Source organism: Streptomyces sp. NPDC060194, assembly GCF_042728285.1.
Taxonomy (GTDB): domain Bacteria; phylum Actinomycetota; class Actinomycetes; order Streptomycetales; family Streptomycetaceae; genus Streptomyces.
In genome coordinates, this window is sequence record NZ_JBHWZH010000013.1 from 1 (window position 1) to 56,596 (window position 56,596).

General features: G+C 74.6%; 51 protein-coding genes and 1 pseudogene (1 of these 52 cut by a window edge). 38 read left to right on the forward strand and 14 right to left on the reverse strand.

The features are described 5' to 3' along the window. Positions 1-49 precede the first annotated feature (49 nt). Together aceB and ACFWEG_RS04660 are read right to left on the reverse strand one after the other, a co-directional pair. Positions 50-1,681: a malate synthase A gene (aceB, locus tag ACFWEG_RS04655; RefSeq protein WP_387209150.1), complete on the reverse strand. Its 1,632-nt coding sequence runs from the start codon at positions 1,679-1,681 to the stop codon at positions 50-52. A 223-nt stretch (positions 1,682-1,904) separates the two neighbouring features. Continuing rightward, positions 1,905-2,549, reverse strand: a complete 645-nt coding sequence (locus tag ACFWEG_RS04660; protein WP_387209152.1) for an NTP transferase domain-containing protein — start codon at positions 2,547-2,549, stop codon at positions 1,905-1,907. A 289-nt stretch (positions 2,550-2,838) separates the two neighbouring features. Between ACFWEG_RS04660 and ACFWEG_RS04665 the strand changes: the two genes are divergently transcribed. After that, entirely contained in the window at positions 2,839-3,093 is a 255-nt protein-coding gene (locus ACFWEG_RS04665) for a DUF5955 family protein (RefSeq protein ID WP_387209154.1), read from the forward strand. 46 nt (positions 3,094-3,139) lie between these two features. Here ACFWEG_RS04665 and ACFWEG_RS04670 read toward each other — a convergent pair whose 3' ends face one another. Continuing rightward, a complete protein-coding gene (locus ACFWEG_RS04670; protein ID WP_387209156.1) occupies positions 3,140-3,940 on the reverse strand; it encodes an IclR family transcriptional regulator in 801 nt (266 codons plus the stop codon). A gap of 336 nt (positions 3,941-4,276) precedes the next feature. Here ACFWEG_RS04670 and allB point away from each other — a divergent pair, with 336 nt between their 5' ends. Continuing rightward, a complete protein-coding gene (gene allB, locus ACFWEG_RS04675; protein WP_387209158.1) occupies positions 4,277-5,623 on the forward strand; it encodes an allantoinase AllB in 1,347 nt (448 codons plus the stop codon). Between the two features lie 107 nt (positions 5,624-5,730). Here the strand turns inward: allB and ACFWEG_RS04680 are convergent, their stop codons facing one another. The 3 genes from ACFWEG_RS04680 to ACFWEG_RS04690 form a co-directional block, all read right to left on the reverse strand. Beyond that, entirely contained in the window at positions 5,731-6,987 is a 1,257-nt protein-coding gene (locus ACFWEG_RS04680) for a sensor histidine kinase (protein ID WP_387209161.1), read from the reverse strand. A 76-nt stretch (positions 6,988-7,063) separates the two neighbouring features. Then, complete coding sequence (locus tag ACFWEG_RS04685; protein ID WP_387209164.1) at positions 7,064-7,975, reverse strand: DMT family transporter; 912 nt, start codon at positions 7,973-7,975, stop codon at positions 7,064-7,066. A 96-nt stretch (positions 7,976-8,071) separates the two neighbouring features. Beyond that, positions 8,072-8,692: a dihydrofolate reductase family protein gene (locus tag ACFWEG_RS04690; protein ID WP_387209166.1), complete on the reverse strand. Its 621-nt coding sequence runs from the start codon at positions 8,690-8,692 to the stop codon at positions 8,072-8,074. A gap of 155 nt (positions 8,693-8,847) precedes the next feature. On the opposite strand from ACFWEG_RS04690, the gene ACFWEG_RS04695 reads away from it, so the two are divergent. Then, positions 8,848-9,582 (forward strand): SDR family oxidoreductase, encoded by a 735-nt coding sequence (locus tag ACFWEG_RS04695; protein WP_387209168.1) that lies wholly within the window; start codon positions 8,848-8,850, stop codon positions 9,580-9,582. A 4-nt stretch (positions 9,583-9,586) separates the two neighbouring features. Here the strand turns inward: ACFWEG_RS04695 and ACFWEG_RS04700 are convergent, their stop codons facing one another. After that, positions 9,587-10,594: a Gfo/Idh/MocA family oxidoreductase gene (locus tag ACFWEG_RS04700; protein ID WP_387209171.1), complete on the reverse strand. Its 1,008-nt coding sequence runs from the start codon at positions 10,592-10,594 to the stop codon at positions 9,587-9,589. Positions 10,595-10,732: 138 nt separating this feature from the next. Here ACFWEG_RS04700 and ACFWEG_RS04705 point away from each other — a divergent pair, with 138 nt between their 5' ends. From ACFWEG_RS04705 to ACFWEG_RS04730, 6 genes are all read left to right on the forward strand, one after another. Further along, complete coding sequence (locus ACFWEG_RS04705; RefSeq protein WP_387209265.1) at positions 10,733-11,452, forward strand: GntR family transcriptional regulator; 720 nt, start codon at positions 10,733-10,735, stop codon at positions 11,450-11,452. Positions 11,453-11,596: 144 nt separating this feature from the next. Continuing rightward, positions 11,597-12,562 (forward strand): sugar ABC transporter substrate-binding protein, encoded by a 966-nt coding sequence (locus ACFWEG_RS04710; protein WP_387209267.1) that lies wholly within the window; start codon positions 11,597-11,599, stop codon positions 12,560-12,562. Between the two features lie 71 nt (positions 12,563-12,633). Then, the gene (locus ACFWEG_RS04715) at positions 12,634-13,638 is read left to right on the forward strand and encodes an ABC transporter permease (RefSeq protein WP_387209270.1); all 1,005 of its coding nucleotides are present in this window, start codon (positions 12,634-12,636) and stop codon (positions 13,636-13,638) included. Further along, positions 13,635-14,468: an ATP-binding cassette domain-containing protein gene (locus tag ACFWEG_RS04720; protein WP_387209173.1), complete on the forward strand. Its 834-nt coding sequence runs from the start codon at positions 13,635-13,637 to the stop codon at positions 14,466-14,468. The genes ACFWEG_RS04715 and ACFWEG_RS04720 overlap by 4 nt, the downstream gene beginning before the upstream one ends. Positions 14,469-14,525: 57 nt before the next feature. Further along, on the forward strand, positions 14,526-15,797 hold the full coding sequence (locus ACFWEG_RS04725) for an ROK family glucokinase (RefSeq protein WP_387209175.1): 1,272 nt from the start codon (positions 14,526-14,528) through the stop codon (positions 15,795-15,797). After that, on the forward strand, positions 15,794-16,381 hold the full coding sequence (locus ACFWEG_RS04730) for a sugar kinase (RefSeq protein WP_387209177.1): 588 nt from the start codon (positions 15,794-15,796) through the stop codon (positions 16,379-16,381). Before ACFWEG_RS04725 ends, ACFWEG_RS04730 begins: the two co-directional genes overlap by 4 nt. Positions 16,382-16,409: 28 nt before the next feature. On the opposite strand, the gene ACFWEG_RS04735 is transcribed toward ACFWEG_RS04730, so the two are convergent. Further along, positions 16,410-16,736, reverse strand: coding sequence for a plasmid stabilization protein (locus ACFWEG_RS04735; RefSeq protein ID WP_387209179.1), 327 nt, complete (start codon positions 16,734-16,736; stop codon positions 16,410-16,412). 299 nt (positions 16,737-17,035) lie between these two features. Here ACFWEG_RS04735 and ACFWEG_RS04740 point away from each other — a divergent pair, with 299 nt between their 5' ends. Then, positions 17,036-17,935 carry a bile acid:sodium symporter family protein gene (locus ACFWEG_RS04740; RefSeq protein ID WP_387209181.1) on the forward strand — a complete coding sequence of 300 codons (900 nt, stop codon included), beginning with the start codon at positions 17,036-17,038 and terminating at the stop codon, positions 17,933-17,935. A 4-nt stretch (positions 17,936-17,939) separates the two neighbouring features. Here ACFWEG_RS04740 and ACFWEG_RS04745 read toward each other — a convergent pair whose 3' ends face one another. Then, positions 17,940-19,427 (reverse strand): tannase/feruloyl esterase family alpha/beta hydrolase, encoded by a 1,488-nt coding sequence (locus ACFWEG_RS04745; RefSeq protein ID WP_387209274.1) that lies wholly within the window; start codon positions 19,425-19,427, stop codon positions 17,940-17,942. Positions 19,428-19,565: 138 nt separating this feature from the next. Between ACFWEG_RS04745 and ACFWEG_RS04750 the strand changes: the two are divergent. From ACFWEG_RS04750 to ACFWEG_RS04770, 5 genes and pseudogenes are all read left to right on the forward strand, one after another. After that, positions 19,566-20,567 (forward strand): annotated as a pseudogene (locus ACFWEG_RS04750) (alpha/beta fold hydrolase); the annotation flags it as partial. Between the two features lie 519 nt (positions 20,568-21,086). Further along, positions 21,087-21,530, forward strand: a complete 444-nt coding sequence (locus tag ACFWEG_RS04755; RefSeq protein ID WP_387209276.1) for a carboxymuconolactone decarboxylase family protein — start codon at positions 21,087-21,089, stop codon at positions 21,528-21,530. 12 nt (positions 21,531-21,542) lie between these two features. Continuing rightward, positions 21,543-22,175, forward strand: a complete 633-nt coding sequence (locus tag ACFWEG_RS04760; RefSeq protein ID WP_387209184.1) for an MBL fold metallo-hydrolase — start codon at positions 21,543-21,545, stop codon at positions 22,173-22,175. A gap of 58 nt (positions 22,176-22,233) precedes the next feature. After that, the gene (locus tag ACFWEG_RS04765; protein WP_387209186.1) at positions 22,234-23,013 is read left to right on the forward strand and encodes an exodeoxyribonuclease III; all 780 of its coding nucleotides are present in this window, start codon (positions 22,234-22,236) and stop codon (positions 23,011-23,013) included. 130 nt (positions 23,014-23,143) lie between these two features. Beyond that, the gene (locus tag ACFWEG_RS04770) at positions 23,144-23,584 is read left to right on the forward strand and encodes a DUF6278 family protein (protein ID WP_387209188.1); all 441 of its coding nucleotides are present in this window, start codon (positions 23,144-23,146) and stop codon (positions 23,582-23,584) included. A 395-nt stretch (positions 23,585-23,979) separates the two neighbouring features. On the opposite strand, the gene ACFWEG_RS04775 is transcribed toward ACFWEG_RS04770, so the two are convergent. Beyond that, positions 23,980-25,593, reverse strand: a complete 1,614-nt coding sequence (locus tag ACFWEG_RS04775) for an alpha/beta fold hydrolase (protein ID WP_387209190.1) — start codon at positions 25,591-25,593, stop codon at positions 23,980-23,982. 128 nt (positions 25,594-25,721) lie between these two features. After that, positions 25,722-26,549 (reverse strand): hypothetical protein, encoded by an 828-nt coding sequence (locus tag ACFWEG_RS04780; protein ID WP_387209192.1) that lies wholly within the window; start codon positions 26,547-26,549, stop codon positions 25,722-25,724. A gap of 112 nt (positions 26,550-26,661) precedes the next feature. Between ACFWEG_RS04780 and ggt the strand changes: the two genes are divergently transcribed. From ggt to ACFWEG_RS04855, 15 genes are all read left to right on the forward strand, one after another. Further along, on the forward strand, positions 26,662-28,482 hold the full coding sequence (gene ggt, locus ACFWEG_RS04785; RefSeq protein ID WP_387209194.1) for a gamma-glutamyltransferase: 1,821 nt from the start codon (positions 26,662-26,664) through the stop codon (positions 28,480-28,482). 124 nt (positions 28,483-28,606) lie between these two features. Continuing rightward, positions 28,607-32,038 carry a phosphodiester glycosidase family protein gene (locus ACFWEG_RS04790; RefSeq protein ID WP_387209196.1) on the forward strand — a complete coding sequence of 1,144 codons (3,432 nt, stop codon included), beginning with the start codon at positions 28,607-28,609 and terminating at the stop codon, positions 32,036-32,038. 115 nt (positions 32,039-32,153) lie between these two features. Then, positions 32,154-32,420 carry a helix-turn-helix domain-containing protein gene (locus ACFWEG_RS04795; RefSeq protein WP_387209198.1) on the forward strand — a complete coding sequence of 89 codons (267 nt, stop codon included), beginning with the start codon at positions 32,154-32,156 and terminating at the stop codon, positions 32,418-32,420. After that, positions 32,417-32,899: an NUDIX hydrolase gene (locus ACFWEG_RS04800; protein ID WP_387209200.1), complete on the forward strand. Its 483-nt coding sequence runs from the start codon at positions 32,417-32,419 to the stop codon at positions 32,897-32,899. The genes ACFWEG_RS04795 and ACFWEG_RS04800 overlap by 4 nt, the downstream gene beginning before the upstream one ends. Before the next feature lie 129 nt (positions 32,900-33,028). Next, complete coding sequence (locus ACFWEG_RS04805; protein ID WP_387209202.1) at positions 33,029-34,006, forward strand: fibronectin type III domain-containing protein; 978 nt, start codon at positions 33,029-33,031, stop codon at positions 34,004-34,006. Between the two features lie 321 nt (positions 34,007-34,327). Continuing rightward, on the forward strand, positions 34,328-35,917 hold the full coding sequence (locus ACFWEG_RS04810) for a hypothetical protein (RefSeq protein ID WP_387209204.1): 1,590 nt from the start codon (positions 34,328-34,330) through the stop codon (positions 35,915-35,917). A 186-nt stretch (positions 35,918-36,103) separates the two neighbouring features. Next, positions 36,104-36,949, forward strand: a complete 846-nt coding sequence (locus ACFWEG_RS04815; protein ID WP_387209206.1) for a nitrilase-related carbon-nitrogen hydrolase — start codon at positions 36,104-36,106, stop codon at positions 36,947-36,949. A gap of 125 nt (positions 36,950-37,074) precedes the next feature. Beyond that, positions 37,075-38,325: an aspartate aminotransferase family protein gene (locus tag ACFWEG_RS04820; RefSeq protein ID WP_387209278.1), complete on the forward strand. Its 1,251-nt coding sequence runs from the start codon at positions 37,075-37,077 to the stop codon at positions 38,323-38,325. A 31-nt stretch (positions 38,326-38,356) separates the two neighbouring features. After that, complete coding sequence (hydA, locus tag ACFWEG_RS04825) at positions 38,357-39,760, forward strand: dihydropyrimidinase (protein WP_387209208.1); 1,404 nt, start codon at positions 38,357-38,359, stop codon at positions 39,758-39,760. 21 nt (positions 39,761-39,781) lie between these two features. Further along, the gene (locus tag ACFWEG_RS04830; RefSeq protein ID WP_387209211.1) at positions 39,782-40,801 is read left to right on the forward strand and encodes a TIGR03842 family LLM class F420-dependent oxidoreductase; all 1,020 of its coding nucleotides are present in this window, start codon (positions 39,782-39,784) and stop codon (positions 40,799-40,801) included. Positions 40,802-40,963: 162 nt separating this feature from the next. After that, positions 40,964-42,514 (forward strand): NCS1 family nucleobase:cation symporter-1, encoded by a 1,551-nt coding sequence (locus ACFWEG_RS04835; RefSeq protein ID WP_387209213.1) that lies wholly within the window; start codon positions 40,964-40,966, stop codon positions 42,512-42,514. Positions 42,515-42,626: 112 nt separating this feature from the next. Beyond that, positions 42,627-43,100: an excalibur calcium-binding domain-containing protein gene (locus ACFWEG_RS04840; RefSeq protein WP_387209215.1), complete on the forward strand. Its 474-nt coding sequence runs from the start codon at positions 42,627-42,629 to the stop codon at positions 43,098-43,100. Between the two features lie 3 nt (positions 43,101-43,103). Further along, positions 43,104-43,739 carry a class F sortase gene (locus tag ACFWEG_RS04845; protein WP_387209217.1) on the forward strand — a complete coding sequence of 212 codons (636 nt, stop codon included), beginning with the start codon at positions 43,104-43,106 and terminating at the stop codon, positions 43,737-43,739. A gap of 46 nt (positions 43,740-43,785) precedes the next feature. Beyond that, positions 43,786-45,582, forward strand: coding sequence for a gamma-glutamyltransferase family protein (locus tag ACFWEG_RS04850; protein ID WP_387209218.1), 1,797 nt, complete (start codon positions 43,786-43,788; stop codon positions 45,580-45,582). 112 nt (positions 45,583-45,694) lie between these two features. Then, complete coding sequence (locus ACFWEG_RS04855) at positions 45,695-46,525, forward strand: inositol monophosphatase family protein (protein ID WP_387209221.1); 831 nt, start codon at positions 45,695-45,697, stop codon at positions 46,523-46,525. Between the two features lie 50 nt (positions 46,526-46,575). Here the strand turns inward: ACFWEG_RS04855 and ACFWEG_RS04860 are convergent, their stop codons facing one another. Further along, complete coding sequence (locus tag ACFWEG_RS04860) at positions 46,576-47,457, reverse strand: nucleotidyltransferase domain-containing protein (RefSeq protein WP_387209223.1); 882 nt, start codon at positions 47,455-47,457, stop codon at positions 46,576-46,578. Between the two features lie 133 nt (positions 47,458-47,590). Between ACFWEG_RS04860 and ACFWEG_RS04865 the strand changes: the two genes are divergently transcribed. The 5 genes from ACFWEG_RS04865 (at position 47,591) to ACFWEG_RS04885 (ending at position 52,911) form a co-directional block, all read left to right on the forward strand. Beyond that, positions 47,591-49,003, forward strand: a complete 1,413-nt coding sequence (locus ACFWEG_RS04865) for a phytoene desaturase family protein (RefSeq protein ID WP_387209280.1) — start codon at positions 47,591-47,593, stop codon at positions 49,001-49,003. 361 nt (positions 49,004-49,364) lie between these two features. Next, the gene (locus tag ACFWEG_RS04870) at positions 49,365-49,901 is read left to right on the forward strand and encodes an O-acetyl-ADP-ribose deacetylase (RefSeq protein WP_387209225.1); all 537 of its coding nucleotides are present in this window, start codon (positions 49,365-49,367) and stop codon (positions 49,899-49,901) included. 49 nt (positions 49,902-49,950) lie between these two features. Next, complete coding sequence (locus ACFWEG_RS04875; protein WP_387209227.1) at positions 49,951-51,420, forward strand: AlkA N-terminal domain-containing protein; 1,470 nt, start codon at positions 49,951-49,953, stop codon at positions 51,418-51,420. Between the two features lie 21 nt (positions 51,421-51,441). Further along, complete coding sequence (locus ACFWEG_RS04880; RefSeq protein WP_387209229.1) at positions 51,442-51,972, forward strand: methylated-DNA--[protein]-cysteine S-methyltransferase; 531 nt, start codon at positions 51,442-51,444, stop codon at positions 51,970-51,972. Positions 51,973-52,086: 114 nt separating this feature from the next. After that, on the forward strand, positions 52,087-52,911 hold the full coding sequence (locus ACFWEG_RS04885; protein WP_387209231.1) for an SAM-dependent methyltransferase: 825 nt from the start codon (positions 52,087-52,089) through the stop codon (positions 52,909-52,911). A gap of 80 nt (positions 52,912-52,991) precedes the next feature. Here the strand turns inward: ACFWEG_RS04885 and ACFWEG_RS04890 are convergent, their stop codons facing one another. Further along, positions 52,992-53,489 (reverse strand): NUDIX domain-containing protein, encoded by a 498-nt coding sequence (locus ACFWEG_RS04890; RefSeq protein WP_387209233.1) that lies wholly within the window; start codon positions 53,487-53,489, stop codon positions 52,992-52,994. 104 nt (positions 53,490-53,593) lie between these two features. Between ACFWEG_RS04890 and ACFWEG_RS04895 the strand changes: the two genes are divergently transcribed. After that, positions 53,594-54,712: a glycerate kinase gene (locus ACFWEG_RS04895; protein WP_387209235.1), complete on the forward strand. Its 1,119-nt coding sequence runs from the start codon at positions 53,594-53,596 to the stop codon at positions 54,710-54,712. A gap of 5 nt (positions 54,713-54,717) precedes the next feature. Here the strand turns inward: ACFWEG_RS04895 and ACFWEG_RS04900 are convergent, their stop codons facing one another. Then, on the reverse strand, positions 54,718-55,062 hold the full coding sequence (locus ACFWEG_RS04900; RefSeq protein ID WP_387209237.1) for a helix-turn-helix domain-containing protein: 345 nt from the start codon (positions 55,060-55,062) through the stop codon (positions 54,718-54,720). A 200-nt stretch (positions 55,063-55,262) separates the two neighbouring features. Here ACFWEG_RS04900 and ACFWEG_RS04905 point away from each other — a divergent pair, with 200 nt between their 5' ends. Together ACFWEG_RS04905 and ACFWEG_RS04910 are read left to right on the forward strand one after the other, a co-directional pair. Continuing rightward, a complete protein-coding gene (locus ACFWEG_RS04905) occupies positions 55,263-56,054 on the forward strand; it encodes an ABC transporter ATP-binding protein (RefSeq protein WP_387209239.1) in 792 nt (263 codons plus the stop codon). Next, positions 56,051-56,596, forward strand: the 5' portion of a protein-coding gene (locus tag ACFWEG_RS04910) for an ABC transporter ATP-binding protein (protein ID WP_387209242.1). It continues 249 nt past the right edge of the window; only the first 546 of its 795 coding nucleotides appear in the window; it begins with the start codon at positions 56,051-56,053; the stop codon falls past the right edge of the window. The genes ACFWEG_RS04905 and ACFWEG_RS04910 overlap by 4 nt, the downstream gene beginning before the upstream one ends.

Genomic DNA, 56,596 nt, shown 5'->3' on the forward strand with positions numbered 1-56,596 from the left:
ACCCGGATCGGCTCCGGGTGCGGCGCGTCGGCCGTGCTGCGGCGTGCGGTCAGCCGCGCAGCTGCTCGTAGGCGGGCAGCGTCAGGAACGCGGCGTAGTCCTCGTCGAGCGAGACCTGGAGCAGCAGGTCGTGCGCCTGCTGCCAGGAGCCCGCCGCGTACGCCTCCTCGCCCAGCTCGGCGCGGATCGCGGCCAGCTCCTCGGCGGCGATCCGGCGGGCCAGCTCGGGGGTGGCCCGCTCGCCGTTCTCGAAGACCACGCCGGCGTTGATCCACTGCCAGATCTGCGAGCGGGAGATCTCGGCGGTGGCCGCGTCCTCCATGAGGTTGAAGATGGCCACTGCGCCCAGGCCGCGCAGCCAGGCCTCGATGTAGCGGATGCCGACCTGGACGGCCGAGACCAGGCCGTCGTAGGTGGGCTTGGCGTCCAGGGAGTCGATGGCGATCAGGTCATCGGCCGCCACCGACACGTCCTCGCGCAGCCGCTCCTTCTGGTTCGGCTTCTCGCCGAGCACGGCGTCGAAGGAGGCCATGGCGATCGGCACCAGGTCCGGGTGGGCCACCCAGGAGCCGTCGAAGCCGTCGCCGGCCTCGCGGTCCTTGTCCGCCTTGACCTTCTCGAAGGCCACCTTGTTCACCTCGGCGTCCTTGCGGGACGGGATGAACGCCGCCATGCCGCCGATCGCGTGCGCCCCGCGCCGGTGGCAGGTCCGCACCAGCAGCTCGGTGTAGGCGCGCATGAACGGGGCGGTCATGGTCACCGCGTTGCGGTCGGGCAGCACGAACTTCTGCCCGCCGTCGCGGAAGTTCTTCACGATGGAGAAGAGGTAGTCCCAGCGGCCCGCGTTCAGCCCGGAGGCGTGGTCGCGCAGCTCGTAGAGGATCTCCTCCATCTCGTACGCGGCCGTGATCGTCTCGATGAGGACGGTCGCCCGCACGCTGCCCCGGGGGATGCCCACGTGGTCCTGCGCGAAGACGAACACGTCGTTCCAGAGCCGCGCCTCCAGGTGCGACTCCGTCTTCGGCAGGTAGAAGTACGGGCCCTTGCCGAGGTCGAGCAGTCGCCGCGCGTTGTGGAAGAAGTACAGGCCGAAGTCGACCAGCGCGCCCGGGACCGGCTCGCCGTCCACCGTGAGGTGCCGCTCGGCGAGGTGCCAGCCGCGCGGGCGCATGACGACGGTCGCCAGCTCGGCGGCGTCCTTGAGCGCGTAGGACTTGCCGGTGCGCTCGTCGGTGAAGTCGATCCGGCGCTCGTAGGCGTCGATCAGGTTGAGCTGGCCGAGGACGACGTTCTCCCAGGTGGGGGCGGAGGCGTCCTCGAAGTCGGCCAGCCAGACCTTCGCGCCGGAGTTCAGCGCGTTGATCGTCATCTTGCGGTCGGTGGGGCCGGTGATCTCCACCCGGCGGTCGTCCAGCGCGGCCGGGGCCGGCGCGACCCGCCAGGAGTCGTCGGCGCGGATGTGCGCGGTGTCGGGGAGGAAGTCGAGCGACGAGGTGCGGGCGATCTCCGTGCGGCGCTCGTCCCGGCGGGCCAGCAGCTCGTCGCGGCGCGGGGTGAACTGCCGGTGCAGCTCAGCCACGAAGGCCAGGGCGGCGTCGGTCAGTACCTCGTCCTGCCGCGGCAGGGCCTCGGCGTCGACGACGACGCGGCCGGCGTTCGCGTGCGGCGCGGGTGCGGACATGAGCTGTCACTCCTTCAAGGGCGGCACGGGGTGCCCGGTACTCGGTCGGCTGGTTCCGGACGGGGTCGGCCCGAAGTCGCTCCCCGGCCGTCGATCGCTCTGAAAGTGGACAGTAGTTTCCTCATGGTGGAAGTTCAATGGTTTGTTGATGTCGAGATTCTCCGGCTCGACAGAACGTGGCGCTGAGTGCCACACCGGTCACCACGGATTCCCCGCGACCGGCTCACTCCAGCCGCCGCAGGTCCGCAGGGGTGTCGATGTCGTACTCCTCGGCCACGTCCGCGCACTCCACGAGCGCCACCGCCTCCGCGTGCCGCCTCAGGTACGCGCGTGCCCCGCGGTCGCCGGTCGCACTCGCCGCGATGCCCGCCCAGTGGTCCGCGCCGAACAGCACCGGGTGCCCGCGCTCCCCGTCGTACGCCGCCGCCGCCAGCGCCGCCGGGCCCGCCGCCGCCCCCGCGGTGCGCACCCGCGCGACCGCCGCGGGTCCGACGCCCGGCTGGTCGACGAGCGCCACCAGCGCGGCGCGCGCCCCCGAGCCGGGCAGTGCGGCGAGGCCCGCCCGCAGCGACGAGCCCATGCCCTCCTGCCAGTCCGGGTTGCCGACGAGCACGCAGTCCGCGAGCTCCGCCCGTGCCCGCACCTCGTCCGCCGCCGCGCCGAGGACCACGTACACCGGCGCGCAGCCGCCCTGCCGCAGGATGCGCACCGCGTGCTCCACCAGCGGGCGGCCGCGGTGGGTGAGCAGCGCCTTGGGCCGGCCGCCGAGCCGCCGGCCGCCGCCCGCGGCGAGCAGCAGGCCCGCGACCTCGCCCGACGGCCGGGCGGGACCCGAGGGCGGGGTGGGAGGGGTCATCGATTCGGTCATGCGCCTTGCATACCGCGCCGGCGGCGGGTTCTTCCAACGCGTGCGCGCTTACGAGCCGTTTCGCCGAACCGGACGATCGTCCACCGGTCGTTCCGCGCGTCGCGTTGGCCGAATTAGCGCTATGCAGTAGCGCGGTGGCGCAGGGTGGCGAAATACTGGCGAAGGATCCCCGGTGCGTGCGACCACCGCACCCAGGGGGGCCTTGCCGGCACAACGACGTGCGAGGGGAACGACATTGTTGCGTGGTGCGCAGATCAGGCGGGTGGCGGAGGGTGCCGACGACCCCAGGGTGGCGGAGCTGAGCGCGTCCGTGGCCCGGCTGCGGCGTGAACTGGCCCAGCATCCCGCCGAGTTCGTCGACCGGTCCATCGCCGAGGAGGAACTCGCCGGGCTCGCCGCGATGGTGGCGGGCGGGACCCCCGAGGTGCGCCGGATGCGCAGCTCGCTGCTCCTCGTCGCCGGGGCGATCGGCTCCGTCAGCGCCCTCGCCCGCTCCCTGGCCGAACTGCGCAACGCGATCGAACTCTTCGGCCCCGACCGCTGAGCCGCCCGCCTGCGCCGCGGGCGGTGTCCGCCCCCGCGTCGCCGGATCAGCCGCCCTGCTGGCCCGAACTGGCCAGTGCCTGCGAGAGCTCCGCCGCGATCCCCTTGAGCACCGGCACGATGCGCTCCGTCGCCTCCTCCGTCACCCGGCCCGCGGGGCCGGAGATGGAGACGGCGGCCGCGGTGGGGGAGTCCGGCACCGGGACGGCCAGGCAGCGGACGCCGATCTCCTGCTCGTTGTCGTCGACCGCGTAGCCGGTGCGGCGCACGAGGTCGAGCGCGTCGAGGAACGCGTCGGGGGTGGTGATCGTCTTCTCGGTGGCCGCCGGCATCCCGGTCCGGGCGAGCAGCGCGCGGACCTCCTCCGGCGGGGTGTGCGCGAGCAGCGCCTTGCCGACGCCGGTGGAGTGCGGCAGGACCCGCCGGCCGACCTCGGTGAACATCCGCATCGAGTGCTTGGACGGCACCTGGGCGACGTAGACGATCTCGTCGCCGTCGAGCAGCGCCATGTTCGCCGTCTCGCCGGTCTCCTCGACCAGCCGCGCCAGGTACGGCCGTGCCCAGGTCCCGAGCAGTCGCGCGGAGGACTCGCCGAGCCGGATCAGGCGCGGGCCGAGCGCGTACCGCCGGTTCGGCTGCTGGCGGACGTAGCCGCAGACCACCAGCGTCCGCATCAGCCGGTGGATGGTCGGCAGCGGCAGCCCGCTGCTCGCGGACAGCTCGCTCAGCCCGACCTCGCCGCCCGCGTCCGCCATGCGCTCCAGGAGGTCGAAGGCGCGCTCGAGCGACTGGACGCCGCCGCTGGCTCCGGCGGGCTTGGGGGCGTCGGTGGTGGGCGACGACGACACGGCGCGTTCCCTTCGGTGGAGTCCGGTCCCGGGCGTACGGGTGAGGCTGGGGTGCAGCCTACCGGGCGGCATCCGGCCGCACCCGTGATCGCGCCCGGCGTTCGGGCCGGTCAGGGCGGGTATGTCCGATCGGTCGGTGATCGCGGAGGCCGTTCGGCGGCTCCGGGTGGAGAGTCGTCCATTCTGCGAGACGGAATCCGGTTGTCGAATCGTGGAAACATCCAAGTGTGACACTCGGGCCGGCGGAGAGCCCTTGACGGTCGCCGGGGCGGCGGCGAGACTCCGACGCAGGATTCAACAAACCGTTGAAAGTCGACGCGGGCGAGAGGAGCAGACGTGCCGGAGGTCGAGCTGGTACTGCGGTCGAGGCGGGTCGTCACCCCGGAGGGCACCCGGCCGGCCGCGGTGACCGTCGCGGACGGGACGATCACGGCCGTGCTGCCGTACGACGCCGAGGTCCCGGCCGGGGCCCGCGTCGAGGACTTCGGCGACCAGGCGCTGCTGCCCGGCCTCGTCGACACCCACGTGCACGTCAACGACCCCGGCCGCACCCAGTGGGAGGGCTTCTGGACCGCCACCCGGGCCGCCGCGGCCGGCGGCATCACCACTCTCGTCGACATGCCGCTCAACTCCCTCCCGCCGACGACCACCGTCGACAACCTGCGCGTCAAGCAGCGGGTCGCCGCCGACAAGGCGCACATCGACGTCGGCTTCTGGGGCGGCGCGCTGCCCGGCAACACCGCCGACCTGCGGGCCCTGCACGACGCCGGAGTCTTCGGCTTCAAGTCCTTCCTCTCGCCGTCCGGCGTCGAGGAGTTCCCGCACCTGGCGGAGGCGAAGGACCTCGACGCGGTCCTCGCCGAGATCGCGGGCTTCGGTGGGCTGCTCATCGTCCACGCCGAGGACCCCCACCACCTGGACAGCGCGCCCCAGCAGGGCGGCCCCGCCTACGGGAACTTCCTCGCCTCGCGCCCCCGAGAGGCGGAGAACGCGGCGATCGCCCGGCTGATCGAGGCCGCCCGCCGGTACGACGCCCGGGTCCACGTCCTGCACCTGTCCTCCGCCGACGCGCTCCCGCTGATCGCCGATGCGCGGGCCGACGGCGTCCGGATCAGCGTCGAGTCCTGCCCGCACTTCCTCACCCTCACCGCGGAGGAGGTCCCCGACGGGGCGACGGAGTTCAAGTGCTGCCCGCCGATCCGGGAGTCCGCCAACCAGGACGTGCTGTGGGAGGGGCTCGCGAGCGGCCTGATCGACTGCGTCGTCTCCGACCACTCGCCCTGCACCGCCGACCTCAAGACCCCCGACTTCGCCGAGGCCTGGGGCGGCATCTCCTCCCTCCAGCTCGGCCTGCCCGCGATCTGGACCGAGGCGCGCCGCCGGGGCCACGGCCTCGACGACGTCGTCCGCTGGATGTCCGCCGCGCCCGCCGCGCTCGCCGGCCTGTCCTCGAAGGGCGCGATCGCCCCCGGCCGCGACGCCGACTTCGCCGTCCTCGCCCCCGACGACACCTTCACCGTCGACCCCGCCGCCCTCCACCACCGCAACCAGGTCACCGCGTACGCCGGCCGCACCCTCTCCGGCGTCGTCACCTCCACCTGGCTCCGCGGCACCCGCGTGTACGACGACGGCACCCTCACCGAGCCGTCGGGCCGCCTCCTCGAACGGCCCGCCGCGGGCTGAGCGGCGACCCCCCGGCGTGCCCGCCGTCCACGGCGTACTCCGCGCCCGTGCCCCCGGAAAAGGCCACGCAGCGGAGCCGCGCGTCGATGCGGCCGTGCTGTGCCCCCTCATGCCGCCCACGGCAGCCAGGCGTCCACGTGGAACCCGCCGCCGGGAGTCGGCCCGTGGTCCAGGCGGCCGCCGGCGAGGGCCGCGCGTTCGGTGAGGCCGATGAGGCCCTGCCCGGAGCCGGGGACGGGCGGGACGGGCCCGGGCGGGGCGGGATGGCCGACGTGGACGGTGAGGCCGTCCCCGGGCCCGCCCTCCACGCGGACCGAGACGTCCGCACCGGGCGCGTGCTTGCGCGCGTTGGTGAGCGCCTCCTGGGCGATCCGGTACGCGGTCCGGCCGATCGCGGCGGGCGCGGACGCCGGATCGGCGACGCGCAGGTCGAGGCGGATGCCCATCCCCGCCCCCACACTCTCCGCGACCAGGCCGGGCAGTGCGTCGAGGGTGGGCTGCGGCCGCCCCGACGCCTCGTCGCCGCCCCGGTCGTCGGTCCGCAGGACGCCGATGATCTCCCGCAGGTCCTGCAGCGCCTCGTGCGCGCTGTCCCGGATGACGCCGGCCGCCCGGGCGACCTCCTCCCGCGGCGCGTCCGGCCGGAACTCCAGCGCTCCGGCGTGGACGCTCAGCAGGGTCAGCCGGTGCGCGAGCACGTCGTGCATCTCGCGGGCGATGGCCTCCCGGGCCAGCCGCTGCGCGTTCTCGGCCCGCAGCGCCGCCTCCGCCTCGGCCCGCCGGGCCCGCTCGCGCAGCGAGAGCAGCAGCCTGCGCTGCGAGCGGACGAACATGCCCCAGCCGATGACCATCCCGTTGAGCAGCACGCTGATGACCGCGTTCACCGCGAACGGCATCGTGGGGTCCGGCCGCAGCCAGGCCACGAGCACGGCGGTGACGGTGAACAGTCCGCCGATCCAGAGCGTGTAGCGCGGCGGCCGGTGGACGACGACGGTGAACAGCGCGATCACGGCCGCCCCGCCCGCGCCGAGGGACAGCGGGCTGACCAGCGCCAGGACGACCGCGAGCGGGACCGGCCACCGCCTGCGCAGCCACAGGGCCGCGCAGGCCAGCGCCCCGACCACCTGGTCGACGAAGAGCAGCGCTTCGGGCAGCCCGTGCTGCTGCTCGGCGACCGAGAGCCCGACGAGTCCGATGAGGACCGCGAGGACGAAACAGAGGAAGTCGACGACCCAGTCCCGTACGGTGCGCCGCCTGCGTCGTCCGTCGGCCGCCGGCTCCTCGCTCAGCGCGGACGGCAGCAGCCACGGGTACGGGTACTCGCGTTCCTGCCGTCGGGGACGCCGTGCCTGGTCAGCCTTCATGGTCGCCCAATGTAGGCGGACCGGCGGCGGCCGGCCGCCTCCTCGGCGCCGACGCGCGACCGGAGTCGGCGGGGCCTCAGGCGGCGCGGCGGCCCCAGGTGGTGCCGGCCAGGACGAGCGCTCCGCCCAACAGGCCGACCACGCCCAGCCGTTCGCCGCCGATCGCGATCCCCGCCGCGGCCGCCCACAGGGGCTCGGTGCCGAGCAGCAGGCTGACCCGGGAGGGCGAGGTGCGGCGGACCGCCCACATCTGGACGAAGAACGCGAACAGCGTGCAGCACAGCGACAGGAACAGCAGCCCGGCCCACTCCCGCGCGGAGAACGCGGCCGCGACGGACCACGGGGGGTCGCCGGTGCCGGCGGCGGCCAGGACGGCGAACACGGCGACGGCCGTGCCCAGTTGGACGGTGGTGAGCGACAGGTCGTCCGCGCCCCGGATCGCGCGGGTGCGGGACATCGCGAGCACGTGGACCGTCCGCGCGACCGCCGCGAGGAGGATCAGCAGGTCGCCGGGCGAGGGGGCGGTGAACCCGCCGCCCTGGGTGAGGAGCACCACGCCGAGCACGGACAGTCCGGCCGCCGCGAGGAAGGCGGGCCGGGGCCGGACCCGGGTGACGGCGGCCTCCGCGAGCGGGGTGAGGATCATGGTGAGGCTGATGATCAGCCCGGCGTTGGTCGCGGAGGTGTGGACGACGCCGTACGTCTCCAGGACGAAGATCCCGCCGAGGACCAGCCCGAGCACCGCCGCCCCGCGCCACTGGTCGCGGCGCAGGGCCCGCAGGCCGCGCCACCCGGCCACCACGAGGACCGGCAGGATCACCGCGAACCGCAGGACGAGCACCCCGATCACCGTCTGCGCGGTGGTGATCTCCTTCGCGGCGAGGTAGCTCCCGCCCCACACCGCCGCGACGAGCAGCAGCGGCAGGTCGACGAGCCAGGCGGCGCGCGGAGTCGTGGACGGGGCGGCGGAGACGGCGGCCGAGGTCACGCGGGTCCCTCCCGGGAGGAGCGGCGGTGCGTCGACACCGTCGTCGCGCGGGAGCAGCGGTCACCGTAACCGGCCGTGCACGGCTGCGGCCAGGGCTTATTGCGCGTCGAGGGCGTAACTGCCGTACGTGGGGCGGCCCTCGAGGTCGTACGAGCCGATCACCACGCCCGTCGAGGTGGTCCGGGTGCCGGTGTGCCGGAACGCGCTCGGCAGCCCGCCCTCGGCGAACAGCCGCTTGCCGGTGCCGAGGACGACGGGGAAGGTCAGCAGGTGGAGGGTGTCGACGAGGTCGTGCGCGAGCAGCCATTGCGCGAACGTCCCGCTGCCGTGCACCTGGAGCTCGCGGCCGGGGCCCTCCTTCAGTGCGGTGATCTCCTTGACGGGATCGGCGCCGAGCACCTGGGTGCCGGACCAGGCGGGGTCGGTGAGCGTGGTGGAGGCGACATACTTCGGCAGCGCGTTGAGTTTGGCCGCGACGGGGTTGTCCGGGTCGGTGACCCGCGGCCAGTGCGCGGCGAAGAGGTCGTACGTGCGGCGGCCGAGGAGGAACGCGTCGGCCCGGGTGAACACCTCGGCCATGAACGCGGCGAAGTCCCCGTCGCCGTACGGCACCGACCAGCCGCCGTGCGTGAACCCGCCGCCGGTGTCCTCCTCGGGACCGCCGGGCGCCTGGTGGACGCCGTCGAGGGTGAGGAACTGCGTGAGCGTGAGCTTCATGGCGTGGCCCTTCGCCGGATCGGATGCGTGTCACAGGGGATGACCCGCCATCGGGCCGGAACTCATCGGTCGAACTCCAGGTCCGAATGCCGCCGGTGCCGGCGCGGGCGAACGGCTTTGCTCGAACTCTCGACGAATCCACCGGGAGGTACCGGATGAACAGCTCAAGGGTCGCCCTCGTCACCGGCGGCAGCCGCGGCATCGGCGCGGCGGTCGCGCTGCGGCTGGCGCGCGAGGGAGCGGACGTCGCCTTCACCTACGTCAGCGACGCGGAGGCCGCTCGGGAGGTCGCCGACAAGATCGAGGCGGCCGGGCGGCGGGCCCTGGCCCTGCGCGCGGACTCGGCCGACCCCTCGGAGGCCGTCGCCGCCGTGGACCGGACGGTCGCCGCGTTCGGACGGCTCGACGTCCTCGTCAACAACGTCGGCGTCGGCGTCCTCGGGCCGCTCGACGCGCTCACCACCGCGGACGTCGAGCGGGTGCTCGCCGTCAACGTGCGCGGCGTCTTCCTCACCACGCAGGCCGCCGCGAAGGCCCTGGGCCGCGGCGGGCGCATCGTGAGCATCGGCACCTGCATGACCCAGCGTGTGCCCGGCCCCGGCGGGACCCTCTACGCGCTGAGCAAGTCCGCGCTCATCGGCATGACGAAGGCCCTCGCGCGCGAGCTCGGCCCCGCGGGCGTCACCGCGAACATCGTGCACCCCGGGCCCGTCGACACCGCGATGAACCCGGCCGACGGCCCGTTCGCGCAGGCGCAGGCCGGGATGACGGCGGTCGGCCGGTTCGGCGTGCCGGACGAGGTCGCGGCGGTCGTCGCGTTCCTCGCTGGCGAGGAGGCGGCGTTCGTGACGGGCGCGGAATACGCGGTGGACGGCGGGCACGCGGCGTAGGCGTTCAGTCCATGTCCGCGATCTCCGCCAGCTCCACCCGCCGCCGCTCGCGGCGGGAGGTCTCGCAGGCCTCCGCGATGCGCAGCGCCTGCAAGGCCTCCCGGCCGTCGCAGGGGTTGTCGCGCTCGCCGCGGACGAGGTCGACGAAGGCGTGGAGCTCGGCCTCGTACGCGGGGGCGAAGCGTTCGAGGAAGCCGGGCCAGGGCTTGACGGCCGGGGGCGGGCCCTGGGGCTCGGTGGAGGAGATGGGGGTGCGGTCGTCGAGGCCGACGGAGACCTGGTCGCGCTCGCCGGCGAGCTCCATGCGGACGTCGTAGCCGGCCCCGTTGCAGCGGGTGGAGGTGGCGGTGGCGAGGACGCCGTCATCGAGGGTGAGGACGGCGGCGGCGGTGTCGACGTCGCCGTTCTCGCGGAAGACGGGCGGACCCGTGTCCGAGCCGGTGGCGTAGACCTCGCGGACCTCGCGGCCGGTGACCCAGCGCAGCATGTCGAAGTCGTGGACCAGGCAGTCGCGGTACAGGCCGCCGGAGAGGGGCACGTACGCGGCGGGCGGCGGCGCGGGGTCGGAGGTCATCGCGCGGACGGTGTGCAGCCGTCCGAGTGAGCCCTCGCGCACCAGCTCGCGCGCCCGGGTGTACCCGGCGTCGAAGCGGCGCATGAAACCGAGCTGGAGGAGGGTGCCGGCCGTCTCGACCTCGCGGACCGCGGCGAGCGTGCCGGGCAGGTCGACGGCGATCGGCTTCTCGCAGAAGACCGGCAGCCCGGCGCGCGCCGCGCGGCCGATCAGCTCGGCGTGCGAGGCGGTGGCCGCGGTGATGACCACGGCGTCCACGCCCCAGGCGAAGATCTCGTCGGGCGACGGGGCCGCCGTGACGTCGAGCCGGTCCGCGAGCGCCGTCGCCCGCGCGGGGTCCGCGTCCGCGACCAGCAGCGCGCCCACCTCCCGGTGCCGGCTGAGGACGGCCGCGTGGAACGCGCCGATGCGGCCCGTTCCGATCAGTCCGATGCGCATGGTCACAAGGTGGCTCCCGCGCGGGGCAGTGTCAATTGTCAGGACAACTCCCGGCGCCGGGGTTCCGGTCGTCGCCGGCCGCAACTACGCTCGCCGCGTGGTGATCCCGTGGTGAGCCCCGACGGCCTCCGGCTCGGCGTGGACCGCTCCAGTCCGGTCCCGCTGTACTACCAGCTGGCGCAGCAGCTGGAGCGGGCGGTCGAGCAGGGGGAGCTGCCGCCGGGGGAGCGGCTCGGCAACGAGATCGCCCTCGCCCACCGCCTCGGCCTGTCCCGCCCGACCGTCCGCCAGGCCATCCAGCTCCTCGTCGACAAGGGCCTGCTGGTCCGCCGCCGGGGCGTCGGCACCCAGGTCGTGCACAGCAGGGTGCGCCGCCCGCCGGCGCTCAGCAGCCTCTACGACGACCTGGAGGCGGCCGGCGGCCGGCCGGGCACCGAGGTGATCGGCAACCGCGTCGAGCCCGCGCCCGCCGAGGTCGCGGCCGCCCTCGGCGTCCCCGAGGGCGAGGACGTGCACCGGGTCGAGCGGCTGCGGCTCACCCACGGCGAGCCGGTCGCACTGCTCCGCAACCACCTCCCGCTCGGCCTGCTGCCGGTCCTCACCGCGCAGCTGGAGTCCACCGGCCTCTACCGCGCCATGCGCGGCCACGGCATCACCCTGCACAGCGCCCACCAGCGGATCGGCGCCCGCGCCGCCACCGCCGGGGAGGCCGCCCTGCTCACCGAGGCGCCCGGCGCCCCGCTGCTGACCATGGAACGCACCACGTACGACGACACCGGCCGGGCCGTCGAGCACGGCACCCACCTCTACCGCGCGGCACGGTACGCGTTCGATTTCCACCTGCTCGTCCGCCCCTAGCGGGCGCCCGCGTCGGTGCGTCACCCATACTGGGTCGGCACAAAAGACGCGTTACCAGCAAGGACACACGGAAAGGCACGCTTCGTGGCAACGGTTCGGAGAGGCGCAGGAGCGACCGGAGCGCTGCTCGCGGCGGTGGTGGGACTGACCCTCGCCGGATGCAGCAGCACCGGCGGCAAACGCGCCGAGGAGGCGCGCGCACAGGCCAGCGCGGCGGCCAACGAGAAGGGCGCGTCGACGGTCGACACGCCCCGCTGGAAGATCGCGATGGTCACCCACTCGGGCGACGGCGACACCTTCTGGGACATCGTGCAGAACGGTGCGAAGGAGGCCGCCTCGAAGGACAACGTCGAGTTCCTCTACTCGCACAGCGACGAGGGCCAGCAGCAGGCGCAGCTGGTGGACGCGGCCGTCGACCAGAAGGTCGACGGGCTGATCGTCACCCTCGCCAAGCCCGACGCCATGAAGGACGCGGTGGCCCGCGCCCGCAAGGCGGGCATCCCGGTGATCACCGTGAACTCCGGCTCCGAGCAGTCGAAGTCGTTCGGCGCGCTCAGCCACATCGGCCAGGACGAGTCCATCGCCGGCGAGGCGGTCGGCGAGGAGCTGAACAAGCGCGGGAAGAAGAGGGCGATCTGCGTCCTGCACGAGCAGGGCAACGTCGGCCACGAGCAGCGCTGCGAGGGGACGAAGAAGACCTTCGACGGCACCCTGCAGAACCTGTACGTCGACGGCACCAACATGCCCGACGTGCAGTCCGCCATCGAGGCCAAGCTCCAGTCGGACTCCGCCGTCGACGCCGTCGTGACCCTCGGCGCGCCGTTCGCCGCGACCGCCGTCAAGGCGAAGCAGGACGCCTCCAGCAAGGCGGAGATCGACACCTTCGACCTGAACGCGCAGGTCGCGCAGGGTCTGAAGGACGACTCGCTCGGGTTCGCCGTCGACCAGCAGCCCTACCTCCAGGGCTACCAGGCCGTCGACCTGCTGTGGCTCTACCGCTACAACGGCGACGTGCTCGGCGGCGGCCGGCCCGTCCTCACCGGGCCGCAGATCGTCACGAAGAAGGAAGCGGACGCGCTCGCCGAGTACACGAAGCGGGGGACCCGGTGACCTCGCAGACCGCAACGCCGCCCGCCGGCGGCGCGCACGTCCCCGAGCCGGGCCCGGACGCCGACGAGCGGCTGGTGCGGACCTCGCTGCCGCGCCGGCTGCTCGGCCGCCCGGAGCTCGGCTCGGTGGTCGGCGCGGTGGCCGTCTTCCTGTTCTTCGCCGTCGCCGCCGACAGCTTCCTGCAGGCCTCCAGCCTCTCCACCGTGCTGTACGCGGCCTCCACGATCGGCATCATGGCGGTCCCCGTCGCGCTGCTGATGATCGGCGGCGAGTTCGACCTGTCCGCGGGCGTCATGGTGACGTCCTCGGCGCTGGTGTCGTCGATGTTCAGCTACCAGATGACCGCGAACGTCTGGGTCGGCGTCGGGGTGTCGCTGCTGGTCACGCTCGCGATCGGCGCGTTCAACGGGCTCATGCTGACCCGCACGAAGCTGCCGAGCTTCATCATCACGCTCGGCACGTTCCTGATGCTGACGGGTCTCAACCTCGGCTTCACCAAGCTGATCAGCGGCACCGTCTCCACCAAGTCGATCTCCGACATGGAGGGCTTCCCCTCCGCGAAGGCGCTGTTCGCCTCCACGTTCCGGATCGGGGACGTCAACATCAAGGTGACGATCCTGTGGTGGATCGGCCTGGTCGCCGTCGCCACCTGGATCCTGCTCCGCACCCGGGCCGGCAACTGGATCTTCGCCGTCGGCGGCAACGCGGCCGCGGCGCGCGCGATCGGCGTCCCCGTCACCCGCACGAAGATCGGCCTCTACCTGGGCGTCTCCTTCGGCGCGTGGATCGCGGGCCAGCACCTGCTGTTCTCGTTCGACGTGGTCCAGTCCGGCGAGGGCGTCGGCAACGAGCTGATCTACATCATCGCGGCCGTCATCGGCGGCTGCCTGATCACCGGCGGCTACGGCTCCGCGATCGGCTCAGCCGTCGGCGCGTTCATCTTCGGCATGACGAGCAAGGGCATCGTCTACGCCCAGTGGAACCCCGACTGGTTCAAGTTCTTCCTCGGCGCGATGCTGCTCCTCGCGGTGCTCCTCAACGCCTGGGTCCGGAAGCGCGCGGAGGCGACGAAGTGACGACGACATCCGAGAAGCCGCCGCTGGTCGAGCTGGACGGCGTCGGCAAGCTCTACGGCAACATCCGGGCGCTCTCCGACGTCTCGCTCCAGGTGCACGCCGGGGAGATCACCTGCGTCCTCGGCGACAACGGGGCCGGCAAGTCCACCCTCATCAAGATCATCTCGGGGCTGCACGGCCACGACGGCGGCACCCTGCGCCTCGACGGCGAGGAGACGACGCTCGCCTCGCCGCGCGAGGCGCTCGCCCGGGGCATCGCCACCGTCTACCAGGACCTCGCCGTCGTCCCGCTGATGCCGGTCTGGCGGAACTTCTTCCTCGGCTCGGAGCCGGTGAAGGGCGCGGGCCCGTTCAAGCGCATGGACGTGGACCTCATGCGCCGCACCACCCGCGCGGAGATGCTCCGCATGGGCATCGACCTGCGCGACGTCGACCAGCCCATCGGCACGCTCTCCGGCGGCGAGCGCCAGTGCGTGGCGATCGCGCGCGCGGTGTACTTCGGCGCCAGGATCCTCGTCCTCGACGAGCCCACCGCCGCGCTCGGCGTCAAGCAGTCCGGCGTCGTCCTCAAGTACGTCGCCGCCGCGCGCGACGCCGGCCTCGGCGTGGTCCTCATCACCCACAACCCCCACCACGCGTACCTGGTCGGCGACCGCTTCGTCCTCCTGAAGCGCGGCGCGATGTCCGGCAACCACCTCAAGGCGGAGACGTCGCTGGACGAACTCACCCGCCAGATGGCGGGCGGCTCGGAGCTGGAGGAACTCAGCCACGAGCTGCGGCGCGACGACCCTCCGGGCGTCGGCGGGGGATCCAGCCGGGCCGGCGCCTGAGGCCACACCCGGCCGGAGGCCGGTGCCACGTCCGAACGTCAGGCAGAATCGAAACCGATGAGTACCTACCGTGACCTCACGCACCGCGGCTCCGCCCGGGCCACCGTCCTGCGGACCGTCGGCACCCGGGAACGGCGCTCGCACCTCACCGCGCCGCGGGTGCCGACCGTCGGGATCGACATCGGCGGGACGAAGGTCATGGCGGGCGTCGTCGACGCCGACGGCGTGATCCTGGAGCAGATCAAGACCGAGACGCCGGACAAGTCCAAGAGCGCCAAGGTCGTCGAGGACACCATCGCCGAGCTGGTCCTGGACCTCTCCGACCGGCACGACGTGCACGCGGTGGGGATCGGCGCGGCCGGCTGGGTCGACGCCGACCGCTCCACGGTCCTGTTCGCCCCCCACCTGGCCTGGCGCAACGAGCCGCTGCGCGACGCGCTGCAGTCGCGGCTCGCCGTCCCGGTGATGGTCGACAACGACGCCAACACCGCCGCCTGGGCGGAGTGGCGCTTCGGGGCCGGCCGCGGCGAGGACCACCTCGTGATGATCACCCTCGGCACCGGCATCGGCGGCGCGATCCTGGAGGACGGCCGGGTCAAGCGCGGCAAGTACGGGGTGGCCGGCGAGTTCGGCCACATGCAGGTCGTCCCCGGCGGTCACCGCTGCCCGTGCGGCAACCGCGGCTGCTGGGAGCAGTACAGCTCCGGCAACGCGCTCGTCCGGGAGGCGAAGGAGCTGGCCGTCGCCGACTCCCCGGTCGCGTACAACCTGATCGAGCGGGTCGGCGGGAACGTCCACGAGATCACCGGACCGCTGATCACCCAGCTCGCCCGCGAGGGCGACGCGATGTGCGTCGAGCTGTTCCAGGACATCGGCCAGTGGCTGGGCGTCGGCCTCGCGAACCTCGCCGCCGCCCTCGACCCGTCGTGCTTCGTAGTCGGCGGCGGGGTCAGCGCGGCGGACGACCTCCTCATCGGCCCGGCCCGCGACGCGTTCAAGCGGCACCTCACCGGCCGCGGCTACCGCCCCGAGGCGTCGATCGCCCGCGCCCAGCTCGGCCCCGAGGCCGGGATGGTCGGCGCCGCCGACCTCGCCCGGCTGGTCGCCCGCCGCTTCCGCCGCGCCAACCGCCGCCGCGTCGAGCGCTACGAGCGGTACGCGCGCTACTTCCAGGAGCTGCAGACCTCGACGGGCCTCGGCCTCGCCGAACGGCCGGGCGCGCTCGCCGAGCCCGGCACCGGGCCCGCCGACCGCCCCGAGTCCGACGCCGTACGCCCCGCCGCGTCCACCGACCCCGCCCCCGGCCCTGCCAAGGACCCCCAGTCGTGACCACCACCCTGAGCACCGAGCCCGCCACGCCGGACGACGAGCGCGACACCCGCCGCGAGCGCCGCCGCACGGTCCGCCGCCGGGCGATCACCCTGCTCGTCATCCTGCTGCTCGTCGGCGTGCCCGCGGGCTACCTGCTGATCTCCGCCGAGCAGAGCCGCGACAGCGGCCGCGACAAGGAGAGCAAGGTCGCCGTCAGCGGCCTCACCGAGGGCTGGCCGTCGAAGATGCAGCGCCGGGTCTTCGACCTGCCGATCCCGATCGGCGGCCGGTCCATGGACGTCGCCTTCTACCAGACGAGCAACTACCGCACGAGCCGCCTGTACGTGCAGTTCTCGACGACGCCCGAGGGCCTCGACGAGTTCATGACGGACGCCGGGACCGGTGTCGGCACGCTCAAGGCCGGCAAGGTCACCATCAGCCCGGCCGACGCCAAGGTCGTCGGCTGGGACTTCTCCGGCGGCGGCCCCTGGGACGGCGCCACCTTCAACCAGCCCGACCCCCAGCCGACCCTGACGATCACGGTCAACGAGGCGAACCCGGCCCGCCCCATGGTCTACGTGGTCTCCACCACCAACCCCTGAGCCGCCCGGGCGGGCCCGGCAGGACGGTTCAGCGGCCCAGGGCCTTCGCCAGCTGCTGCTTGTTCATCGACGAGCGGCCCTCGATCCCGCGCTTCTTCGCCTCGGCGTAGAGCTGGTCCCGGGTGGGACCCTGCGCGCCGCTGTGGCTGCGCTCGCCGCCGCGCTGGGAGGCGGACTTCGGGTCCTTCAGCGACGTCCGGCTCGCCTCCTTGGACTCGCCCGACCGGGCGCGCTCCTTGTTGACCGTCCGCGCGGCGATCTCCTCGGCCCGCTTCTCCGACGTGCCGCGCTTCTCGGCGCTCTCCTTGATGTGCTCGTACTGCCGCTCGCGCTTCGGGCTCGAACCTCGGGGCATGACGGGCTCCTCTCCGACCGGCCCGGTCCCTGCGACCGGGTCCGCTGTCCGACGACCATCCGGGTACCCACCGCCCCGCCGGCCTCACCCGGACCGGCCCGGGACGGGGTGCTCCCATCCGACGCGCGCCCCGGCACCCCGCGCGAGCGGACGGCGACCGAACGGATGAGACCGCGTCCTGCCCCCGGAGCCCCGGGCCCCCTGCCCCCGCCCGTCCGCTGCCCGCCGCGTAACCGCAGCGCTGTTCAATGCGGCCAGGGCGGCGAAGACCCCGCCCCCTCACCCCGGGGAAGTGAGCCATGAACTCCGTCCTGACCTCCGTCGGCCTGCCCGTCGCCCTCGGCGTCATCATGTTCGGCCTCGGCCTGTCGCTCACGACCGACGACTTCCGCGCCGTGCGCCGGCATCCGGGGGCCGTCCTGATCGCGCTCGCCTGCCAGACCCTGCTGCTGCCGCTGCTCTGCTTCGGCCTGGTCGTGGCCGTCGGCCTGCCGCCGCTCCTCGCGATCGGCATGATGCTGCTCGCCGCCTCGCCCGGCGGCTCCACGGCCAACCTCTTCAGCCACCTCTTCCGCGGCGACGTCGCCCTCAACATCACCCTGACCGCCGTCAACTCCGTCGTGGCGCTCGTCACGATGCCGCTGATCGCGAACCTGGCCGTCGGCTGGTTCGACGCCGGGGACGACGTCTCGCTGACCTACGCGAAGGTCGTCGAGGTCTTCGCCGTCGTGCTCGTGCCCGTCGTGCTCGGCATGGCGGTCAGGGCGGCGAACGCCGGATTCGCGGCGCGGATGGACCGCCCGGTGCGCATCGCCTCGGCGCTGCTGCTCGGGGTGATGGTCGTCGGCGTCCTGGCCTCGCAGCGCGAGAGCATCGCCGACCACGGGGCGCGGGTCGGCCTCACCGCCGCCGTGTTCTGCGTGCTGTCCGTCCTCCTCGGCTACTACCTGCCCCGCGCTCTCGGCGTCCGCGAGAGGCAGGCCGTCGCCTCCAGCTTCGAGATCGGCATCCACAACGCCACCCTCGCCATCTACGTCGCCGAGAACGCGCTCGGCAGCACGCTCGCCGCCGTCCCCGCCGCGCTCTACGGCACCCTCTCCTTCTTCGTAGCCGCCGCCTGGGGCACGCTCCTGGTCCGCGTCCTCCTCTCCCGCCCGGCCGCTCCCGCCGCCGCGCGCGAGCCCCAGCCGGCGCCGTAGGGAGTCACCGCTCCAGGCGGCAGGAGGTGAGCAGGGACTGCGGGGTCGCACCCGCGGGCCGCTCCACGGTGCGGCTCGCGGGCGGGCGGTGGCCGGAGAGCCAGCCCTCCAGGGCGGTGAGGGCCGAGCGGTGGCACGGCAGCAGCGGCCTGAGCCGGTCGGGGAAGGCGTCGACGAGGGCGTCGGTGTGCGTGCCGTCCTCGATCCGGTAGTACCGGTGCAGCCCGCCGCGCCCCGCCTTCTCGACCATGCGCGCGTAGACGTCGGAGTCCTCGGCGATGGGCAGCAGCACGTCCAGGGTGCCGTGGACGGTGATCAGCGGCTTGCCGATGCGCCCGGTGAGCGCCACCCGGGACACCGCCCGGTGGACGTCGGCGGGTCGGGAGGTGTAGTCGTAGTCGGCGTCGCAGCTCGGTGTGCCGGAGGCGCAGTACGGGGTGCCGGCCTCCGTCGCCCCGTCGAACGCCGGGTCGAACTCCTCGCGGTAGACGCGCTGGGTCAGGTCCCAGTACACCTGGTGGTGGAACGGCCACAGGAACTCCGACCCGGCCGGGAACCCCGCCCGGTGCAGTGCGGCGCGGGCCTCCTCCGCGCCGGGGCCGCCGGCGGCGACGGCCGGGTAGTGCCGCAGGGCGGTCGGCAGGGAGGTGAACAGGTTGGGGCCGTCGGCGCGCCAGAGGGTGCCCTCCCAGTCGACCCCGCCGTCGTAGAGCTCCGGGTGGTTCTCCAGCTGCCAGCGCACCAGGTAGCCGCCGTTGGACATGCCGGTCACCAGCGTCCTGGCCGGCGGCCGGTGGTAGCGCTGGGCGACCACCGCGCGGGCGGCGCGGGTGAGCTGGGTCAGGCGGGTGTTCCACTCCGCGACGGCGTCGCCCGGCCGGCGCCCGTCGCGGTGGAAGGCGGGACCGGTGTTGCCCTTGTCGGTCGCGGCGTAGGCGTAGCCGCGGGCGAGGACGTGGTCGGCGATGGCGCGGTCGTTGGCGTACTGCTCCCGGTTGCCGGGGGTGCCGGCCACGACCAGGCCGCCGTTCCAGTCGTCGGGCAGCCGGACGACGAACTGGGAGTCGTGGTTCCAGCCGTGGTTGGTGTTGGTGGTGGAGCCGTCGGGGAAGTGGCCGTCGATCTGGAGGCCGGGCACCCCGCTCGGCACCGACAGGTCCCGGGGGGTCAGACCGGCCCAGTCCGCCGGATCGGTGTGGCCGGAGGCCACCGTGCCCGCGGTCGTCAACTCGGCCAGGCAGGCGACCTGTTGACGGTCGGCGCCGGGCACGCGGAGGTGGGCCTGCCGGGCGCAGTGCGGATCGGGGGCGCCGGGCGCGGCCCCGGCCGGTGCCGGGAGCAGGGCCGCGGCGGCGGCCAGGGCGAGCACCCCGACCGCGGAACGTCGTCTCGGGAGCCGGCGGGTGCCGGGGGGCTGCTGCACGGGGGCCTCCGGGGTGAGGTGGGGAGGGTCGGGCCTGGAGGCTAGGCGGCCGGAGCGGGGGCCGGACATGTGCGGGGCCGCCATGGTCGGCGGGCCGTTCACGTGGGCCGCCGCCATGGCGGGCGCGGGCCGTCGGCCGGACCGCCGCGCGCGCCGACGGACGACCCCGGCACCGGGCGGGCGGGCCGGTATGAGAGCGTGCGATACGTGAGCGAGACACCGAAGAACACCCTGCAATACCGCTTCGACGGCCCGGAGGACGCCCCCGTCCTGGTCCTGGGCCCGTCGTTGGGGACGACCTGGCACATGTGGGACCGGCAGATACCGGAGCTGACGCGCGGCCGCCGGGTGCTGCGGTTCGACCTGCCCGGTCACGGCGGCGCGCCCGCGCAGCCGGCCGGGAGCGTCTCGGAGCTGGCGGACCGGCTGCTCGCCACGCTGGACGAGCTGGAGATCGACTCCTTCGGCTACGTCGGCTGCTCGCTGGGCGGGGCGATCGGCCTCGACCTGGCGCTGCGCGCGCCGGACCGGCTCGCGTCGCTCGCCGTCGTCGCCTCCTCGCCGCGGTTCGGCTCGGCGGAGGACTTCCGGCGCCGGGCCGCCGTGGTCCGCGGCGAGGGCCTGGAGCCGATGGCGCAGGGGGCGCCGGAGCGGTGGTTCACCCCCGCCTTCACCGCCCACCAGAGCGCGATCGTCGAGTGGGCGGTGCAGATGGTGCGCACCACCGACGCCGGCTGCTACGTCGGGGCCTGCGAGGCGCTCGCCGCGTTCGACGTCCGGGCCGAGCTGGGCCGGATCTCGGTGCCCACCCTGGTCCTGGTCGGCTCGGAGGACCGGGTGACCGGGCCCGCCGAGGCGCGCACCCTGGTGGCCGGCATCCCGGACGCCCACCTCGCGCTGGTGCCCGGCGCCTCCCATCTGGCGCCCGTCGAGCAGCCCGCGGCCGTCACCGACCTGCTCGTACGGCACCTCACGTCGTTCTGGCGCGCACCGGCGGGCCAGGCCGCACCGGCTCCGGCGACCGCGACCGGCCCCCAGACGGCCGGCGCGCAGACGGCCGGCGCGCAGGCCGCCGCGCCCCGGGCGGCGGCTCCCGCAGCGGCGGAGCGCCCGGCACGCCAGGCCCACGCGGCCGCCGGCCCGACGGCGTCCCCGGGCGCGCCCGGCGGCGAGCGCGGCCCCGAGCCCGACGCCGCACCGGACGGCTTCCTGCTGTCCGCCCCGCGCGGTCAGGAGGTCCCCGCCCCCCGGAGTCCCGCCGACGCCGAGCCCGAGCCGCTCGACAACACCTTCGTCTTCGCGCCGGTCCCGGCCGCGGACGACGGCCCGAAGACCGGCACCCCGGCGCCCGGCACGCCTGCGCACGGCACCCCGGCGACCGGCACGCCCGCGCACGGCACCCCGGCCCCGGGCACGCCCGCCCACGGCACCGCCGCGCCGGTGAACCCCGCGGACACCGCGGACGCCGTCTTCCCGCCCTCCCGGCGGCCGGAACCTGCCCCGAAGGCCGCCCCCGGCATCCCCCCGGGGTTCGAGTCCCTCTTCGCGCCGCTCGCCCCCGAGCCCGCCGCGGAGACCGGGGCGCCCGCCTCCGCGGCCGCGCCGCAGGGCCGCGCCCCGGAACGGCCGGCGACCTACGCCCCGGACGCACCCACCACCATCACGCCCCCGCCGGTGACACCGGCACCGGCCGCGTCCCCTCCCATCACGCCCGCCCCCGCCCCGCTCGTGACCGCCCCGGAGCCGCCCGCCGAGCCGCGGACGCCCGCCGCCCCGGAGGCGCCGGCCCCGCACACCGTCCCGGAGGCTACGGCCGCCCCCGGCGGCGCGAGCGCCCCCGGAGCCGCGGGCCCCTGGAACCTCCCCGCGTCCGGCGACCCGTTCGCGTCGCACTTCCAGCGCGAGCTCTCCCGCTCCTGGGACGACGTCCGCGCCCGTCCCGGCCTCGACCGCCGCACCCGCAGCGCCGTCGCCCTCACCGCGCTCGTCGCGGGCCGGCACTTCGACGCGCTGGGCGACCACATCCGCACGGCCCTGCGCGACGGGCTGACCGCGGCCGAGATCCGCGAGGTGATCATCCAGACGTCCGTCCACTGCGGGGTCCACGCGGCCGGGACGGCCTTCCGGATCGCGGCCGAGGTGGCCCGGGAGGAATCCGCGGCCGGGGAGTAGCACCATGGGGGCATGAGGTTCACGAAGCAGACCCACGCCTGCGTCCGCCTGGAGAAGGAGGGGCGCGTCCTGGTCCTCGACCCGGGCGCGTTCACCGAGGAGGAGGCCGCGCTGGGCGCGGACGCGATCCTCGTGACCCACGAGCACGCGGACCACTTCCACGAGGGGCACCTGCGGGCCGCCCTGGACGCCGACCCGGCCGCCGAGATCTGGACGCTGCGCAGCGTCGCGGAGCAGATCTCGGCGGCCTTCCCCGGCCGGGTGCACACCGTCGGCCACGGCGACACGTTCACCGCGGCCGGCTTCGAGGTGCAGGTCCACGGCGAGCTGCACGCGGTCATCCACCCCGACATCCCCCGCATCACCAACGTCGGCTACCTCGTCGACGGCGCCGTCTTCCACCCCGGCGACGCGCTGACCGTCCCCGACCAGGCGGTGGAGACTTTGCTGCTGCCCGTCATGGCCCCGTGGAGCAAGCTCTCCGAGGTCGTCGACTACGTCCGCGAGGTGAAGCCCGTCCGCGCCTACGACGTCCACGACGCGCTGCTCACCGACCTGGCCCGGCCGATCTACGACAACATGGTCGGCGGACTCGGCGGCACCGACCACCGGCGTCTGACGGTGGGGGAGTCGGCCGAGCTCTGACCGCGGGCCGCGGCGGCAGGAGGGGTGACTGTCAGTGGCAGGCGTTAGGTTGGGCGGCATGCGTATCGCGACCTGGAACGTCAACTCGATCACCTCCCGGCTGCCGCGGCTCCTCGCCTGGCTGGAGAGCTCCGGCACGGACGTGCTGTGCGTGCAGGAGACCAAGTGCTCCGAGGAGCAGTTCCCGTACGAGGCGCTGCGCGAGCTCGGCTACGCGTCGGCGGTCAACGCCACCGGCCGGTGGAACGGCGTGGCGCTGCTCTCCCGCGTCGGCCTCGACGACGTGGTCAAGGGCCTGCCCGGCGGCCCGGACTACGAGTCCGCCCAGGAGCCCCGGGCGATCTCCGCGACCTGCGGCGGGGTTCGCGTCTGGTCGGTCTACGTGCCCAACGGCCGCGAGGTCGACCACGCGCACTACACCTACAAGCTGGCCTGGTTCGAGGCCCTGAAGGCGAGCGTCGCCGAGGACGCGGCGGGCCCCCGCCCGTTCGCCGTCCTCGGCGACTTCAACGTCGCCCCCACCGACGCGGACGTCTGGGACCCGGCGCTCTTCGTCGGCGCCACCCACGTCACCGAGGCCGAGCGGGCGGCCCTCGCCGGCCTCCGCGGGACCGGGCTGAGCGACGTGGTGCCCCGCCCGCTGAAGTACGACCACCCGTTCACCTTCTGGGACTACCGCGAGCTGGGCTTCCCGAAGAACAAGGGCATGCGCATCGACCTCGTCTACGGCAACGCGGCCTTCACCGCGGCCGTCAAGGACGCCTACGTCGACCGCGAGGAGCGCAAGGGCAAGGGCGCGTCCGACCACGCTCCGGTGGTGGTCGACCTGGAGGTCTGACTCTCCCCCGACCGGGTGACACCGCCCGCCGCCGGGCCACCCCGCACGCCCCGCAGCGGCCGGTTGCGGGGCGGTGACGGTTCGTGCGCGCCTGTGGTGCGCAACCTCCCGCGGGTGACAGGCTGGCGACATGAATATGTCTTTCTGGGACAACTGGCGGAAGAGGCACGGCACGGCCCGCAGCGTCGCGGTGATGACCTCCGGGGGTGCCGACATGGACGGCATCGCCGAACTCCTCGCCGAGTGCGACCTGCTGCGCTCGCGCGCCGAGGACGCCGGGCTCCGACTCGACGACAGCGCCGAGTCGTTGGCCGCCCTCGACCAGTTGAAGCCGCGCTGGCGCGACGACCCGGAAGAGCTGGTCTGGCTCGGCAACGACGCGGGCCTGTACCTCGGCACCGTCGTCGTCCGCACCGTCCCCGGCGCCGCGTGGCGGCTCTGGCCCAACGGCCACCCGATCGTCGAACTCCCCTCCGGCCGCGAGCTCGACGTCGTCGCCATGGGCCACGACTGGGCCGAGCAGGGCGCCCCCGAGCTCTCCCAGGTCCACGCGGAGGCCTCCGAGGGCTGAGCGTCCGCGCCCCCGTCGCCGTCCGTACGTTTAATGCCCGGTTGATGCGTGTCGCCTGTCGAGTCCCCAGTCCTGACGGTTAGTTTGCTGCGACCGCGACGCCGTCGAGAGTGGGCAGGACTGGTGGGCATGGCCGTCGATCCGTTGATCGCACTGCGTGACGTCAACAAGTACTGCGGGGAGCGCGCCGACGACTTCCCGTCCACGCTCCTCGTGCACTGATCGCGGACCGGGGCCGTCGGCACCGGCCCCGGACCCACCGGAACGCTGCTGCCCATGGGGGTGCCCCCGCTCCCTGACGTCCGCGCGGTCGGGAAGGGCCGCGCGGTGCGCCGGGGAGCCCAGGGACGCAGTGGCTCAGAGGGCCGTGCCCGTCCGGTGGCGGCAGCCGGTGATCACTTCTCGCGCAACGGGACCGACAGGTACGACGGGTCGGCCGCCGGCGAGGAGAAGGTCAGCTGCGCGCCGGACGGGTTGTGCTCGATGTACAGCGGGTCGACGGTGTCGACCACCACCGCGAGCCGGTGCCCGGCGGGCACGTCGTAGGCGGTGGAGAACAGCTCCAGGTCCACGGCGAACGGCTGCCCGGGCGTGCGGTCGTGGAAGGTGTACGGGGCGTGGCTGACCAGCTTGCCCACCCCGAGCGGACCGACCGAGTACAGGTACGCGACCAGCGTGCCGCTGGACTTCGTGCCGGTCACCGTGGTGTGCAGCTTCGCGGTGCCGCGTACGGCCGCGCCCGAGCCGTAGCGCTCGGACTGCCAGACGGCGGCGAAGCCGCGGGGGAGGAGTGGGATCGACGCGGTGGGCGGGAGCTTGAGGAACTGGTCCAGGGCGTTGCTGAGCAGGACCAGCCCGCCGTTGGCCCCGGAGTCGACGTTCGCGAACACGCGGCTGGTCCCGCCCAGGTCGATCTTGCGCGCGTCCGCTCCCACCGACTTCCAGTCCGGGTAGCCCTCGTACGCCCCGGTGGAGCGGGACTTGATCCGGACCGGCGGCTCCCGGTCCACACCGTTGTCGGCGCCCTTGAGGTGGTGGTCGAACCAGCGGTGGGCGCTGGTCCAGGTGTCGTTGGGCAGCCCGAGCAGGCCGAGCCCCTCGGCGGTGGCGTGGTCGCCGGGGCGGAACTCCAGGCGCTTGGGGCCGGTGAGCCGCTCGTAGAAGTCGGCGTACTGGTTGGGCGGGAAGATGGTGTCGCCCCAGGCGTTGCCGAGCATGACGGCGGTGCCGTTGCGGTTGATGTCGTCGACGTAGGCGGCCGGGGAGCGCTTCTCGCCCCAGTCGATCATCTTCTGCTCCTCGGCGAGGTTGGAGCCGAGGAAGTCCCGCATGATGCCCGCGAGTTCGTCGCTGGGGCGGCCGGTTAGGTAGCCGGCGCCGGTGAGGAGGCCCGCGGCCTGCACGTGCTGGGTGCGGCCGGAGTAGATCGAGTCGACGAGGTCGGCCCAGCCGCTGAGGGCGGCGACGGCCTTGATCCGCGGGTCCTTGGCGGCGGCGAGCAGGCTGATGCCCGCGCCGTAGGAGACCCCCGCCATGCCGACTCTCTCCGGGTCGGCCGCGGTGTTGGCCAGCGCCCAGTCGATGACTTTGGAGGCGTCGGCGAGGTCGGGGGGCCCGGCCACCTCGATCTTCCCGCCGGACTGCCAGAAGCCGCGGGAGTTGTAACTCACCACGACGTAGCCCGAGTCGGCGAGCTTCTTGGCCTGGACAAGGTATTCGATCTGCGGGACCGCCCAGCTGGTGGGCAGCACGACGACCGGGTGGCGCGCACCGGGCTGCGCGCCGGCCGGGCTGACGACGTTGGCCTTGAGCACGGTCCCGCCGTCGCCGACGATGTCGACGAAGCGGACCTGGTCGGCGGCGGCGAACTGGGCTCCCGGCCGACCTGCGGGGACGCGGTCGGCGGGGGCGGCATGGGCGGGTGCCAGGCCGAAGGCGGCCGAGGCGACGAGGGCGGCGGAAACGGTGCCGACGGCGGTGGTGCGCGGGGCTGGGCGCGGGTGTCCCACGGATCACTCCTCACTTGCGACGCTGCGAAGTGACCCGACGGTAACCGTGCCGGCTTACCGAGGGTAACTCCCCGGTAAGTTACGCGCTGGTAACGATCGGCGGACGCGTCGCGCGGCTCCCCGCGCCCCTAAGGCCGGACTTCGTCCGGATCGGTTCGCGTGCGCGGGTGTGTCGTTGGCCGGTCGCGCAGTCGCCCGCGCCCCGGGATTCCGGACTTCGTCCTGATCGGGGCCGGCGGGGGTGAACCGACCGCGGCCTTGGTCACGTCGGCCACCAGTTCGACGACGTCGGGACCGTAGGCCTGGGAGTTGACGACCTTCAGCAGGAGGGCGAAGGGGCGGTCGCTGTGGGTGCGGGCGAGCTTCTCGTGGTGGCGGACGAGGTAGCGGATGGCCGCCTGGTGGGTGATCGCGCGCTGGCCGCAGAAGAGGAAGACCGGGCGGGCGTTGCCGTCCGCCGCGAGCCGCGCGAGGAGCACGTACTCGCTGACGCCGGGATCGACGCGGTAGACCTCTTCGCCTATGCGGAACGAGCCGCGCTGGTCCGCCGGTTCGGCGTCCGTGACGACGGTGACGCCCGGCAGGAACGACTGCAGGTGCGCGGCGGTGCGGCGGTTGGCGTGCGGGCCGCCCAGGCAGAACTCGGTGCGCTCGCCGAAGCCCTGCTGGGCCAGGTCGTGCTGCACGATGCGGGTGTGCGCCCCGCACTCCGTCGTCAGCGCGGCCAGTTCGAGCAGCGCGAAGACGTCCACCCGGTGCACCGCCCCTTCCCCGCCGGCCTCCCGGTTCACCACGGCCAGGCACTCGGAGTTCCCCGGCAGCCCGAAGAACGCCTGCTTGCGGCGGAGTCGGCGGCGCACCGCGTACGACCGGGCCAGCCAGCCCAGAACAACGCCGACGAGCAGCGTCAGCAGTCCGATTACCGCGAGAACGATGTCTCGATCGTCGATGTCCATGAGCGCGGATCGTAGCGTTCAGGCGCATCCGTGTTCGAGGCGTCGGCGGAGGGGAAGGGATGCCCTCTGCGTCCCGACCGCCGCGCACGCCACCGCCGACCCGGAGGTACCGATGAGACGACCCGCCCGCCGCACGCTGTCGACGCTGGCGGTGGCCGCCGCCGTGCTCACCGGGAGCGCGGCGGCTCCGCCGACGCAGACGCCCGCGAAACCCGCCGGGCCCGCCGCGCCGGTGAAGGAGCCGGTCGCCGTCGGGTACGGCGGAGCCGTCTCCAGCGTCGACGCCGACGCCTCCGCCGCCGGGATCGAGGTCTTACGGCGCGGCGGCAACGCCGTGGACGCGGCCGTCGCGACCGCCGCCGCGCTCGGGGTGACCGAGCCGTACAGCGCGGGCATCGGAGGCGGCGGGTACCTCGTGCACTACGACGCGCGGACCCGCCGCGTGCACACCGTCGACGGCCGCGAGACCGCCCCGCGCACGGCGACCGAGGACCTCTTCCTGGAGAACGGCGCCCCGCTCCCGTTCGCCGACGCCGTCACCAGCGGCCTCAGCGTCGGCACCCCCGGCACCCCCGCCACCTGGGAGGCCGCGCTCGACGCCTGGGGCAGCCGCTCGTTGCGCACGCTCCTCGCCCCCGCGGAGAGGCTGGCGAGGGACGGGTTCACCGTCGATGCGACCTTCCGCGCGCAGACCGAGAGCAACGAGGCCCGCTTCCGGGACTTCCCCGCCTCCCGGAAGCTGTTCCTCCCCGGTGGCCGACTCCCGGTCGTGGGAACGACGTTCAGGAACCCCGACCTCGCCCGCACCTACGCCGAACTCGCCCGCAAGGGCACCGACGCCCTCTACCGCGGCCCGCTCGCCCGCGAGATCGTCCGGACCGTCAACGAGCCGCCCGTCGACCCCGCCTCCGGCCGCAACGCCCGCCCCGGCGCGCTGACCACCGGCGACCTGAGGGCCTACGCGACGAAGCGGCAGGCGCCGACGAAGGTCTCCTACCGCGGCCTCGACGTCTACGGAATGGCGCCGTCGTCGTCCGGCGGGACCACCGTCGGCGAGGCGCTGAACATCCTGGAGCGCACCGACCTCGCGAAGGCGTCCGCGAAGACCTACCTGCACCGGTTCATCGAGGCGAGCCGCATCGCGTTCGCCGACCGCGGCCGCTGGGTCGGCGACCCGGCGTTCGAGGACGTGCCGACCCGCGAGCTGCTGTCCCAGCGCTTCGCCGACTCCCGCGGCTGCCTCATCCGCGACGACCGGGCCCTGACCAGCCCGCTCGCCCCCGGCGACCCGCGCGACCCGACCGGCTGCCCCACCGGCGGCCCGGCCGCGCCGACCACCTTCGAGGGCGAGAACACCACCCACCTCACCACCGCCGACAAGTGGGGCAACGTCGTCGCGTACACCCTCACCATCGAGTCGACCGGCGGCAGCGGGATCACCGTCCCCGGTCGCGGCTTCCTGCTCAACAACGAGCTGACGGACTTCTCCTTCGCGCCCGCGAGCCCCGCCGTGCCCGACCCCAACCTGCCCGGCCCCGGTAAGCGCCCGCGCTCGTCGATGTCGCCGACGATCGTCCTGCAGCACGACCGGCCGGTGCTCGCGCTCGGCTCCCCGGGCGGGGCCACCATCATCACCACCGTGCTGCAGACCCTCACCGGCGTCGTCGACCGCGGACTGCCGCTCGTCGACGCCATCGCCGCGCCCCGCGCCAGCCAGCGCAACGCCGCGCAGACCGAGCTCGAACCCGGCCTGTTCACCGGCCCGTTGCGCGCCGAACTCGAGGCGCTCGGCCACTCCTTCCGGCAGAACCCCGAGATCGGCGCGGCGACCGCCGTGCAGCGGCTCAAGGACGGCCGCTGGGTCGCGGCGGCCGAGACCGTACGCCGGGGCGGCGGTTCGGCGATGGTCGTGAAGGCGGCGGGGAGGCCGTGACCACGGGATCTTCGCCGGGTGTTCGCACCGAGGTCTGGTGCCGTGTCGTGTGATCCGTAAGGGTGGGGCCGTCCGGTCACCGGAAGATCTGCGGCCGGACGGCCCGACTCCCGTAGGAGAGACGTTGACACGCGCCAGATTCGCAAGACCCGCGACCGCCGTCGCCGCGGCCTCCGCCCTGCTGCTCGGCGGTGCGGTGCAGGCCGCCGCGGACCCGCTGCCCCCACCCGATCCCCGGTCGGTGACCCCGGCCGCGCCGAGCGCCCCCGGCCTGCTCGCCGTGCGCGACGGCGACGGCCTGGAGACGGCCCGCACGTCCCGGCCTGTCGCACCCGGCACCGAACTGACCTCGTACGACCGGCTGGAGAGCGACAAGTGGCTGCGCGTCGACGAGTTGACCGTCGACCTCGACGGGCCGGCGAAGGCCGACTACCTCTACGGCGGTGAGGTCGCCGACCGGCGGACCGTCTCCGAGCTGGCCGCCGCGCACGACCCCGGCAAGGGCCGCCGCACGGTCGCCGCGTTCAACGGCGACTTCTTCGACATCAACGAGACGGGCGCGCCGATCGGCGTCGGTCTCGACGACGGCGAACTCGTCAACTCCGCCCAGCCGGACCGCAGTCGGGCCGTCGGCTTCGACGCGGACGGCGCCGGGCGCGTGCTCGACCTGTACTTCGAGGGCACGTTGACCCTCCCCGACGGCGCGCCTCGCAAGCTCGGCGGCCTCAACCCCGCCAACGTCCCCGCCGCCGGCATCGCCGCCTACACCTCCCGCTGGGGCACCGCCGACCGGGCGCTGACGGTGAACGGGGCCGCCCGCGGCGCCGAGGTCACGGTCGTGGACGGCGAGGTCACCGAGACCGCGAGCGCCCCCGGCAAGGGCGCGATCCCCGCCGGGGCGACGGTCCTGGTCGGCCGCGACGCCGGGGCCGACGCCCTGAGCGCGCTGGCCGAGGGCGACGAGGTGAGCTGGGAGTACCGCCCGCGCGCCGGCTCCGGCGCGACGCCCCGGGCGGCGATCGGCGCGAACGAGTACCTCGTGGTCGACGGTGAGCCCGTCGACCACGAGGGCGCCGGCAACAACGCCACCGCACCCCGCACCGCCGTCGGCTTCTCGCGCGACGGCCGCGAGATGACCGTCCTCAGCGTCGACGGCCGGCAGGCCGACAGCGGCGGGGTGACCCTGACCGAACTCGGCCTGATGATGCGGAAGGCGGGCGCGTACCAGGCGATCAACCTCGACGGCGGCGGCTCGTCGACGCTCCTGACCCGCCGGCCCGGCCGCGACGCCCTCGGCGTCGACAACCAGCCCTCGGACGGCGTCGAGCGCACCGTCCCCAACGGCCTCGCGCTCACCGCGCCGGACGGCAGCGGGCGGCTGACCGACTACTGGGTCGAGACCGCGATGCCCGCCCTCGACGCCCCGACCGCCGACCCCGTCCGCGGCGGCCACCCCGAGCGCGTCTTCCCCGGTCTCACCCGGCGGCTGACCGCGTCCGGCCACGACGAGACGTACGGCCCGGCCCCGGGCGCACCGCGCTGGCGGGCGACCGGCGGCCGCATCGATGACAACGGTGTCTTCACCGCCGGCGCCCGCGACGGCGCCGCGAAGGCGACCGCCCGGCGCGGAGCCGCCGACGGCACGGTCGAGCTGACCGTCCTCGACCCGCTCGACCGCATCCAGCCGACCACCCGCCGGGTCGGGCTCGCGGACGCGACGGCCACCGGGACCTTCGGCGTGGTCGGGCTCGACGCGAGCGGCACCAGCGCGCCGATCGAACCCGCCGACGTCGAACTCGACTACGACCGCGCGCAGTTCGACGTCACGCCCACGGCCACCGGCTTCGGCGTCAAGGCGCGCACCGAGCGGGCCGCCGGCCGCATCGGCATCACGGTCGCCGGCCGCACCACCGCCCTCGCCGTCACCGCCGGGCTCGCCGAGCAGGCCGTCGCCGCCTTCGACGACGCCTCCTCGTGGACCTTCACCCAGGCCCGCGCCGCCGGCTCCGTCGCGCCCACCCCCGACGGCCGCACCGGCACCGGGCTGACCCTGACGTACGACTTCACACGGTCGACCGCCACCCGCGCCGCCTACGCGAACCCGCCCGCGCAGATCCCGGTGGAGGGCCAGCCGCAGGCGTTCTCGCTGTGGATCAAGGGCGACGGCAAGGGCACCTGGCCCACCCTCCATCTGAAGGACGCGGCCGGCTCCGACCAGCTCCTGCGCGGCCCGTACGTCACCTGGACCGGCTGGCGGCAGGTCGACTTCACGGTGCCCGCCGGCATCGCGTACCCGGTGAAGGTGCACCGCTTCTACCTGACGGAGACCAAGCCCGGCGCGCAGTACACCGGCGAGGTGGTGATCGACGACCTGACGGCGAAGGTGCCTCCCGCGGTCGACGTGCCCACCGCCCCGGTCGCGAAGGACCCGCTGATCGGCACCGCGGCGGACGTGGCCGGGCGGGACTGGCGGTTCGCGGTGATGTCCGACGCCCAGTTCGTCGCGCGCGAGCCCGACAGCGCGCTCGCCTCCCAGGCCCGCCGGACGCTGCGCGAGATACGCGCGGCCGACCCGGACTTCCTCGTCGTCAACGGCGACCTGGTCGACGAGGGCTCGCCCGCCGACCTGGCCTTCGCGCGGGAGATGCTCGAGACCGAGCTCGGGGACGCCGTGCCCTGGTACTACGTGCCCGGCAACCACGAAGTGATGGGCGGGTCGATCGAGAACTTCACCACGGAGTTCGGCGCCGCGGACCGCGTCTTCGACCACCGCGGCACCCGGTTCGTCACCCTCGACACCTCCCGGCTCGGGCTGCGGGCGAGCGGCTTCGACCAGATCCGCCGCTTCCGCGCCGCGCTCGACGCGGCCGCGAAGGACCGCACGGTCGGCTCCGTCGTGGTCGTCGCCCACGTCCCGCCGCGCGACCACACCCCGCAGCAGGGCAGCCAGCTCGGCGACCGCAAGGAGGCCGCGCTCGTCGAGGGCTGGCTCGCCGACTTCCGCCGCACCAGCGGCAAGGGCGCGGCGTTCGTCGGCGGGCACATAGGCGCGTTCCACGCCTCGCGGGTCGACGGGGTCCCGTACCTGGTCAACGGCAACTCCGCGAAGACGCCGTCCACCCCGCCCGGCGCGGGCGGGTTCACCGGCTGGTCGCTGATCGGCGTCGACCGGGCGGGCCGCGGGTCCGGGCTCGGCAGCGGAGACGACTGGCTCTCGGTCCAGACCCGGGCGCACGTCGACACCCTCACGCTCGACGCGCCGGCCGCCGTACGGCCCGGCGAGGAGGCCGAGGTGACCGCCGCCGTCGGGCAGGGCGCGCGGACGGTGCCGGTCCGGTGGCCGCTCAGCGCGGACTGGACGGGGTCGCCGAACCTGCACATCGGCCCGGCGGGGAAGGCGCGGCCGCGGCACGTCGCCGCGTTCGACCCGGCCACCGGCGTGCTGACCGGGCTGCGGCCGGGTGAGGCGACGCTGGCGGTGACGGTCAACGGCGAGCGCCGGGAGGCGCGGGTCGAGATCGCCGCGTCCGGGGGCGTGGTGGCGCCGGCCGCCTGACCTGCGGTGCCGTGGCGGTCCCGCTCCTACGGGGCCGCCACGGCCGTGTCCGGTAGGGGGAGGGGACGGGGCCGGGGCCGGGGGCGGTGGGCCCGGGTGGGATTAGAATCACGGTATGGTCCGTACCCCCCTGACCCCGGAAGAGCACCGACGCGGCGAGCAGCTCGGGCAGTTACTCCGGCGCGCCCGCGGCTCCCGCAGCATGGTCGAGGTCGCTGCGGCGGCCGGGCTCTCCGCGGAGACCCTGCGCAAGATCGAGACGGGCCGCGTGCCGACCCCGGCCTTCTTCACCGTCGCGGCGCTGGCCTCCGCGCTCGGGCTCTCGATGGACGAGATCGTCCGCAGCTGCGAGTCCGCGGCCGCCGCGCCGGCCGCCGCGTGACTCCGCGCCGGCCCCGGCGGGCGGCCCGGGTCGCAGTGCTCGCCCCGGACGGGGCGGTTCTGCTGCTCCGCAGCGACAACGTCGAGATCGGCGTCCACTGGATGCCGCCGGGCGGCGGCATCGACCCCGGTGAGACGCCGCGGCAGGGTGCCGCCCGCGAGGTCCGCGAGGAGACCGGCTGGTCGGACGTCGAGCCCGGCGAACTGCTCTGCACCTGGGAGCACGACTTCACCCACCAGGGGGTGCCGGTCCGCCAGCGCGAGCACATCTACGTGACGTCCGTGCCGGAGCGTCGCGAGGTCCCCGTCGGCGTCGTCGCCGCGCACGCCGAGGACGGGATCCTCGAACTGCGCTGGTGGGCCCGCGCCGACCTGCTCGCCACCGCCGAGCAGATCTGGCCGCCCGGCCTCGGCAAGCTCCTCGACGGCCGGCTGCCGGGGGACCCGCCGGTCGACCTGGGATTCGTGCCGAACCGGTAGCAATCCGTCCGATCGGCGGGGCGCGTTCCGCTCGTGGGCGACCGATCCCGTCGGGGAGTCTTGAAGCCGGGCCGGGGCTGTGCCATATATGTCTAGACCTTTGCCCCGGTGTCGGAGGGAAGACCGCGCGTGCCCCGCATACCCCGGCTCCGGCCTGCCGCCGTACTCGCCTGCTGTGCCTGCCTGTCGACCCTCACGGCCTGCGGGAGCGAGGCGGAGCCGCGGCCGCCCGCCGCGCCGACGGGGGTCACCGCGCAGTCCGGCACCGCGACCACGGTCCACGTCATGTGGACGCGGGCGAAGGGCGACGCGGCGATCGACGCCTACGAGATCCTGGAGTCCGGAAAAAAGGTCAAGGAGGTCGACGGGCAGCGCACGATGGTCGACGTCACCGGCCTGAAGCCGTCCGCCGCGTACGAGTTCAGCGTCCGCACCCGGGACGAGGCCGGCAACCGCTCCGCCCCCAGCCGCGAGATCCCCGTCACCACGCTCGCCGCGACCGTCGCCGACACCCGCCCGCCGGGCCGCCCCGCCACCCTCACCGGCGCGGCGGACGGCTCCCGCGCCGCCACCCTCCGCTGGGGCGCCGCCGCGGACGACCAGAAGGTCGTCTCCTACGACATCTACCAGGGCGACGCCAAGATCCACACCGTCGACGGCCGCGAGACCGAGGCGCTGCTGACCGGCCTGCGCCCCGCCACCTCCTACGTCTTCACCGTCCGCGCCCGCGACGCGGCCGACAACGCGTCCCCGCCCAGCCCCGCCCTCCGCCTCCGCACCGGCGTCGGATCCGCCGGCGGGGGCGCCGCGCCCATCGACTTCCGCGCGGCCTCCCGCAAGGACGCCGGCGACGGGGCGTACTACCTCGACCTCTCATGGACCCCGCCCAAGACCGACGGCCTCGTCGCCGAGTACCAGATCCACCTCGACGGCCGCCTCGCCACGACCCTCGTCTGGGGCGGCGACGCGCCGAAGGGACGCGCGAAGCACACCTTCTACGTCACGCGTGAGGCGGGGGAGACCTACGCGGTCAAGATCCGCCCGCGCCTCCCCGACGGGACGTGGGGTGCGTTCTCGACGGAGCGGCGGGTCACAACGGGCGGGTGAGGCGGGGTCCCCGCGGGTGCGCCAACATTCAGCCCGAGTCGGCACAAAGCTCAGCCCGGCCGGCGTTTGAGGCCACCGGCCGGAGGCCGGTGTGCGCGGCGGAGCCGCGAGCGGGGGGTTTGCGGGGCGAAGCCCCCCTGGCCGCTCGGAGGGCCTTGGGGAAGGGGTGGCCGGGGGGGCGAAGCAACCGGGCGGAGCCCGGTAGGGGGTCCGGGGCGGAGCCCCGGGAGGGGGCGGCACCCGGCGCGCGCAACCTTCCCCGACGCGCGGACGAAAAGCCGCCGTAGCCGCCCCGTAACGCCGCGGGTGTCGAATGCGCCAATGGCCGCGGAACAACTCCCCCTCGCCGCAACAGAGTTCGCCCGGTACCTCGCCCGCCTCCTCACCCGCCTGGACCACTCCACCGGCTGGTGCGCCGTCTTCTGGCAGCGCGACCCCGACGGCATGCGCGCCTGCCTGGAGGGCCACGAGGTCCCCCCGTGGGACGTCGTGGAGTCCCTGCTCCACGACCTCGCCCTCCGCGCCGGCCCCACCGCGGCCGCCGTCGACACCACCCACGCCCGCACCCTGCATGCCGCCGCCACCACCGCCCACGACGCCCGCCCCGCCGCCCGGGCCGCCCTGCGCGCCCGCCTCGACCTCATGCTGACCGAGCGGCTCCGCGCCGACGCCCGCCGCCGCGACCTCGCCACCCGCTCCGCGCTGGCGACCTCCCCTACCGAGGCGGAACACCTCTCCGCCCAACTCGCGTGGTCCGAGGACGACTTCGCCCGCAGCACCCTCCGCTGCACCGAACTCCGCACCCGCCTCGCCGCGTTCGCCGCCCCGCAGGCGTCCCGCGCACCTCTGGGCCAGGACGCCTCGACCCGTACGGGCGACGCGGGACCGGTGAGGCGCGCCGACCCCGGCGCGGCCCCGTCCGGCGCGGAGCACGGGTACGGCGGCGCCGGGGACGAGGACGACGGGCCGGGTGCGTGGTTCGCGCGAGGGCGGGACGCGGCGTCGTCGGACGAGGCCGTGGGCGCTCCCGCCGTGCGTGCCGGAGCGGCGGGAGCGTCCACCGGAACCGCGCGCGGCCGCGCCGACCGGCCCGCGGGCGGGGGCCCCGACGCCGTTCCCTCAGCACCCGCCTCACCCGCCCCGCCCGTGCGCACCCGCCGCGGCGCCCGGTTCGCCGGGGTCGAGGACGGGCCCGAGGCCGTCGCCGCGCCCGAGGCCGTGGCCGCCGCGCCCGTGCTCCCACAACTGCCGTCGCCCGCCGCCGCGGGCGGCGGGCCGCGCGGGGCCCGGTACGGCGGCGGCGGCGAGCGGACCGGCGGGCGCGCCCGCCGGGGGAGACGCCCCGACGACGACCGGGGCGACGCCCCGCGGCCCGTGCCCCCCGCGGAGGCGCGCGCGGTGGCCACCGCCGTCGAGACGCTGCTGCGGCTGCGCGCCGAGGGCCGCTCGGGGGAGGCGCACGTCATGCTCTGCGAGGCGGCGCACTGGCCGCCGGCCCGACTGCCGCTCCTCGCGGACGAGTTGAGCCGCAAGAGCCTCGCCTTCGACTGGGACACCCTGCTCTGGGAGCTCGCCTCGCTCGCTCCCGAACCCCTCGCCGCAGCCGTCGCCGCACTCGCCGCGGAAGGCCGTACGGCGGACTGCGCGCAGGTCCTGCGCCAGGCCGCGGGCCGCGACGCGGACGAGCTCGGCGAGACCGTCCTCGCCCTGCACGACGCCGGCCGCCCCGACGAGGCCGACACCCTCCTCGACGCCTGCGTCCGCCACCGCACCCCCGAGGCCGCCGCCACCGTCGCCCTGCCGGCCCCCGACGTCATCGCCCCGCTGCTCCTTGCCGCCGCCCGGGGGATCTCCCGCGACCGCGAGTGGGACCTCGCGCACGCTTTGCGCGCCTCCGGGGTAGGCATCTGAGTCCGGCCGCCCCCAGCGCGTCCGGCCCCGGACGGGCGACGGCCGTCCGGGGGAGGAAACGAGATCGACCCGGGCTGTTGACGCGGCGGGTATTGCCCAGCCCCGCGCACGGCTCTACGGTCTTCCCCTACGCCGGAAGTCTACGGGCGTAGAGGGTCTCTGACGTCCTGTCGAAGGAGTGCAGACATGGCCAAGACCGTACGGGCCGCACTGGTCCAGGCGACCTGGACCGGCGACGCCGAGTCCATGATCGAGAAGCATGTGGAGCACGCCCGCGAGGCCGCCCGGCAGGGCGCCGCGATCATCGGCTTCCAGGAGGTCTTCAACGCCCCCTACTTCTGCCAGGTGCAGGACGCCGAGCACTACCGCTGGGCCGAGGCCGTCCCCGACGGGCCCACCGTCACCCGGATGCGCGAGCTGGCCCGCGAGACCGGCATGGTGATCGTCGTCCCGGTGTACGAGAAGGAGTCGGACGGCTTCTACTACAACACCGCGGCCGTCATCGACGCCGACGGCTCGTACCTCGGCAAGTACCGCAAGCACCACATCCCGCAGGTCAGGGGCTTCTGGGAGAAGTTCTACTTCCGCCCCGGCAACGCCGGCTGGCCGGTCTTCGACACCGCCGTCGGCAAGGTCGGCGTCTACATCTGCTACGACCGGCACTTCCCCGAGGGCTGGCGCCAACTCGGCCTGAACGGGGCTCAGATCGTCTACAACCCCTCCGCCACCTCCCGCGGACTCTCCGCCTACCTCTGGCAGTTGGAGCAGCCGGCCGCCGCCGTCGCCAACGAGTACTTCATCGCGGCGATCAACCGGGTCGGCCACGAACCGGAGTTCGGCGACAACGACTTCTACGGCACCTCCTACTTCGTCGACCCGCGCGGCCAGTTCGTCGGCGACGTCGCCTCCGACAAGGAGGAGGAGCTGGTCGTCCGGGACCTCGACCTCGGGCTGATCGAGGAGGTCCGCCAGCAGTGGGCGTTCTACCGCGACCGGCGCCCGGACGCGTACGACGGGCTGGTGCAGCCGTGACCGAGACGCCCGCCGTGACCGAGACGCCCGCCGCGACGGAGCCGCCCGCCGTGACCGATACCCCCGCCCCCGCCGGGACCCCCTCCGCGACCGGCACGTCCGCCCCCGAATCCCGCGCCTCCGCCCTGCACCGCCGCCACCAGGCCGTCCTGCCCGACTGGCTCGCCCTCTACTACGACGAGCCCCTGGAGCTGACCCACGGCGAGGGCCGCCACGTCTGGGACGCCGAGGGCCGCAGGTACCTCGACTTCTTCGGCGGCATCCTCACCACCATGACCGCCCACGCCCTGCCCGAGGTCACCAAGGCCGTCGCCGAGCAGGCCGGCCGGCTCATCCACTCCTCCACGCTCTACCTCGACCGGCCGATGATCGAGCTCGCCGAGCGGATCGCCGCCCTGTCCGGCATCCCGGACGCGAGGGTCTTCTTCACCACCTCCGGCACCGAGGCCAACGACACCGCGCTGCTGCTCGCCACCACCTACCGCCGCTCCAGCCAGCTGCTCGCGATGCGCAACAGCTACCACGGCCGCTCCTTCTCCACGATCGGCATCACCGGCAACAAGGGCTGGTCCCCGACCGGCCTCTCCCCGCTGCAGACGCTGTACGTGCACGGCGGCGTCCGCACCCGCGGCCCCTACGCCCACCTGTCCGACGCGGACTTCACCGCCGCCTGCGTGGCCGACCTGGAGGACCTGCTCGGGCACTCCCGCGCCCCCGCCGCGCTGATCGCCGAGCCGATCCAGGGCGTCGGCGGCTTCACCTCCCCGCCGGACGGCCTGTACGCCGCCTTCCGCGAGGTCCTCCAGCGGCACGGGGTGCTGTGGATCTCCGACGAGGTGCAGACCGGCTGGGGCCGCACCGGCGACCACTTCTGGGGCTGGCAGGCGCACGCGCAGAGCGGCCCGCCGGACATGCTGACCTTCGCCAAGGGCATCGGCAACGGCATGTCCGTCGGCGGGGTCGTCGCCCGCGCCGACATCATGAACTGCCTGGACGCCAACTCCATCTCGACGTTCGGCGGTTCGCCCGTCACCATGGCCGCCGGACTCGCCAACCTCGGCTACCTCCTGGAGCACGACCTCCAGGGCAACGCCCGCCGCGTCGGCGGCCTGCTCCTGGAGCGGCTGCGCGCGATCGGCGAGCGGGTGCCGTTCGTCCGCGAGGTGCGCGGCCGCGGCCTGATGGCCGCGATCGAGGTCGACCGCCCCGAGCGCGCGGCCGCCGTCCTGGAGGCGGCCCGCGCGGGCGGGCTGCTGGTCGGCAAGGGCGGCGGGCACTCCACCGCCGTGCTGCGGATCGCACCGCCGATGACCGTGACCGTCGCCGAGGCCGAGGAGGGCGCGGCGCTCCTGGAGACGGCCCTGCACAGCGTCTGACCACCCCGCACGTGCCGGAAGGGAACCACCCATGACCACCCGCACGATCATCGCCGGCGGACTCGTCGTCACCGCCGCCGAGGAGATCCACGCCGACGTGCTGATCGAGGACGGCCGGATCGCCGCCCTCGCCGCGCAGGGCACCGCCGCCGCCCGGGGCTGGACCGCCGACCGCACCCTCGACGCGACCGGCAGGTACGTCATCCCGGGCGGCGTCGACGCCCACACCCACATGGAGCTGCCGTTCGGCGGCACCGCCGCGTCCGACACCTTCGAGACCGGCACCCGGGCCGCCGCCTGGGGCGGCACCACCACCATCGTCGACTTCGCCGTCCAGTCCGTCGGCGAGCCGCTGCGCGCGGGTCTGGACGCCTGGCACGCGAAGGCGGACGGCAACTGCGCGATCGACTACGCGTTCCACATGATCATGTCGGACGTCAACGAGTCGACGCTGAAGGAGATGGACCTCCTCGTCGAGGCCGGCGTGACCTCGTTCAAGCTGTTCATGGCGTACCCCGGCGTCTTCTACAGCGACGACGGCCGCATCCTGCGCGCCATGCAGCGCTCGGCGGACAACGGCGGGCTGATCATGATGCACGCCGAGAACGGCATCGCGATCGACGTCCTCGTCGAGCAGGCGCTCGCCGCCGGCCGCACCGACCCGCGCTACCACGGCGAGGTCCGCAAGGTGCTCCTGGAGGCCGAGGCCACCCACCGGGCGATCAAACTGGCGCAGGTCGCGGGCGCCCCGCTGTACGTGGTGCACGTCTCGGCGGACGAGGCCGTCGCGGAGATCGGAAAGGCGCGGGCGCAGGGGCTCAACGTCTTCGGTGAGACCTGCCCGCAGTACCTCTTCCTCTCCACCGACAACCTTGCCGAGCCGGACTTCGAGGGGGCGAAGTACGTCTGCTCCACCCCGCTGCGGCCGCGCGAGCACCAGGAGGCGCTGTGGCGCGGGCTGCGCACCAACGACCTCCAGGTCGTCTCCACCGACCACTGCCCGTTCTGCTTCACCGGCCAGAAGGAGCTCGGCCGCGGCGACTTCTCCAAGATCCCCAACGGGCTGCCGGGCGTCGAGAACCGCATGGACCTGCTCCACCAGGGCGTCGTCGAGGGCCGGATCAGCCGCCGCCGCTGGATCGAGATCGCCTGCGCCACCCCGGCCCGCATGTTCGGCCTCTACGGCAAGAAGGGCACGATCGCGCCCGGCGCGGACGCGGACGTGGTGATCTACGACCCGCACGCCGAGCAGGTCCTCTCGGCGGAGACGCACCACATGAACGTCGACTACTCGGCCTACGAGGGCAAGCGGGTCACCGGCCAGGTGGAGACCGTCCTCTCGCGCGGCGAACTCGTCATCGACCAGCGGAAGTTCACCGGCCGGGCCGGCCACGGGGTCTACACGCCGCGCGGCACCTGTCAGTACCTCGTCTAACTCGTCCCAGGAGAGGCGCTCATGGACTTCGGACTCGTCCTCCAGACCGACCCGCCGGCCTCGGCCGTCATCAGCCTGATGAGACGCGCCGAGCGCAACGGGTTCCGCTACGGCTGGACCTTCGACTCGGCCGTGCTCTGGCAGGAGCCGTTCGTCATCTACAGCCAGATCCTCGCGAACACCGACCGGCTCGTCGTCGGCCCGATGGTCACCAACCCCGGCACCCGCACCTGGGAGGTGACCGCCTCCACCTTCGCCACGCTGAACGACATGTACGGCAACCGGACCGTCTGCGGGATCGGCCGCGGGGACTCCGCGATGAGGGTCGCCGGGCGCCCGCCGAACACCCTGGCCCGGATCAGCGCGGCGATGAAGGTCATCCGCGCGCTCGGCTCCGGCCAGGAGGCCGACCTCGGCGACGGGACCGTGATCAAGTTCCCGTGGATCGGCGAGGGCGCGAAGCTGCCCGTGTGGATGGCCGCGTACGGGCCGAAGGCGCTGAGGATGGCCGGGGAGGAGGCGGACGGGTTCATCCTGCAGCTCGCCGACCCGCACCTCACGGAGTGGATGGTCGGCGCCGTCCGCGAGGCCGCGGTCGCCGCCGGGCGCGACCCCTCGGAGGTCACGATCTGCGTCGCCGCGCCCGCGTACGTCACCGACGGCAGCGACGAGCAGCGGGCGCACGCACGCGACCAGTGCCGGTGGTTCGGCGGCATGGTCGGCAACCACGTCGCCGACATCGTCTCCCGGTACGGCACCGAATCCGGCGCCGTACCGCAGGAGTTGACGGACTACATCCGCGCCCGGGAGGGGTACGACTACGCGCACCACGGGCGCAGCGGCAACCCCGACACGGCGTTCGTCCCCGACGAGATCGTCGACCGCTTCTGCCTGATCGGCACCCCCGAGGAGCACGTCGCCAAGCTGCGCGCCCTGCGCGACCTCGGTGTCGACCAGTTCGCCGTGTACGACATGCACGACGCGAAGGCGGAGACGATCGACGCGTACGGGGCGTACGTCATCCCGGCGCTCAACGGCTGATCGGCTCAACTAGCACTCGGTCGTGGCGTGTTGCCCGTGCGTCGCGCCCCGACCCGGCCCGCCGCCCCCTCCGGTCCGCCCCCTCCCCGCCGTCCCGGGGAGGGGGTCCCGCCGCCCGCACGGCCTCTCCCTCACCGTCCCTGATCCGAGATTGGCGTGCCCATGACCGACACCGTTCCCGCCGGCCCGATACCCGCGGCGCCTCAGAGCACCGCGCTCGACGGCCGCGTCGAACTCGCCCCCGAGGCGTACCCCGCCGACAGCCCGTTCGCCAACGACGACCTGCGGCCGGTCCCGGTCGCCGACCGGCACTGGACGACGTACAACTACATCGCGTTGTGGGTCGGCATGGCCCACTGCATCCCGTCCTGGACGCTCGCCTCCGGCCTCATCGCGCTCGGGATGGACTGGAAGCAGGCCGTCTTCACGATCGCGTTGGCCAACGTCATCGTTTTGATCCCGATGCTGCTCACCGGCCACGCGGGCCCCAAGTACGGCATCCCGTTCCCCGTCTTCGCCCGCGCCTCCTTCGGGCTGCGCGGGGCGAACCTGCCGGCGATGGTGCGGGCGGCGGTGGCCTGCTGCTGGTTCGGGATCCAGACGTGGATCGGCGGGCAGGGCATCTTCCTGCTGCTCGGCAACATCTTCGGCGGCTGGAGCGAGGCGTCGCGGATCGGCGGTCAGCCGTGGACGCTGTGGGTGTGCTTCGTGCTGTTCTGGGCGCTCGAACTGGCCATCATCTACCGGGGGATGGAGACCCTGCGCCGCTTCGAGAACTGGGCGGCGCCGTTCGTCCTGGTCGGCGCGGCGGTCCTGCTGATCTGGATCGCGGACAAGGCCGGCGGCTTCGGCCCGCTGCTCGACCAGCCCTCGAAGGTCGGCTGGGACGCGGACTTCTGGAAGGTCTTCTTCCCCGGCCTGATGGGCATGATCGGCTTCTGGGCGACGCTGTCGCTGAACATCCCGGACTTCACCCGCTTCGGGAAGGGGCAGCGGGCACAGGTGTGGGGGCAGACGCTGGGGCTTCCTACGACGATGACCCTCTTCGCCTTCATGTCCGTCCTGGTCACCTCCGGCTCGCAGGCCGTCTACGGTGCGCCGATCTGGGACCCGGTCGAGCTCACCGCCAAGGCCGACAGCGTCTTCGGCCTGCTCTTCGGCCTGATCACGGTCCTGGTCGCGACGATCTCCGTCAACCTCGCCGCGAACGTCGTCTCGCCCGCGTACGACCTGGCCAACCTGGCCCCGAAGCTCGTCAGCTTCCGCACCGGCGCGCTGATCACCGGCGTCGTCGGCGTGCTGATCATGCCGTGGAAGCTGACCTCCACCCCCGAGCTGTACATCTTCACCTGGCTCGGCGTCGTCGGCGGGCTGCTCGGCACCGTCGCCGGCATCCTCATCGCCGACTACTGGATCGTCCGCCGCACCGCGCTCGACCTCGCCGACCTCTACACCCCCGGCGGCCGCTACTGGTACTCCTCCGGCTGGAACTGGCGCGCGGTCGCCGCGTTCGCCGTCGGCGGCCTCCTGGCGGTCGGCGGCAGCTACTCCGGCGTGAACGCCGACGGCGCCAAGACCGGCCCCTTCCCCGTCGACGGCCTCGTCCCCTTCCTCCAACCCCTCGCCGACTACGGCTGGGCCGTCGGCCTCGCCTCGTCCCTCGTCCTGTACACGGCCCTGATGTGGGGGCAGCGGGTCCGCGCGACCGGGTGACCCCACGCGCCCCGGGTGCGTCACCCGAACGGCCGACAAGAGACGCGATCATGGCGTGGTGTGCATACGTTCGGTGATTGTCCATCACCCTCCGTGCAAGCAGGAGCTTCGCATGCGCATCAAGCACATAGCGGCCGCGGCCGCGCTCACCGCGGCCGTGACCGTCCCGTCCGTGGGGGCCGCGTCGGCCGTCGACCGGGACTGCAAGGACTTCTCGAGCTCGGCGGCGGCGCAGGAGTACTTCGACACGAAGCCGGGCGACCCCGATCGTCTCGACCGGGACAACGACGACCTGGCGTGCGAGGACTACCGGGGGCCGTGGAAGCCGGCCGGGGCGGACACGGACCCGACGGAGGGCCCAGCCGGCACGGGCACGGACGGCACGGGCCGTACGAGCGGTGAGGTGATGGCGGAGGTCGCCGACGACTACGCCGACGCGCCGAAGGGCGGGGTCGAGGCCGGCGGGGGCGGGCTCGCGAAGGGCGGCTCGGACACCGCGCTGGTGACGGGCCTCGGGCTCGCGGGCGCCCTCGCGGCGGCCGGCGGGGCCGTCGTCCTGCGACGGCGCGGCGCGACGGGCCGGTAGCCCTTGTCGCACCGCCACCGCACACGGTTCGGCGGCCCCGGCGCGGTGTTCCTCGCCGCGGTCGCCGCCGTCTGCCTGCTCGTCGTCCTGGTGGTCGCCCTGCGTCCCGCGGGCGACGGGCCCCGGCGCGCGCTGCCGGCCCCCGCCGCGCCCGGCGACGGCCGGGCCGGCCCGCCGCCGGAGTGGGACGCGCCCGAACCCGTCCGGGTGCGGGTGCCCGCCATCGGCGTCGACGCCGCGCTCTCGCCGCTGGTTACCGACGCCTCGCGCGCGCTCGTCCCGCCGGTGAGCTTCGTCGACGCCGGATGGTGGCAGGACGGCCCCGAGCCGGGCGAGGCCGGACCGGCCGTCGTCGTCGGCCACCTCGACTCCGACGACGGACCCGCCGTCTTCGCGGGCCTCACCGTCCTGGAGCCCGGCGACGCGATCGAGATCGGCCGGGCGGACGGCTCGACCGCCCGCTTCACCGTCGACGAGATCGCCCACCACGCGAAGGACGCCTTCCCGACCGACCGCGTCTACGGCCCCACCCCCGGCTCCCAGCTGCGGCTCGTCACCTGCGGGGGCGCGTACGACCCGACGACCCGCAGCTACGGCGTCAACACCGTCGTGTACGCGACCCTCGCGTCCCTGACGTGAGACCGGGGTCTGGCCACCACCGCCCGTGATCTTTAGGGTCGGACGGATGTTCACCACGCGTCCGACCCTGCAGGGCACCTTCGGCATGGTGTCGTCCACCCACTACCTGGCCTCGCAGACGGCGATGGCCGTCCTGGAGGACGGCGGGAACGCCTTCGACGCGGCCGTCGCCGCCGGCTTCGTCCTGCACGTCGTCGAGCCGCACCTGAACGGGCCGGCCGGGGAGGTCCCGGCGCTCGTCGCCCCGGCCGGCGGCGAGGTGCGGGTGCTGTGCGGGCAGGGGGTCGCGCCGCGCGGGGCGACCGTCGAGCACTACCGGGGGCTCGGGCTCGAACTGGTGCCGGGCACGGGCCCGTTGGCCGCAGCGGTACCGGGCGCGTTCGACGCGTGGATGCTGCTGCTGCGCGACCACGGCACCAGGTCGCCCGCGGACGTGCTGAAGTACGCGATCGGTTACGCCGAGGACGGGCACGCGCCGGTCGAGCGGGTGGGGGAGACCGTCGAGACGGTGCGCGAGCTCTTCGAGGGGGCGTGGGCGTCCTCTGCGGAGGTGTACCTGCCGGGCGGGCACCCGCCCCGGCCGGGGGAGTTGTTCCGCAACCCCGCGCTCGCCGCGACCTGGCGGCGGCTGCTCGCGGAGGCGGGCGGCGACGGCTCTCGCTCGCGCGAGGAGCGGATCGAGGCCGCCCGCAGGGTCTGGCGGGAGGGGTTCGTCGCCGAGGCGCTGGTACGGCAGGCCGCCCGGCCGACGCTCGACACCAGCGGCGAGCAGCACGTCGGTACCCTCACCGCACGGGACGTGGCGGAGTGGTCCGCGTCGTGGGAGCGGCCCGTCGCGTACGACTGGGGCGGGTGGACCGTCTGCAAGGCAGGTCCCTGGAGCCAAGGGCCGTCCTTCCTCCAGCAGTTGGCGCTGCTCCCGGACGAGCTGCCCGCGTACGGGTCGGAGGAGTACGTCCATCTCCTCGTCGAGGGCTGCAAGTTGGCCATGGCCGACCGGGAGGCCTGGTACGGGGACGCCGCCGGGGTCCCGCTCGACGCGCTGCTCTCCGACGGCTACAACACCGCCCGCCGCGCGCTGATCGACGACCGGGCCTCGTACGCGCTGCGCCCCGGCAGCCCCGGCGGGCGGACGCCGCGCGTCGGCGCGCACGCGGCCGTGGCGGCGGGCGGCGCGGTGGGGCGGACCTCGGGGGCGACGGGGGCGGGGGAGCCGACCGTCGGCGAGGACGGGCGGACCCGCGGCGACACCTGCCACCTCGACGTCGTGGACCGCTGGGGCAACATGATCGCGGCGACCCCCTCCGGGGGCTGGCTCCAGTCCAACCCGGTCGTCCCCGAGCTGGGCTTCCCGCTCGGCACCCGGCTGCAGATGACCTGGCTGGAGGAGAACCTGCCCGACACGCTCACCCCGGGCCGCCGGCCGCGCACCACCCTCAGCCCGTCGCTCGCCCTGCGCGACGGCGTCCCCGTCCTGGCCTTCGGGACGCCCGGCGGGGACCAGCAGGACCAGTGGTCGCTGCACTTCTTCCTGGCGGTCGCGCTGCGGTCGCCCGTGCGGGGCTCGCTCGACCTGCAGGGGGCGATCGACGCGCCGAACTGGCACACCGACGCGTTCCCGGGGTCCTTCTACCCGCGCGGGATGCGGCCGGGGAGTCTCACGCTGGAGTCGCGCTTCGACCCCTCCGTCGTCGATGCGCTGCGGGCCCGCGGGCACGACGTCACCGTCGGCGGGCCGTGGACCGAGGGCCGGCTCTGCGCGGTCGCCCGCGATCCGCGGACCGGGGTGCTGAGCGCGGGGGCGAACCCGCGGGGGATGCAGGGGTACGCGGTCGGACGCTGAGGAGCGCCCCGGCGGCCCGCGAGCCCCCGGGCCCCGCGAGCGCCCGGGCGTCCCGCGGGCGGCCGGGGCGGCCGGGGTGGGCGGTACCGGTGGTGTGTGATGTGCTGGGCGCATGATCGATGCCGAACTCGAAGCATTCCTCACCGGTGGCCTGTCCGACGTCGAGGCCGCGCTGCGGGCCGCCGCCGCGGCGGAGATCATGCCGCGGCACCGGCAGCTCGCCGCGCACGAGGTCGTCGAGAAGACCGGGCCCTTCGACCTGGTCACCGTCGCCGACCGGGGCGCCGAGCTGCACCTCGCGAGCGCGCTCCTCGCGCTGCTCCCGGGGTCCGTCGTCGTCGGCGAGGAGGCGGTGCACGCGGATCCGGGCTCCTACGACGCGCTGCACGGGGACGCGCCGGTGTGGGTCGTCGATCCGATCGACGGGACGCGGCAGTTCGTACGGGGCGAGAGCGGCTTCTGCACGCTACTCGCGCTGGTGCGGCGGGGGGTCGTGCTGGCGTCGTGGACGTACGCGCCCGTGCGCGACGAGATGGCGGTCGCGGTACGGGGCCGGGGGGCGCGGTTGAACGGTGTCCCGCTCGCGCGAGGAGCGGTCGGAGAGCCGGTGCGGGTGGCGACGTCGCATCCGGACTACACGACGCCGGAGCAGAAGCGGGCGCTGCTCCGGCTGTCGGTCGAGGGGGTGGCGGCGCGGCCCTGCGGGTCGGCGGGGCTGGAGTATCTCGCGGTCGCGCGGGGGGAGTCGGACGCGGTGGCGTTCGACTGGGAGCTGGCGTGGGACCACGCGGCGGGGTTGCTGCTGGTGGAGGAGACGGGCGGCGCGCACCTGACCCTCGCCGGCGCCCCGTTCCGCCTCACCGGCGGCAACGCGCTGCCCTTCGTGGCGGCGGCGAACCCAGAGCTCGCGGCCCGCCTCCGCGACCTCCTCGCCGGCCCCTGAGCCGGCGCCGTTCCGCCTGCCGGCGGGGTACCGGGCTCCGCCCGGTGGCCTCAATCGCCGGCCGGGCCAGGATTTTTTGCTGGCTCGCCATGTCCGGGCCGAGGACCATGCCGCTCGGCCTCGAGGCGCGCCCGGACCTCCGCCACCAGCTCCGCCGCCGCGTCCAGCGCCTCACGCCCCGGCCCGGCGAGGGCCCGGGCGACGCGCGGGGAGAAGTCGTCCGGGGCTACGGGCAACCGCGCCGCGGAGGCCAGCGCGCCCTTCTCGTTGAGGAGCCACGCGCGGTGGTGCGCGTGCATGGACTGGGCGAGGATGCCGAGCGCGCGGGAGACGCAGAGGGAGGCGTACAGCGGGTCGTCGGGGTCCTTGCGGGCCGCCGCGAGGAGGAACTCGGCCTCCCAGGACGCGTGGACGAGCGCGGCGCGCAGGGCGGGGGGATACGTCAGGGTCTGCTGCCGCAGCGGGGCCAGCTCGCCGAAGGGGTCGGCGAGGACCCGCCCGAGCGCGACCTCCCCCGCGTAGACGGGCGACCAGAAGCCGAGCGGATGCCCGGCCTGCACGCCCACCTCGTAGCGCCCCTCGACGCACGCCGCCCAGACCGCCTCGACCCGGTCGAGATCGCGGAGGATCCAGTCGACGGCGACGCCGCCGACCCGGAGCCACGCCCCGCCGTCGACCCACGGCCCCCACCCGCCCGGCCCGGCGACCTCCACCGGCCCGCCGGTGAACTCCTCGGCGAGCGCGGTCAGCGCCGGTACGTCGGGCTCGCCGCGGTAGTAGAGGCCGAGGTCCCAGTCGGAGTCCGGCCGGTGCGTCCCGCGCGCCCGGCTGCCGCCGAGGGCGACGGCGCGGACGCCGCGGACGGCCGTCAGCCGCGAGGCCATCTCCGCGACGAGGGCCCGTGTCGCGTCTGTCTCCCGGTTCTCGATCATGCGGGAGATCGTAGGCCCGGTCCGTCGTCGGCGTGCGGGTTTATGCTGGCCGGGACCGGGAGTTCGGCCCGTGCGGGCCGGGAGCCGTCCGGAGGAGCCGCCGCCGAGCAGGGGAGTTGCCGACGTGTCACCGATGCTCGACGCCGTCGTCGTGGGCGCGGGCCCCAACGGTCTGACCGCCGCCGTCGAACTGGCCCGCCGGGGCCACTCCGTCGCCGTGTTCGAGGCGCGGGACACGATCGGCGGGGGCGCGCGGACCGAGGAGCTGACGCTGCCGGGCTTCCGGCACGACCCCTGCTCGGCCGTGCACCCGCTGGGCGCGGGGTCGCCGGCGTTCAAGGCGATGCCGCTGGAGCGGCACGGCCTGGAGTGGCTGCACCCGGAGCTGCCGATGGCGCACCCGTTCCCGGACGGGACGGCCGCGGTGCTCGCCCGGTCCGTCGCGGAGACGGCCGCGTCTCTCGGGCCGCGGGACGCCGCGACCTACCGGCGCCTGGTGGCGCCGTTCCAGGACCGGTGGGACGAGCTGGTCGGAGACTTCATGGCGCTGCCGTCGACGGCGCTGCCCCGCGACCCGGTCACGCTCGCCCGCTTCGGCCGGCTCGCGCTGCCGCCGGCCACGTGGCTGATGCGGCGCTTCCGGGACGACCGGGCCCGGGCGCTGTTCGCCGGGCTCGTCGCGCACGTGATCGCGCCGCTCGGCGGTGTCGGCACGTCGGGCGTCGGCCTCGTCTTCGCGCTCGCCGCGCACGCGGGCGGGTGGCCGATGCCGCGCGGCGGCTCGCAGGCGATCGCCGACGCGCTCGCCGGGCTGCTGCGGGAGCACGGCGGCACGGTCCACACCGGCTACGAGGTCAAGCGGCTGGACGACCTGCCGCCGGCGCGGGCGTACGTCTTCGACACCTCGCCGAGCGCCGTCGCCCGGATCGCCGGCCTCGGCGGGTTCTACGCCGGGTACCGCTACGGGGCCGCCGCGTTCAAGATCGACTACGCGCTGGACGGGCCGGTGCCGTGGACGGCGAAGGAGGCCCGTACGGCGGGGACCGTGCAGGTCGGGAGCAGCAGCCGGGAGATCGCCGCGGCGCTCGACGCGGTCTCCCGGTACGACCGCGCGCCGGACGTGCCGTTCCTCATCACCGCCCAGCCGAGCCTCGTCGACCCGGGCCGCGCGCCGGCGGGCAAGCACGTCTTCTGGGCGTACGGGCACGTCCCGCACGGCTGGACCGGCGACCTCACCGACGCGGTCGAGCGCCAACTGGAGCGGTTCGCGCCTGGCTTCCGCGACCTCGTCCTCGCCCGCGCCACCGCGGGCCCGCCGGAGCTCGCCGCGCGCAACGCGAACTACGTCGGCGGCGACATCGCCTGCGGCGCCGCGGCCGGCCTCCAGCTCCTCCTGCGCCCCCGCCTCACCCGCTCCCCGTACACCACCCCCCACCCCGCCGTCTTCCTCTGCTCCTCCGCCACCCCTCCCGGCCCCGGCGTTCACGGCATGTCCGGCCACAACGCGGCGAAGGAGGTCTGGCGCCACCTCCGCGCACGGCCGTAGCGAGGCGCGTGGCGCCGAAAGCGCCGCCGCGCGGGGTCCCGGCGGAGCCGTGCCCCCGGCCTCGGTGCGCCCCGAGCCCGCGGCGGGACGAGGCGGTGGCGAGGGCAGCCCGTGGCGGTGTCCCGCGGTGTGCGTGGGACGCACTTCCGTGGCCGCGCGGTGACGGCCCTCGGATCCGCGTGGTCGCCGAGCCCGTTTCGGTGGCTCGCGCCACCGGCACCATGCCGTGTGACCGTACGATGCCCCCGGGCGGGACGCCGGATGCCATCGCGCCCCCGCCCTCCTACACCCCACCGTCCCCTTTTCGGCCGGGAAGGCGGGAAATCGTCGCACAGGTGGACGGACGGGGCATGATGGGCGGATGAGCAGATCGCAGCCGTCCCTGACCCTCGTCCGCGGTGACATCACCGAGCAGGACGTCGACGCGGTCGTCAACGCCGCGAACTCCTCGCTGCTGGGCGGCGGGGGCGTGGACGGTGCGATCCACCGGCGCGGCGGCCCGGCGATCCTCGCCGCGTGCCGGGATCTGCGGGCGTCCCACTACGGCAAGGGGCTGGCGACCGGGCAGTCGGTGGCGACGACGGCGGGGGAGCTGCCCGCGCGGCACGTCATCCACACCGTCGGGCCGGTGTACTCGCCGCGCGAGGACCGCAGCGGGCTGCTCGCGTCCTGCTACCGGACCGCGCTCGGGGTCGCGCGGGAGATCGGCGCGCGGACCGTCGCGTTCCCGGCGGTGTCCACCGGGATCTACGGCTGGCCGATGGACGACGGGGCGCGGATCGCGATCAGGACGGTGGCGGAGGCGGCGACGGCGGAGGCGTTCGACGAGATCCGGTTCGTCCTCTTCGACGTCGACGCGTACACGGCGTTCCAGGAGGCGCTGGACGCGCGAGGCTGATGTCGGATTTCCGCCAGCCCCGGCGGAGCGCATACGGGAACCTTGACCCATGCACACGAACACGGCGCACTGCGTGCGGGCCGTCCAGGCGAAGGACTCGCGGTTCGACGGCTGGTTCTTCACCGCCGTCCTCACCACCGGCATCTACTGCCGGCCCAGCTGCCCGGTCGTGCCGCCCAAACCGCAGAACATGACGTTCTACCCGAGCGCCGCGGCGTGCCAGCAGGCCGGCTTCCGGGCCTGCAAGCGCTGCCGCCCCGACAGCAGCCCCGGCTCCCCGGAGTGGAACGCGCGCGCCGACACCGTCGCCCGCGCGATGCGGCTGATCGGCGACGGGGTGGTGGACCGCGAGGGCGTCCCCGGCCTCGCGGCCCGGCTCGGCTACTCCACCCGGCAGATCGAGCGCCAGCTCAACGCCGAACTGGGCGCGGGCCCGCTCGCGCTGGCCCGCGCGCAGCGGGCGCAGACCGCCCGGCTGCTCATCGAGACCACCGCCCTGCCGATGGCGGACGTCGCCTTCGCCGCCGGGTTCGCCTCCGTGCGCGCCTTCAACGACACCGTGCGCGAGGTCTTCGCGCTGTCCCCGACGCAGCTGCGCGCCCGCGGACGCGGCGCCGGCACCCCGACCGCGCCCGGCACGATCGACCTGCGGCTGCCGTTCCGTGCCCCGCTCCACCCCGACAACCTCTTCGGCCACCTCGCCGCGACCGGCGTCCCCGGCGTCGAGGAGTGGCGCGACGGCGCCTACCGCCGCACGCTCGCCCTCCCCTACGGCCACGGCACCGCGACGCTCGCCCCGCGCCCCGACCACATCGCCTGCCGCCTCGCCCTCACCGACCTGCGCGACCTCACCCTCGCCATCAGCCGCTGCCGGTGGCTGCTCGACCTCGACGCCGACCCCGTCGCCGTCGACGAGCGGCTGCGCGCCGACCCGCTGCTCGCCCCGCTCGTCGACAGGGCGCCCGGCCGCCGGGTGCCGCGCACGGCGGACGCGGCGGAGTTCGCCGTACGGGCCGTCCTCGGCCAGCAGGTGTCGACGGCGGCGGCGCGTACGCACGCCGCGCGGCTCGTCGTCGCCCACGGAGAGCCCGTCGAGGACCCCGGCGGCGGTCTCACCCACCTGTTCCCGACGCCCGAGGCGCTCGCCGCGCTCGACCCCGAGGCGCTCGCCCTGCCCCGCAGCCGCCGCGCCACCCTGGTGAACCTGGTCGGGACGCTCGCCGCCGGCGAGCTGCGGCTCGGTCCCGAGAGCGATTGGGAGACGGCCCGGCAGCAGCTCACGGCGCTGCCCGGCTTCGGCCCGTGGACGGTCGAGACCATCGCCATGCGCGCCCTCGGCGACCCCGACGCCTTCCTCCCCACCGACCTCGGCATCCGGCACGCCGCCGCCGCGCTCGGCCTGCCCCGGACCCCCGCCGCCCTCACCGCCCGAGCGGCCGCCTGGCGGCCCTGGCGCGCCTACGCCACCCAGCACCTGTGGGCGACCGGCGACCACCCCGTCAACTCCCTGCCCGCGTAACGCCCTTCGAGGAGCATCCCGATGTCCGCCCCCACCGCCCTGCGGCAGCACACCGTCGTCGACAGCCCCTACGGCCCGCTCACCCTCGTCGCCACCGACGGCGTCCTCAGCGGCCTGTACATGGTCGACCAGCGCCACCGCCCCGCCCAGGAGACCTTCGGCCACCCCGAACCCGACCCCGACGCCGAACCGTTCGCCGGGACGCGCCGCCAGCTCCAGGCGTACTTCGCCGGTGAGCGCACCACCTTCGACCTGCAACTCGCCCTGCACGGAACCGCGTTCCAGCGCGCGGTCTGGGAGCAGCTGCTGCGCATCCCGTACGGCGAGACCCGCTCCTACGGCCAACTCGCCCTCGAACTGGGCAAACCCGGCGCGTCGCGCGCCGTCGGGCTCGCCAACGGCAAGAACCCGATCGGCATCATCGTCCCCTGCCACCGGGTGATCGGCTCCACCGGCTCGCTCACCGGCTACGGCGGCGGCATCGACCGCAAGCGGCGGCTGCTCGCCTTCGAGCGCGGGGAGGTCGACGTCCCCGCGGGGGCGTTGTTCTGAACCGTTCCGATGTCAACGACCTTTTCCTGCGGCTAGATTGGCGGATGATCACACAGGCGGGCGCCACGCACCCGGCCCCGCCGCCCCGACGCCGGCCCAGGAGGCGCGCTCCCTATGACCCACCCCGACCCCACCCTCGAGTCCGCCGAGCGCATCCGGGACCGCATCGACACCAGCACGCCGCACTCGGCGCGCTTCTGGAACTACTTCGTCGGCGGCAAGGACAACTACGAGGCCGACCGCGCGATCGGCGACGAGATCAAGCAGTTCTTCCCCGGCCTCGTCGACTGCGCCCGCACCAGCCGGCTCTTCCTCGGCCGCGCGGTCCCCTACCTGGCCACCGAGTGCGGCATCCGGCAGTTCCTCGACGTCGGCACCGGGCTGCCCACCGCGAACAACACCCACGACGTCGCCCAGCGGGTCGCCCCCGACTCCCGCATCGTCTACGTCGACAACGACCCGCTCGTCCTCGCCCACGCCCGCGCGCTGCTCACCAGCACGCCGGAAGGGGCGACGGCGTACCTCGACGCGAACCTCTACGACCCCGAGGACATCCTCGAACGGGCCGCCGCCACGCTCGACCTCACCAAGCCGGTCGGGCTCATCGTCATGGGCATCCTCGGCCACGTCGCCGACCACGCCGAGGCCCGCGCCCTCGTCGGCCGGCTGCTCGCCGGGCTGCCCTCCGGGAGCTACTTCGTCTCCTCCGACGGGTCGGCGACCAGCCCCGGCATGATCGCCGCGTCCGACGCGTACAACAGCAGCGGTGCGACGCCGTACTACGTGCGCAGCGTCGAGGAGATCACCGCGTACTTCGACGGGCTCGAACTCCTCGAACCCGGCGTCGTCCGCGTCACCGAGTGGCGCCCCGAGCTGGGCCACGACTCCGATCTGCCGATCGCGGTCGACCAGTACGGGGGTGTCGCCCGCAAGCCGTGACGCGGGTGCGTCGTGGCCGGTCGCGCAGTTCCCCGCGGTCCTGGAGGGTCGGGCTTCGTCCGGATTCGAGTGGGGGTGGGTCAGGAGGGGATGCGGATGCCGTCCTCCAGCTCGACCGCGCCCGCGCCCGGTCCGCGGGACAGCACGTCGAGGGCGGCGCGGACGCGGCCGGCCAGGGCGGGCCAGACGTAGGCGTCGAGTTCCTCGGGTTCGACCAGCCGCCAGGAGAGCAGCTCCGCCTCCTGGAGCCGGATCTCCGCCAGCCGCTCGTCGGACAGCACACCGCCGTCGTACAGGTACGCCGCGATCGGCGGCCGGTCGGGACCCCGCATCCAGTCGACGGCGAGCAGCGGACCCAGCGCGACGTCGAGGCCGATCTCCTCCGCCGTCTCACGGCGCGCGCCCTCGCGGGGCGTCTCGCCGGCGTCCGACTCGACGGTGCCCCCGGGCAGTCCCCAGCTCTCGCGGTAGTTCGGCTCGACGAGCAGGACCCGGCCGTGCACGTCCCGGAAGAGTGCGGCGGCCGCGGCGAGGATACGGGGGAGGCCGGCGATGTAGGCGGCGTAGTCCGAGGTCATGGGCGCCAGCCTAGGGACTCCGCCGGGCGGGCGGCGCTGGGCAGGCGCAGGCCGGCGGGTTAGGGTCGACGACGGCGCGACTGTCGGTACGACGCAAGGGGAGCATGGTGGCACAGGGACGCGTGCTGATCGCCGCGGACAAGTTCAAGGGCTCGCTGACGGCCGTGGAGGTCGCGGAGCGGGTCACGGCGGGGCTGCGCCGCCTCGCACCGGAGTACGAGGTCGCCGCGGTCCCGGTCGCCGACGGCGGGGACGGCACCGTCGCCGCCGCGCTCGCGGCCGGCTTCGAGCGCCGCGAGGCACGGGTGACGGGCCCGCTCGGCGAGACGGTCACCGCCGCGTTCGCGCTGCGCGACGACACCGCGGTGGTCGAGATGGCGGAGGCGTCCGGCCTCCAGCACCTGCCCGAGGGGGTCTTCGCCCCCCTCACCGCGACCACCTACGGCACCGGCGAACTCCTGCGCGCCGCCGTCGACGCGGGCGCGCGCACCATCGTCTTCGGCGTCGGCGGCAGCGCGACGAACGACGGCGGCGCGGGCATGCTCGCCGCGCTCGGCGCACGCTTCACGGACGCCGACGGGGAGCCCGTCGCCCCCGGCGGGGGCCCTCTCCGCGGCCTCGCCTCCGCCGACCTCGGCGGGCTCGACCCCCGCCTCGCCGACATCGACATCGTCCTCGCCAGCGACGTCGACAACCCCCTCACCGGCCCCAAGGGCGCGCCCGCCGTCTACGGGCCGCAGAAGGGCGCCACCCCCGAGCAGGTCACCGAGCTCGACGCCGCGCTCGCCCACTACGCGAGCCTCCTCGACCCGGCCACCGCGGACGCGCCCGGGGCGGGCGCGGCCGGCGGCATCGGCTACGGCGCGCTCGTCGGTCTCGGCGCGCGCTTCCGGCCCGGTATCGAGGTCATGCTCGACGTCCTCGGCTTCGAGAAGGCGCTCGAAGGGGCGACGCTCGTCATCACCGGCGAGGGGTCCCTCGACGAGCAGACCCTGCACGGCAAGGCACCGGCGGGGGTCGCCGCGGCGGCCCGTGCGCGCGGCATCGACGTCATCGCCGTCTGCGGCCGCCTCGCCCTTCCCGCGGAGGCCCTCGGCAAGGCCGGCATCCGCCGCGCCTACGCGCTCACGGACATCGAGCCCGACGTCCAGAAGTGCATCGCCGACGCGGGCCCGCTCCTCGAACGCCTCGCGGAGAACATCGCACGCGACTTCCTGCACTAGACGCGTCAGGCGGGCGGGAGGCGGAGGGCCGCCAGGGCCAGGGTGAGTTCCGCCAGGTCACGGGGGCGGGTGACGGACCGTGCCGTCGCCCGCTCCAGCCGGCGCAACCGGTTCGCCACCGTGTTGCGGTGACAGCCGAGCCGCGCCGCCGCCCCCGCCGCGGACCCGTCCGCCGACAGCCACGCGTCGAGCGTGGCCAGCAGGAGCGCACACTCCGCCTCAGGCAGGGCCCGCAGCGGCCCGAGCACCTCCGCGACCAGCCGCGAGGCCGCCTCCGGGCGCCCCGCGACGAGCGCCGCCAGCACGTCGCCGCGCGCCGCCCCCGCACCCGTCGACCCCGGATCGCTCACGGCCGGTGACCCTCGCACCGACCGTCCCCGCCGCGCCACCCCACCGCGGCCGCGTTGTGCACGCGCACAACCGTCGCGGCCGACCGCTGGTCGGACGCCGCACATCCGCGCCACCCCCTGGACGCATCACCGCACCGATGCGGAGATGAGCCCGCGGCCCCGCACCGACGGGCCGCGCGGACTGCGGAAGGGGAATGTGCATGGGCTGGCTCGAGGTGAGCGGTCTCTCGGTCGGATACGGACCGGTCCGGGCCCTGCGGGAGGTGTCGCTGAGCGTCCCGGCGGGCGCCGTCGTCGCCGTGCTCGGCGGGAACGGCGCCGGCAAGACGACCCTGCTGCGGGCCGTCTCCCGCACCCTGGGCTTCCACCGCGGCACGGCGACCGGCACGATCACGTTCGACGGCCGCCCGACCGACGGCCTCAGCCCCTCGCGGACGGTCGCCGCCGGGGTCGTCCAGGTACCCGAGGGTCGCCAGGTCTTCGCCCGGATGACGGTCGCGGACAACCTGCGCGCCGGCGCCCTCCTCGCCAAGCGGGCCGACGCGGCCCGCGCGCTGGCCCGCGTCCACGAGCTGTTCCCCGTCCTCGCCGACCGCGCCCGCCAGCGGGCCGGGCTGCTCTCCGGCGGCGAGCAGCAGATGCTCGCGATGGGCCGCGCCCTGATGGCAGGCCCCCGGCTGCTGCTCCTGGACGAGCCCTCCCTCGGCCTCGCCCCGCTGATGGCGGCGCGGATCGCCGACACCGTCCGCGAGATCAACGCGCAGGGCACCTCCGTCCTCCTCGTCGAGCAGAACGCCGCCCTCGCCCTCGAACTCGCCTCCCGGGCCTACGTCATGGAGGTCGGCGAGGTCACCCTCTCCGGCCCCGCCGACGAGCTCGCCGCGTCCGACGAGGTCCGCCGCCGCTACCTCGGCGTCGTCGACGAGACGGCCGCCGCCGACGCCGGCCGCGCCCAGGAGGCGGCCCGCACCCTCGGGAGGTGGGCCCCGTGACCGCACCGGCCGCCCCGCAGACCCTCACGCACCCGCTCACCGTCTCCGACGTCACCGTCCGCTTCGCCGGCCTCACCGCCCTCGACGCCGTCTCCTTCACCGTCGCACCCGGCAGCCTGCACGCGGTGATCGGCCCGAACGGCGCCGGCAAGTCGACCTGCCTCAACGTGCTCTCCGGCGTCTACCGGGCCACCTCCGGCAGCGTCCGCCTCGGCGACACCGAGCTGACCGGCCTCCCCGCCCACCGGATCGCCGCGCTCGGCGTCGCCCGCACCTTCCAGAACATCGCGCTGCCGCCGTTCGCGACCGTCGCCGAGAGCCTCATGCTCGGCCGCCACCGGCTCACCCGCGCCGGCTTCGTCGCCACCGGGCTCCGGCTGCCCTCCGCGATCCGCGAGAGCGCCCTGCACCGCGAACGGGTGAGGGAGATAGCCGAGTTCACCGGTCTCGGCCCGCACCTGGACGACCTCGCCGGTGGGCTTCCGTACGGCAAGCAGAAGCTCGTCGAGCTGGGCCGGGCGCTCGCCATGGAGCCCGACGTC

What these genes read in the sequence shown, in the direction of transcription:
- ACFWEG_RS04850 (WP_387209218.1), top strand. Translation starts at nt 43,786, where the DNA reads ATGTTCACCACGCGTCCGACCCTGCAGGGCACCTTCGGCATGGTGTCG.
- ACFWEG_RS04780 (WP_387209192.1), bottom strand. Translation starts at nt 26,549, where the DNA reads ATGGACATCGACGATCGAGACATCGTTCTCGCGGTAATCGGACTGCTG.
- ACFWEG_RS04885 (WP_387209231.1), top strand. Translation starts at nt 52,087, where the DNA reads ATGACCCACCCCGACCCCACCCTCGAGTCCGCCGAGCGCATCCGGGAC.
- ACFWEG_RS04660 (WP_387209152.1), bottom strand. Translation starts at nt 2,549, where the DNA reads ATGACCGAATCGATGACCCCTCCCACCCCGCCCTCGGGTCCCGCCCGG.
- ACFWEG_RS04735 (WP_387209179.1), bottom strand. Translation starts at nt 16,736, where the DNA reads ATGCCCCGAGGTTCGAGCCCGAAGCGCGAGCGGCAGTACGAGCACATC.
- ACFWEG_RS04855 (WP_387209221.1), top strand. Translation starts at nt 45,695, where the DNA reads ATGATCGATGCCGAACTCGAAGCATTCCTCACCGGTGGCCTGTCCGAC.
- ACFWEG_RS04815 (WP_387209206.1), top strand. Translation starts at nt 36,104, where the DNA reads ATGGCCAAGACCGTACGGGCCGCACTGGTCCAGGCGACCTGGACCGGC.
- ACFWEG_RS04880 (WP_387209229.1), top strand. Translation starts at nt 51,442, where the DNA reads ATGTCCGCCCCCACCGCCCTGCGGCAGCACACCGTCGTCGACAGCCCC.
- ACFWEG_RS04700 (WP_387209171.1), bottom strand. Translation starts at nt 10,594, where the DNA reads ATGCGCATCGGACTGATCGGAACGGGCCGCATCGGCGCGTTCCACGCG.
- ACFWEG_RS04690 (WP_387209166.1), bottom strand. Translation starts at nt 8,692, where the DNA reads ATGAAGCTCACGCTCACGCAGTTCCTCACCCTCGACGGCGTCCACCAG.
- ggt (WP_387209194.1), top strand. Translation starts at nt 26,662, where the DNA reads ATGAGACGACCCGCCCGCCGCACGCTGTCGACGCTGGCGGTGGCCGCC.
- ACFWEG_RS04695 (WP_387209168.1), top strand. Translation starts at nt 8,848, where the DNA reads ATGAACAGCTCAAGGGTCGCCCTCGTCACCGGCGGCAGCCGCGGCATC.
- ACFWEG_RS04895 (WP_387209235.1), top strand. Translation starts at nt 53,594, where the DNA reads ATGGTGGCACAGGGACGCGTGCTGATCGCCGCGGACAAGTTCAAGGGC.
- ACFWEG_RS04865 (WP_387209280.1), top strand. Translation starts at nt 47,591, where the DNA reads ATGCTCGACGCCGTCGTCGTGGGCGCGGGCCCCAACGGTCTGACCGCC.
- ACFWEG_RS04905 (WP_387209239.1), top strand. Translation starts at nt 55,263, where the DNA reads ATGGGCTGGCTCGAGGTGAGCGGTCTCTCGGTCGGATACGGACCGGTC.
- ACFWEG_RS04765 (WP_387209186.1), top strand. Translation starts at nt 22,234, where the DNA reads ATGCGTATCGCGACCTGGAACGTCAACTCGATCACCTCCCGGCTGCCG.
- ACFWEG_RS04680 (WP_387209161.1), bottom strand. Translation starts at nt 6,987, where the DNA reads ATGAAGGCTGACCAGGCACGGCGTCCCCGACGGCAGGAACGCGAGTAC.
- ACFWEG_RS04830 (WP_387209211.1), top strand. Translation starts at nt 39,782, where the DNA reads ATGGACTTCGGACTCGTCCTCCAGACCGACCCGCCGGCCTCGGCCGTC.
- ACFWEG_RS04745 (WP_387209274.1), bottom strand. Translation starts at nt 19,427, where the DNA reads ATGTCCGGCCCCCGCTCCGGCCGCCTAGCCTCCAGGCCCGACCCTCCC.
- ACFWEG_RS04770 (WP_387209188.1), top strand. Translation starts at nt 23,144, where the DNA reads ATGAATATGTCTTTCTGGGACAACTGGCGGAAGAGGCACGGCACGGCC.
- ACFWEG_RS04870 (WP_387209225.1), top strand. Translation starts at nt 49,365, where the DNA reads ATGAGCAGATCGCAGCCGTCCCTGACCCTCGTCCGCGGTGACATCACC.
- aceB (WP_387209150.1), bottom strand. Translation starts at nt 1,681, where the DNA reads ATGTCCGCACCCGCGCCGCACGCGAACGCCGGCCGCGTCGTCGTCGAC.
- ACFWEG_RS04725 (WP_387209175.1), top strand. Translation starts at nt 14,526, where the DNA reads ATGAGTACCTACCGTGACCTCACGCACCGCGGCTCCGCCCGGGCCACC.
- ACFWEG_RS04890 (WP_387209233.1), bottom strand. Translation starts at nt 53,489, where the DNA reads ATGACCTCGGACTACGCCGCCTACATCGCCGGCCTCCCCCGTATCCTC.
- ACFWEG_RS04840 (WP_387209215.1), top strand. Translation starts at nt 42,627, where the DNA reads ATGCGCATCAAGCACATAGCGGCCGCGGCCGCGCTCACCGCGGCCGTG.
- ACFWEG_RS04835 (WP_387209213.1), top strand. Translation starts at nt 40,964, where the DNA reads ATGACCGACACCGTTCCCGCCGGCCCGATACCCGCGGCGCCTCAGAGC.
- hydA (WP_387209208.1), top strand. Translation starts at nt 38,357, where the DNA reads ATGACCACCCGCACGATCATCGCCGGCGGACTCGTCGTCACCGCCGCC.
- ACFWEG_RS04760 (WP_387209184.1), top strand. Translation starts at nt 21,543, where the DNA reads ATGAGGTTCACGAAGCAGACCCACGCCTGCGTCCGCCTGGAGAAGGAG.
- ACFWEG_RS04875 (WP_387209227.1), top strand. Translation starts at nt 49,951, where the DNA reads ATGCACACGAACACGGCGCACTGCGTGCGGGCCGTCCAGGCGAAGGAC.
- ACFWEG_RS04860 (WP_387209223.1), bottom strand. Translation starts at nt 47,457, where the DNA reads ATGATCGAGAACCGGGAGACAGACGCGACACGGGCCCTCGTCGCGGAG.
- ACFWEG_RS04795 (WP_387209198.1), top strand. Translation starts at nt 32,154, where the DNA reads ATGGTCCGTACCCCCCTGACCCCGGAAGAGCACCGACGCGGCGAGCAG.
- ACFWEG_RS04810 (WP_387209204.1), top strand. Translation starts at nt 34,328, where the DNA reads ATGGCCGCGGAACAACTCCCCCTCGCCGCAACAGAGTTCGCCCGGTAC.
- ACFWEG_RS04740 (WP_387209181.1), top strand. Translation starts at nt 17,036, where the DNA reads ATGAACTCCGTCCTGACCTCCGTCGGCCTGCCCGTCGCCCTCGGCGTC.